Origin of the sequence: Tepidibacillus fermentans (genome assembly GCF_004342885.1) — a bacterium.
Taxonomy (GTDB): Bacteria; Bacillota; Bacilli; order Tepidibacillales; family Tepidibacillaceae; genus Tepidibacillus; species Tepidibacillus fermentans.
Map to the genome: position 1 here is coordinate 1 of NZ_SMAB01000010.1, position 57,671 is coordinate 57,671.

The following is a 57,671-nucleotide window of genomic DNA, read 5'->3' on the forward strand; positions in this document are numbered from 1 at the left end:
TGCTTACGCTTAGTGTCCTCCTCATCCAGACAACAGAAATTCCGTTATCTGGATGAAGAGGTTATTTTTTCTCCCACAATAATTTTACTCATACCCATTTCTCCTTTAGAAAAGGTATGTATATTCTAACGCGCTCCGTTGTCCGTATATTTTAAAAAATCCCTTTAGCACCTGCTAAAGGGATTTTATATTGACGTTAGCGTGTATAGGTTCGAAAACGAGTGTTAAAATCACGCATATCCGTTTGGAAACGATCGATTGGAGTTCCATTACGAATTCCATCGCCGATATTACGCAATCTTCCTAAAAGGTCAGCATCAGAGGTAATATACACATTATAATGAGGCGCAGCTTTTTTCACTGCATGATATACATTTCGTTCCACTGCATCCGATTGAGGACCGGTTTGGATACGATCATTTAGATTAATTCCTACATAAACATTTCCACCTGCGATGACAACCGTTGCATCGTGAACTCCATTTACACGAGCAGCAATATCTGCCAATCGATCAGCTTCTGCATTCACATTATTACGGAATCTGTTGTCGTAGTTGGCATAGGGTGTGGCTCCATTATAAGGAGTTACTCGGTTATAGTTCGGCGCGTAATTTGGTGCGCCATAATATGGGGCCCCCTCATTATAAGTACCATAATTTCTGGTTCCATCATAATTGTAAGGGCGAACATTACGATCGTTATAACTTTGAGTCAATGGCTTATTTGTATTACATCCAACTAATCCTAATACTAATAGAGTTGCGATTACAAATAAGAAAATTTTGCGTGTTTGCAAATCATTCACCTCCTAAGGGTTAGATTGCCCTAAAAGAGGTGAAATCATTTTATTATTTTATTCCTTACCCGGAACTTCATGGCAATGTCGGCAACGCGCTTCATATCTTTCAGAGGCTCCCACCATAATCACTGGATCATGATAATGAGCAGGCTTACCATCGATGAGACGTTGAGTACGTGTAGCTGGATTTCCACATTTTACACAGATGGCTTGCAGTTTTGTGACAAGCTCAGCTTTCGCTAATAATAACGGTGATGGGCCAAACGGTTCTCCGCGAAAATCTAAGTCTAAACCTGCACAAATGACACGGATTCCACGGTTTGCTAACTCTTCACAAACCTGTACAATTCCCATATCAAAAAACTGAACTTCATCAATGGCAACAACATCTGTATCGTCTTTTACCTTCTTCAAGATCTCGGATGAATAATGAATCGGTTCTGCTTCTTCTTGATTGCCATTATGAGATACCACTGCTACTTCACTATAGCGATTGTCAATCATTGGTTTAAAAACTTGCACTTTTTGTTTGGCGTATTTCGCCCGTTTAATTCGGCGAATCAATTCCTCGCTTTTCCCTGAAAACATACTGCCACAAATATATTCAATCCATCCTTCCCTTTTATAAAAAAACATTATGAAATCTTCTCCTCAACCATTCATTTCTTATTTATCTCTCTTACAAAACCTGAAATGGCTTATATGTTCTAAAGCTGTTTCGTTATCGCTCAAAAGAAATACAAGGACAACGGTGCGCGATGGAATATACAAACCTATTTTAAGACAAGAGTAAAACAGGCAAGCACGTTGGCTCGCCTGTTATTTTTAACATTATTTCATATTGTATTTTCTCTTAAATTTATCTACACGGCCACCTGCATCCACAAATTTTTGTTTGCCTGTGAAGAATGGATGGCACTCAGAACAAATCTCTACACGGAGATTCTCTTTTACTGAACCTGTTTCAAAGGTATTGCCACATGCACAAGTTACAGTTGTAATTTTGTAATTTGGATGAATTCCTGCTTTCATTTTGTTCACCTCTTTCTGCCCTGATTCATTTTCGAAACAGAGTTATCACACATGAAACGATTATAGCATAGAAAAAATATCAGTTGCAAGGAGTTTCGTAAATAGTAAAAAGATCCAATCTATTTTCCTGAATATTTATTATCCAACTTTTCTTCATTCACGAATTGATTAATTTTTAAGCCCTTTCTGGGGATCAATAATTGAAATAAGTTCTGCATTATTTTTTGTATTCTTTAATTTTTTTAAGAAGATCTCGATAAAATCAGGATTATCACTCATTGTTTTGCGAATCAGCCATAGTTTATCTAATTCTTCCTTCGTGAGAAGCAATTCCTCTCTTCTTGTACCAGAACGTTTGATATCGATGGCTGGGAAGATTCTCCGTTCTGCTAATTTGCGGTCAAGGTGCAATTCCATATTTCCTGTACCTTTAAATTCCTCGTAAATGACATCATCCATACGCGAACCAGTCTCAATTAATGCAGTTGCTAAAATCGTCAGACTACCCCCTTCTTCGATGTTCCTTGCCGCTCCAAAGAAACGCTTAGGACGATGAAAGGCTGCAGGATCAATACCACCAGAAAGCGTTCTTCCACTTGGCGGAATCACAAGGTTGTATGCTCTGGCTAAGCGGGTGATACTATCCAATAAAATAACCACATCTTTTTTGGCTTCAACCAGTCTTTGTGCTCGCTCTAATACTAATTCCGCCACTTTCACATGATTTTCTGGCAGTTCATCAAATGTAGAACTAATCACTTCACCTTTTACCGACCGTTGCATATCGGTCACTTCTTCTGGCCGTTCATCAATTAACAGAATCATTAAATGAATTTCCGGGAAGTTCGTACTAATAGCATTAGCAATTTCTTTTAAGAGAAGGGTTTTACCAGCTTTTGGGGGTGCTACAATCAAGCCTCGTTGTCCTAAGCCGATTGGAGCGATTAAATCAATAATTCGTGTCGAAAGGTTATCGGGTGAGGTTTCGAGTACCAATTTTTCTTGAGGAAAAATTGGTGTTAGTGCTGGGAAATGTAACCTCTCCGCCGCTATTTCTGGATCTTGTCCATTTACAGCTTCGATATGTAACAAACCAAAATATCGTTCATTTTCTTTTGGTGGTCTTGCTTTTCCGGAAACAAGATCCCCAGTTCTTAAATCAAATTTTCGAATCTGGGAAGCGGAAATATAGATATCTTCATCACTTGGAAGATAATTGATCGGCCGAAGAAATCCATATCCGTCTGGAAGAATCTCTAATACTCCTTCCATAAACATAAGCCCTGCTTTTTCTGCTTGCGCCTTTAAAATAGAGAAGATTAACTCCTGTTTTTTCATTTTTCCGTAATAGGGTATCTGAAATTCCTTCGCAAGTTTATATAGTTCTGTCAATTTCATCGTTTCTAATGTCGCTAAATTTAAATCCAATACTTGACACCTACTTTATGAACTTTCATTTTTAATTTTTAATAAGAACATTTTATCAGTTTCGACTTCGTTTATCGATCTTATACTATTGATTTTCTGCAAGAAAGTCTGGTTTCTTTTCTAAACGGTGGGTTCCTTTAATAATTCGTACCGTTCCAGTTTTCGCCCGCATAACAATCGATTCGGTCGTTACTACCGAACCATGAAATCTTACACCTTTTAGTAATTCTCCATCGGTTACTCCTGTAGCTGCGAAAATCGCATCATCCCCTTTTACTAAATCATCCATTTTTAAGACGCGACCTGGCTCGATTCCCATTTTGCGACAACGTTCTGCTTCTTCTTCATTTTGCGGAAGCAGGATTCCTTGAATCTCTCCACCTAAACATTTTAATGCGACAGCAGCTAAAACACCTTCTGGTGCCCCACCAATACCGAATAAAATATCTACACCAGTGTCCTCAAAAGCGGTATTGATCGCTGCTGCCACATCACCATCACTGATTAGCTTAATCCGTGCCCCAGCTTCTCGTATTTCCTGAATAATTTCTTGATGTCGTTCCCGATCTAAGACGATCGCTGTAACTTCTCTGATGTCCTTATTTAGTTCCTTTGCGACAATCTCTAAGTTCTTACGAACACTATAATTAATATCAATTTTGCCAGCTACTTTTGGACCTACAGCAATCTTTTTCATGTACATATCTGGAGCATGCAACAAGTTGCCTTTATCTGCAATTGCTACAACAGCAAGAGCATTCCATAATCCTTTTGCTACAATATTTGTACCTTCAATCGGGTCTACAGCTACATCTACTTCCGGACCATATCCTGTTCCTAGTTGCTCGCCAATATAAAGCATTGGTGCTTCGTCCATTTCACCTTCGCCAATAACGACGGTTCCCCTCATCGGTACAGTATCAAAAACTCTACGCATAGCACTTGTTCCTGCTTCGTCAACTTCATTCTTCAAACCTTTTCCTAACCATCTTGCAGCCGCTTGAGCGGCAGCCTCAGTTACTCGAACCAGTTCTAATGTTAAACTTCTTTCCATTGCTTTCCTTCTCCCCCAAGACTTTTAATAAGATTTTATTTCATTCTTTTTACTTGATGGATGTATTACGACGCCGTAATAAAGTAATAAAATTCCCAGTAATTCACTTAGTGGTAACCAGGTTGTTAAACCCATTGTCGCTAACTTACCCCCCAGGCTCATGACAATGGCTCCTGCAGCAATATAGAGGTTTCCTTTAAATCTTGTTTTCCACCAAGAAATAAGTGCACCTAAAATAAGTACGATCCCACCGATACCTGATAATGGAAAACTAAACCTACGAATATAGTCAGGCATTCCTTCTCCACCAATGGCGATTGTTTGTCCTAATATTTTCTCATCAGGTATTACTGGGATAAGCAGAACGAACATCCAAATCGATAGAACTACAGTATATAGTAGAAAAAGATGTGCAATCCAACGATTTTTTCGTAAAAGTAAATAAAGTGTACCTGCTGCCATAACAGGAACTAACGTAATAGCAGGAAAATAGTAGAGCTTATAGATAAAATGATTGAAGCCTTTCCACTCTGAATAGAATTCACCAAATGCCGCTAGTGTAAACATTGAAAGAGATAGAGAATAAAGTAACTGATGGATTTTCTTCCGTTCAATATACTGCTTAACTAAAGACCATGTTAAAAGAAAACTTATTATTGACGCTATTAAAGGTATAATCCAGGCCAATCCCCTTCATCCTCTCCATCATTCATTCGCCAAATCGTGGCTCCTAAGGAATGAAGTTTTTTCTCTAAGTTTTCATATCCTCGATCGATATGATGTACATCACTGATTTGAGTAATCCCTTCTGCCATCAAGCCAGCAACTACCAAAGCAGCACCCGCCCTTAGATCGGTTGCTTTCACTTTTGCACCTTGCAATTGGGTTATTCCTTCAATTACTGCAGATCTTCCTTCTACCTTCATATTGGCACCCATTCTTCGTAGCTCATCAATATGACGAAAGCGGGAAGTATAAATATTATCGGTAACAATACTCGTACCTTTCGCTTTCGTTAGGAGGGCACTAAATGGCTGTTGCAAATCCGTTGGGAATCCCGGATAAGGGAGAGTTTTGATATCAACTGTTTTGTATTCAGATTGCCCTACAACACGAATGGAATCGTCGCTTTCTTCAACAATTGCCCCCATTTCCCGTAGCTTGGCAGAGACAGATTCTAAATGTTTGGGTATGACATTTAACAAGGTAATATCCCCTTCTGTAGCTGCAGCGATGATCATATAGGTTCCTGCTTCAATTCGATCAGGAATGATCGAATGTTTGCAACCTGTGAGTTTGTCAACACCTTGAATCCGAATAATATCTGTCCCAACTCCAGTAATTCGAGCACCCATCGAATTCAAAATCGTTGCTACATCAACAATTTCTGGTTCTTTTGCCGCATTCTCAATGATGGTAATCCCTTTTGCCTTTGATGCCGCTAACATGATATTAATCGTAGCTCCGACACTTACAACATCTAAAAAAATTCTAGTTCCAACTAATTGGTCTGCCTTTAGATGCATTTTCCCTGAATCATTAGTTACATTTGCGCCTAGACTTTCAAACCCTTTGATATGTTGATCGATCGGTCTTGGACCAATATTACATCCTCCAGGTAATCCGACTATGGCTTCTCCAAACTTCCCAAGCAATGCTCCCATAAGATAGTAAGAAGCGCGAAGTTCTTTCACTTTCCCGTTTGGCATGGGTTTATTTATCATATTCGAGGGATCAATCCACATGGTATCCCCATGATAATCTACTTTAGCGCCTAAATCTTGCAGGATCTCAACAAGGATCCGCACATCGCGAATATCTGGAAGGTTTTCAATTTTCATCGGAGAGTCCGCTAAAATGGCGGCAGGTATAAGTGCAACAGCAGAGTTTTTTGCTCCACTAATCGCTACTGTTCCTGTTAATCGTTCTCCTCCTTTTATCATTAAAGTTTCCAAGCGAGCCCCTCCTTGTTCACTTTATTTGTGTCTTGTCACAAGTAAAGCACTTTCCATCGGAAAGTGCTTTAACATGTATCACGCTTGGGATTTATTCCAATCGGCCAGGAATTTCTCAATACCGATATCTGTAAGAGGATGTTTCGTCATTTGTTCAAGCACTTTATAAGGAATTGTGGCAATATCTGAACCTGCTTTTGCTGACTCTAGGACATGCATTGGATGACGAATACTTGCTGCGATGATTTCGGTCGAGATACCATGGATGTCAAAAATTTCACGAATATCACGAATTAATGTCAACCCATCAAAGCTGATATCATCAAGTCGACCAACAAAAGGGGATACATAGGTAGCACCTGCGCGAGCTGCCATCAGTGCTTGGTTTGCAGAAAAGATCAGGGTAACATTTGTTTTAATTCCTTTTTTAGAGAATGCATGAACTGCTTTTAAACCCTCGATCGTCATTGGAACTTTAATCACAATATTGTCGGAAAGAGCAGCATACTTTTCTCCTTCAGCAACCATCTCATTTGCCTCTAAGCTGATCACTTCCGCGCTAATTGGACCATTAACAATACTGGTAATCTCTTGAATCACATCAAGCAGATCTCTTCCTTCCTTCGCAATTAAGGAAGGATTGGTAGTCACTCCAGAAAGAATACCCCACTCACTTGCCTTACGAATTTCTTCGACATTTGCTGTATCGATAAATAGTTTCATTTCTTTCACCCTTTAATTATTTTAAGCTTTTTGATTACTACCAAACAGACGAATTTTGCCTCGAACTACTTCTTTCATCGCTTCACGACCTGGTCCAAGATATTTGCGAGGGTCATATACTTTCGCATCTTTGGCAAAGATTTCGCGAAGGGTATTGGTTAAGGCTACTTGGTTTTCCGTATTGACGTTAATTTTACCAATTCCAGCCGCTATTGCTTTTTCAATTTCATCATCAGGAATACCAGATCCACCATGGAGAACAAGTGGTATATCAATTTCTTTACTTACCGCTTCGATAATATCATGACGGAGTTTTGGTATACCTTTGTAAAGTCCATGGGCACTACCAACTGCAATCGCTAAGGCATCAACACCTGTTAATTTATAAAATTCAATTGCTTCTTTTGGATCAGCTAGACGTGCATTCGCTTCATCTACAGAAAGATCATCTTCAGTACCACCAATCGTACCTAATTCCCCTTCAACAGAAACGCCCATTGCATGAGCAGCTTCGACCACTTTTTTCGTAATCTCTACGTTTTTCTCAAATGGATGATGGGAACCATCAATCATTACCGATGAAAATCCTGCACGGATGAATTTCATCGCGACTTCAAAACTACTACCGTGATCTAAATGAAGGGCTACAGGAACCGTTGCTTTTTCAGCAGCCACTTTTGCCATTGCAACAGCATATTCTAACCCCATATATTTTGCTGCTCCTTCACTAACTCCGAGAATGACAGGAGATTGTTCCTCTTGAGCAGCCTCAATAATCGCTTGGGTAAACTCAAGGTTATTCATATTAAATTGGCCAACTGCATATTTACCTGCTTTTGCAGCTTTTAACATTTCAGTCATTGAGACTAAAGGCATGATTCGTTCTCCTTTCCATCTATGTAACATTGGGAATACTAAAAGGTAGTTTTTGTTATATCTCAAAAAAGAATACCAAATCCAATGATTAATTATATCATAGTGGTCTATGAAATACATCAGAACAAAGTTTCTGAAAGACTTTGGTTCAAGTCAAAGACCATAGGGCCAAAAGTCAGATTCGATGAAATTGGCATAAGTAGAGTATTAATGTAAAGTGCTAATTTCTAGCTTTTTCGAAATTACGGTGTGATTTGATGGGCTGCCAATTGTTCTCTAACAAGTGAACGAAGTTGATCAATATCAAATGGCTTGGTAATATGTGTAATCGCCCCCAGTTTTGTCGCTTCATTGATCATATCTAACTCTCCATAGGCGGTCATCATAATCACTTTAATATCATGATTCATTTTCTTGATTCGTTTTAAAATTTCTAACCCGTCCATTCCAGGTATTTTCATATCTAATAAAACAATATCAGGAGACACTTGTTGGACGATTTGAAGTGCTTCCTTTCCATTTGCCGCTTGGTAAGTTTGATAACCTTCTTTCCCAAAAACTTCAAACAAAAGAACTCGTATTCCAAATTGATCGTCGACAATTAACACCTTTTGTTTCAAACAATCCCCCCCAGTTTCCTCCTGATTTTATTAGCAAAGTAGGAATCCGTAATCATTCATTAATTGTATATATTTCTGTCTTTTTTTTCCTTTCTCCTTCTTTTTGTCAAAATTTTTTATAAATTAGCAATAAATTTCGTTGACTTACTTCCTTATAAAAATAGGTATTAACGCTGCTCCTAACCTTACGGCTTTCCATAAATAAACAGCAAGCGGGAAAGCTCACTCGCAAAAGTCACAACTTATAGAACATACAAACCCCAAAATAAGTCAAGAAAAAGAAAAATGTCAATGTAAAGGGTACTGGAATTAGATAACTAGATTAATAAGCACCAACACTTACTCTTTCATTAATTCTCCCATCTTTTATTTCTATAATGCGATCCGCTTTTTCCGCGATCATATTGTCATGCGTGATAACAATAAAGGTGGTTTTAAATGTTTGGTTAATCTCTCGCATTAATTGATAGATATTCTCTGTAGACTCTGAATCCAAATTTCCTGTTGGCTCATCTGCAAGGATAATCTTCGGGCTATTCATCATCGCTCTGGCAATTGCCGTTCTTTGTTGTTGACCACCTGATATCTCTGTTGCTAGATTATTTTTTACGTTGGACAGATCTACGAGATCTAGTAATTCATTTGCTCTTTTTATTATATCTTTCGAAACTTTTCCTGACTTAATTTGATAAGGCAGTAAAACATTTTCTAGCACCGTAAACTCTGGAAGAAGATAATGAAACTGAAAAATAAAACCGATAGTTTCATTCCTTAATTTCGCGAGTTCATTACTGTTCATTGTATCGGTTCTCTTCCCATCTATGTACACTTCTCCACTAGTTGGTTGATCTAATGTACCCATAATATTGAGAAGTGTACTCTTTCCACTTCCGGAAGCGCCAATGATGGAATTAAAAGTTCCTTCTTCAAAAGTTAAATTGATATCATGCAATACTTGCGTTTTAATCGTGGTTCCATAGACTTTATTAATATGTTTTAGTTGGATGATATCAGCCATTTTTAATTACCTCCATCGGATTCAGCTTCAATGAACCTCTTGCAGGAATAAGCGCTGCAACAACAGCAGAGGCTAATGCAATCAGTGCAGAAATAGTAATAAAACGATAATGTATCGCAAGCTCAACAATGGGAGTTCCCTCTGGTGTTAGCGCAAATTTAGAAAAAAGATAACTTAAAAACAAACCAAAAACCACCCCGAGAATAGATCCAACCACCCCAAGAATAAGTCCCTGAAATAAGAATATAAAACTAGCGGTTCTATCCTTTATTCCCATTGCTTTCAGAATGCCAATTTGCTTCGATTTTTGAACCACAGATATAGCAAGTACACTTGCAATCCCAAGAACAACCGAAACCAAAACGAATATTTGAATCATGATACTTGAAATATTTTGCCCGTTTAACCCGCTTAAAAGTTCCGCATTCTGCGCTTTCCAATTATCCACCTTCAGCTCTTTGTTATCTAATATTTTTGCGATTGCTGATGCTGTTTCATCTGCTTTAAATACATCCTTTACCTGCATTTCAATGCTAGTCACCTTATCACCGAATGAGAATAATTTCTGAGAAGTAGAAAGTGGGGTAATCATCCAAGATTTATTTAACGAGGCCACTTTAAGATCGTAGAAACCTGTGACCTTTAGCTTTTCTAAGTCACCTGAATTCGTGATAATCTGAATTTCATCACCAAGGTTTACTCCAAGTTCTTGTTTTAATTCCTTACCGATGATGGTTTCGTTCTCGTTTATCGGTTCTTGCCCCTCATAAATCCGACTTTTAATATTGTAGATTTTATCAGAGTCCTCTACGTTCATTCCTCTCACTAAAACGGAAAATGTTTTTTTATCTTCTTTTATTAGTGCTGGACCATCAGCAGCAACCGCAACATGAACGACCTCATTATTTAATCCTTTTATCTTATCTGTTATCTCTTGATAACTAGAAATCGCCTTATCCTCTGCATCGGAACTAATCGTAATTTGTGGTGAATTACCGATCGTTTTACTAATTAAGCTTTCCTGTAGTCCTTCGATTAGAGATCCAATAAAAATCTGAACCGAAACTCCAATGGCAATGCCAAAAACAATTAGTGCCGTTTGCCCTTTACTTGACAGTAAAAAACGTAAGGCTATCTTAAATGGTAACCTCATTCTCACCCATCCTTTATATTTCTAAATATGACTATTTAGACTCATTTTTTAATTTTTTCTATTATATTAAATACTAATAACGCCATTACCTGTTGTAAGATAGCGCATCTTTGTAATAACAATCCCCCCTTTCGTTAGTAACCAAGCAATCCTATCAACCTTTACTACCTTGTTCTGTAATTTCTATAAAGGATCGATAAAATCCTTTTTAATTTCAATCATTACGTTCCGCACTATTCTTTTGTAAAGTGCCCTCCATACGACCCGAAATTTCTCAACTTCTTTGATTACAATAGGTCTAATTTCCCCGTTATGTTTTTTTACAAAGTTATCCCAATGGGCGTGTTCATCAAAAAAGATTTCTTTAAGAATGTTCGTCTCCATATTTTTAGTTTAACAAAAATCAAACTTAAATAAGAGCTTTCGCTCCCAAAATTTATACTTTCTTATACGTTTAAAAAGAGGCGATTTTTAACGCCTCTTCCTTCTTCTATCGCTGATTTTGTTTGTTCTGTAAAGATGCCTTCACGAAATCTCTAAATAATGGGTGGGGACGGTTTGGTCGAGAAACAAACTCTGGATGAAATTGTGTGGCCACAAACCAAGGATGAGAGGGAATTTCAATAATTTCTACCAATTTCTCATCGGGTGAAGTTCCGGAGATTTTTAATCCAGCGGCTTGTAACTGGTCTCTGAATTCATTATTAAATTCATAGCGATGGCGGTGGCGCTCGTAGACTAATTCATCTTGATATGCTTGCATCGCTTTTGAATCTTTTTCTAATTTACATGGATATAATCCCAATCTCATCGTTCCGCCTAAATCTTCGATATCTTTTTGTTCAGGGAGAATATCAATGACAGGATATGGAGTGCGAAGATTAAATTCGGTACTATGAGCATCTTTTAAACCGACCACATTCCTCGCAAATTCAATGACAGCGGTTTGCATTCCTAGACAGATTCCTAAGAATGGAATATTATTCTCTCTAGCATATTGGATGGTTGTAATCTTCCCTTCAATTCCCCGATCGCCAAAACCACCTGGAACTAAGATTCCATCGGCATCTTTTAATAATTGATGAACATTTTCTTGATTTACGTTTTCAGCATCGATCCAGTCAATCTCAATTTCCGTATCATTGTTAAAACCTGCATGATATAATGCCTCAGCAACACTTAGGTATGCATCATGTAAAGAAACATATTTCCCTACTAAAGCAATTCTTGTGGTGTGTTTTAAATTTTTGATTTTGTTTACAAGCTCGGTCCATTCCTTCATGTCAGCTGGAGGAGTATTTAAAGAAAGATGTTTCACTACATATTCGTCTAATCCCTGTTGTTGTAACATTAATGGCACATCATATAAGGTATCGGCATCTAATGCCTCGACAACAGCTTCTTTTTCAATATCACAAAATAGAGCAATTTTCTTTTTAATATCGTCTGATAAGGTGTGCTCCGTACGGCAAACAATCATATTTGGCTGGATACCAATACTGCGAAGTTCTTTCACACTATGTTGGGTCGGTTTTGTTTTTAATTCACCTGAAGCAGCAATGTATGGTACTAATGTGACATGGATATACATGATGTTTTCACGGCCAACATCATTTTTTAACTGGCGAATCGCTTCAAGAAAAGGCAGACTTTCAATGTCCCCGACGGTTCCACCAATTTCTGTGATCACAACATCTGCATGGGTTTCTTTTGCAGCACGAAAAATCCGATCTTTGATTTCATTGGTAATATGTGGGATTACTTGAACGGTTCCACCTAAATAATCGCCACGTCGTTCTTTTGTGATGACTGAAGAATAAATTTTTCCTGTCGTTACATTATTATTTTTACTTAGATTGATATCGATAAAACGTTCATAATGACCCAAATCCAAGTCTGTTTCTGCTCCATCGTCCGTTACAAATACTTCCCCATGTTGATAAGGACTCATCGTTCCTGGGTCTACATTGATATATGGATCGAATTTTTGGATCGTTACTTTTAAACCTCGATTCTTCAATAGTCTCCCAAGAGAAGCAGCGGTAATTCCTTTACCCAATCCAGATACTACACCACCAGTTACGAAGATATACTTAGTCATATGAATTCCTCCTCTGTCTTCATCTTATTTTGCCAAGAATTACACAAAAAAAACAAAAGCACCCTTCCCTTTCGGGGGCGCTTTTGCTCTATTTATAAATATGTAGATTTATTCTTTTCACACAATAAATCTAAAGCCCATTAGGTATCTTACTCTCTCTCATCTAAAAAGTCAAGCTTGAGATTACTCTAGATCTAAATCGTCATCTTCGTCCGTTTCCTCAAATTCATCCATATCTTCATCAATGAAATCATCTTCAAGAGCATCTGTATCATCATAGTCGTCTGTCAATTCATCGTCCATTAATTCATCTTCATCTGTATATTCTTCATCTTCCAATTGTTCATCGTAATCAAAATCGGTATCTTCATCATCATTAAACCGCAAGTGAACCGATTCGAGTTGATCGACAGGATACCACTGTTTTAGACCCCACTCATTTTGGCCTAAATAAGCAAAACGACCATCGATATTGATTTCCGTAAATAATTGAACAGTAAAATCTAGGAGTTCATCTTCGGATAACCCTTTTAGTTTAAATACTTCTTGAGCTAATTCTTGATAGGTAAAGGTACGCTTGGCTTGTTTTAAAATTTGATAAGCTAAGTCTACCATTGGTTTCTCTTGGATACTTCTTTCATCAAAATCAAAGACGGTTTCTGACATTGCTTCCGGCACATCCTTTCTTTTTTCTTTGCCGTGATTTTCAAAAAAGTCATAGTAAACAATATTGTAATCATTTTTGATCGGATGTCAAATCCCAGCAAAACGAGTTATTCATTTTTTTCATTGATTAACTGCTGATAGGTTTGTTTGGCCACATCAATCAAATTGAGTTTTTGGTGATAAATTTGATCCATAATGACATGATAAGTATCTTGTTTTTTCCATTGTTCAATTTGGTGTTGAAAGAACTGATGAAGAATTTCTTCAAATTCTTTTGCTAAATCTTCTCTTCGTTGCCGATCAAGGATTCCTTTTTCTTTGATAAAAGAAAAATGGTTCTGCAAAGAAGTCCATAATTCGATGATGCCCTGATGTTCTGTGCTTATCGTCTTCACAATCGGTGGTTTCCATTCAGCTTTTTGCTTTGTTGTTTCGATTAAAAGTTCTATTTCATGATATAATTTTTGCGTTCCGGGAAGATCACTCTTATTAATAACAAAAATATCGGCAATTTCCATCAGCCCAGCTTTAAAAGCCTGAATACTATCCCCTGCCCCTGGATTTAACACGACTACTGTACTATCTGCAACATTCATAATTTCTAATTCGGATTGTCCTACACCTACCGTTTCAATTACAATCAAGTCATTGCCCATCATATCTAAAATTCTTACTGTCTCTTTGGTAGCCTTGGCTAACCCACCTAGTGTGCCCCTACTCCCCATACTACGTATAAATACTCCAGAATCTGTGGCATGCTTTTGCATTCGCACTCGGTCGCCTAAAAGGGCTCCACCAGAAAAAGGACTGGAAGGATCGATGGCAATGATTGCAATTTTTAGCCCTTCTCCTCTAATTTCTTGAATCAATCGATCAACAAGGGTACTTTTTCCTGCACCAGGTGCCCCCGTAATTCCAATTACATGAGCCCTTCTTTTATGTAGATATAAATGTTGAAGGAGGTCATATTTTTCCTGTAGGTCATTTTCAATGATTGTAATTGCTTTTGCTACACTTCTTTTATCCCCTTGAATAATTTTTTGAATCAGCCGCTCCATTTCCTCACCTACAATCTTTCATTTCTCATTATTATACTAAATATTCTGATTTTAAGGTATAATGCTTTGTGTTAATTGCATATTTATGATGCTGTAACCTTCCAATAAAATAGGTTTGTATATTCCAATGCGCTCCGTTGTCCGTGCTCTACACTCCCAAAAGTCGCTGCTTATGGAATATACAAACCTATCCTTAAACCAATATTTTTTATCCTAAAAAAACATTCGATATAACTGATATCCTAAAAAGATTCCGACAATCCCCATAATTCCTTGAATCGCTGTTGGAGCTGGAATGGGCAATTTAAAAAAAGCAAAAACAAAACCAACCACTGCCCCAGTCAGTGTAGAAAGTAAAATCTCTTTTAGCATGTTTTCCTCCTATGGACGATAATGTACCATCAATTGGTAACGCCCCACCTTTTGCTTTCCAATAGAAAGATCGTATTCTAATTCAATTTTTCCTTCTTCCCAAGTCTGAGAATAAATCTTTACTTTTAGCGGATGAATTTCCATTGCAAAGGTTCCATAAGGTGTTTGATAAAAACTTTGGTGGGGTTTCCCTTCCTGGAATATTTGATGCGATCTTGTTTCCCCTTGGCGGAGAAGGGATAGCTTGGTTGGGGATTCACTCCATTTCCACTTCAGAATGGTGTTTGTTTTCCCTAGTTGATCTTGATGATCTTCATATTTCAAATAAATGTCTTGATCATTTTTTAGGTATAATGTCCCCTTATAGTCATGTTGCCATTCTTCTACTTCTCCGGTTTGGTAATCAATTTTTGTTTGGATGTGAATCTGAATCTCTTTCATTTATTGATTTTGGGTCCATCCCAAGAGGATTTCTCTTACCATTTTTGAAGCGAGAATGGCAGTTTGGTCTGCAGGATCATAGACAGGTGCCACTTCGACAATATCTGCCCCGACTACTTTTATCCCCGAATTAGCAATCTCGTGAATCACTGCAAGCATTTCTTTGGAAGAAATGCCTCCAGATTCTAATGTTCCTGTTCCAGGAGCAAAAGCAGGATCTAAAACATCAATATCGATTGTAATATAGGCAGGACGATTCTTTATCGTTGGTAATACCTTTTTTAAGGGTTCTAATACTTCGAAAGGATAGAAGTTCATATATTCTTTCGCAAACTCAAATTCCTCTTTTAGTCCTGAGCGAATCCCAAATTGATAAACGTTTTTTCCTCCCATTAATTCTACTACCTTACGAATAGGCGTAGCGTGAGAATAAGGCTCCCCTTCATAATCCGTACGAAGATCAGTATGTGCGTCCATATGGATCACGACAAGGTCAGGATACTTCTTATATACCTCCTGGATAATTGGCCAAGCAACAAGGTGTTCCCCACCTAAGCCAAGGGGAAACTTGCCATCGTTTAAAATCTTCCGGACATAATCCCCAATCATTTCAACACTTCTTTCGGGATTTCCAAAAGGAAGAGGGATATCACCTGCATCAAAATATTTCACTTCTTTTAATTCACGATTTAAATAAGGGCTATATTCTTCTAATCCAATAGAGACTTCACGGATTTTTTTCGGGCCAAAACGTGATCCTGGTCGGTAACTCACCGTAAAATCCATTGGCATCCCATAAATTACAACCTCTGCATCTTCATAATGAGGATGAGCAGCAATAAATACATTTCCAGAATATGCTTCATCAAATTTCATTGAAGTTTACTCCTTCACCAAATCTTCTACGAACTTCGGTAATTGAAAGACAGATTTATGAATTCTAGGTGAATAGTATTTGGTATCTAGTTCTTTTAATTGTGACTCATCTACGGTAAGTGGGTCGTATTTTTTGGAACCCAGAGTAAAACTCCATAACCCACTTGGATAGGTTGGGATACTTACTGTATATAAACGAGTGACTGGGAAAATGGAACGAATATCTTTTACGACTCGCTGGATTAAATCTGCGTTAAACCAAGGAGATTCTGTTTGTGCAACAAGGATTCCGTCTTCTTTTAATGAATCATAAATCCCTTGATAAAATCCTTTTTCAAATAAGCCAACTGCTGGCCCTACTGGTTCAGTGGAGTCCACCATGATGACATCAAATTCATTTTTGTGATCATGGATATAGCGAATTCCATCTACGACTTGAACATCAACTCTAGGATTATCTAAAGCTCCTGCAATTTCTGGTAAGTATTCTTTTGAGGTCTCAATCACTCGGCCATCAATTTCCGCAAGTACAGCTTTTTCTACACTTGAATGTTTTAGGATTTCGCGGATTGCTCCTCCGTCCCCGCCACCGACAACCAATACTTTCTTTGGATTTGGATGAGTGTTAAGAGCAATATGAGTAATCATTTCATGATAAACAAATTCGTCTTTGATGGTGGTCATGACCATTCCATCTAAGACTAGCATCCGCCCAAATTGAATGGTTTCGATAATATCTAATTTTTGAAATTCGGTTTGTTCGGTATGTAAGGTTTTTGTAATTTTTGTCGTGATTCCATGGTTAGGAGTTTGTTTTTCTGTATACCATAATTCCATTTGGTGATCCCTCTTTCTTCTATTTTCCTTTATGTTTATTTTCTTGATGGTAGGTTTCCCTCATCTACCACTTTCTACACATGAAACAACAAAAAGTATTATATAAAATCATTCGCGAAAAGCAAAGAAAAAAATGTCCTACCCCGTTCGTTCAAGTATAAGCCACTTAAAATATACCGATAATGGGTTAATAAAATGGTTTATCTTTAGAGTCGTTGAAAGAGGGGATTCTGTGGGTAGATATGATGATTTAGAAGATTTTGCGCTTTATCGTTTTCTTAGAGCCTTAAAAAGGACGATTTTACTTTTGTTTTCATTCTTGATTATTCTGGGTATTCTTGTTGGTGCATTTGTTATCTATCTGAAATCAACCCCACTTCCTAATGCGGATATTAAACAAACGACATTGATTTACTCTTTAGACGGAAAGGTAATCGACGCGGTAGATTCTGGAGAGAAAAGGATCTATGTTCCTTTGTCCCAAATTCCAAAAGATCTTATTCAAGCCACTCTTGCTATCGAAGATCGTAAATTCTATAACCATTTTGGCTTTGATCTGATGCGAATTGGCGGTGCGGTGATCGCTGATCTTAAGAATGGTGCAAAAGTACAAGGTGGCAGTACAATTACACAGCAATTAGCGAAAAATCTCTATTTAACCCATGAAAAAACATGGCAACGGAAATTAAAAGAAGCTCTTTTAACAGTAAAACTAGAGTTGCAGTATAGTAAAGATCAAATCTTAGAAATGTATCTAAATCAGATTTATTATGGGCAATCCGCTTATGGTGTTCAATTAGCTGCATCCACTTATTTTCATAAAAATGTATCCGAATTAAATCTAGCAGAATCTGCGATGTTAGCAGGTATTCCCAAGGGGCCAACTTACTATTCACCCTTTCAAAATTTAGAGAAAGCAAAATCTAGGCAAAAACTAGTTCTTCAAGCGATGGTTCATGAAGGGTATATCACACAGCAACAGGCAGATGAGGCTTATCACCAAAATCTTACGTTTGCCAACCCAAAAGAGCGACTCTTCGCTTCCAAAGCTCCTTATTTCACGCAATACATTGAGAATGAATTGATTCACCGATACGGAATCACGGAACAAGAGTTGCATTCTGGCGGTTTAAAAATCTATACCACCATGGATTTAGCTATGCAAGAAACAGCTGAAAAACTATTAAAAGAAAAATTGCCAAAGGATCGTCCATTGCAAACTGCCCTTGTAAGCATCGAACCTTCAACCGGATTTATCAAGGCAATGGTTGGGGGACGAGATTTTCGAGAAAGTCAATATAATCGGGTCTTTGCGAAAAGACAACCTGGTTCTGCCTTTAAACCGATATTGTATTTGGCAGCTTTAGAACATGGCGTAACACCATTAACTCAGCAAAAAAGTGAAGCAACTGTTTTTTTTCAAGAAAATGGCCAGAATTATTCGGTAAAAAACTTTGATGATAAATACCCAAATCGCGACATTGATCTACATTATGCGATTACTCATTCTGATAATATTTATGCCGTGAAAACCCACCTAGATATAGGAATGGACAAACTGGTTGAAATGGGAAAACGATTAGGAATCGAATCGCGACTAGATCCTGTTCCATCCTTAGCATTAGGTTCTAATCTTGTGACACCGATGGAACTGACAAAAGCTTATGCGACAATAGCTAATCAAGGTAAGAAAATTGAGCCAACCGCAATTATTAAGATTGAAGATCGGGAAGGAAACATTCTTTATGAAAAAAAGGAAATTGAAGAAACACAAGTGATTACACCTGCAGAAGCTTTCGTGATGACCTATATGCTAGAAGGGGTATTTGAACCAGGTGGAACAGCCGCAAGCGTAGCGAAAATATTAAAGCGGCCTGTAGCGGGGAAAACAGGGACGACAAATGATTATCGAGATCTTTGGCTAGTTGGTTATACTCCTCAACTCGTGACTACACTTTGGACAGGTTATGATAATGATGAAGAGTTGAAAAAGTACCAGTCTTATCGGAGTCAAGAATCCTATCTTACGAAAGAAATTTGGGCGGAATATATGGAAAAGGCACACCAAGCGTTAGCACCTCAACTTTTCACTGTACCTGAAGGGGTGGTCAGCCTTTATATCGACCCGCAAACAGGGAAAATAGCTAATGATCGTTGTCCGAACCCAAGATTAGAAGTTTTCATTCAAGGTACGGAACCCAAAGAAGTATGTGATATTCACAAAGGCGATCAATTGTTAGACCCCAACAAAATAAAGGAATCGGAACAGGAATCTCTTTGGAAGCGAATGAAAAATTGGTGGAATGATTAAAAATATGTCTTATAATAGAGGTAAAATACAAAAAAGGAGTGATCGCAATGCCATTTGTAACGATTGAAATGATTGAAGGACGTACACCTGAACAAAAACGGGAATTAGTAGAAAAGATTACGAAAGTAGTAGCTGAAACGGTAAATGTACCAGAAGAAAGGGTATACGTGTTTATTGAGGATTTGAAAAAAGATCATTTCGCCCGTGGTGGGAAGCTCATTATTGATCAGGAGTAATAGGAGTACATATAAAAAAGCTAGTATTCTTCTAATAATAGTTTGTATTCTACAAACGCGCTCCGTTGTCCGCGTATTTCTTTGATTAAAGCATAAGGAAAGAAATACACTCCCAAAAGTCGCACTTATGGAAGAATACAAGCTAATTTCTCACGAACTGAATACAAAATATGAGAGGGGCTATTACCCCTCTTTTTTCACGTTTATTTCAATCTTGCTGCTTCTGCTAATAAGTCAGCAATATGCATGACTCTTACCTTTCCTTCAAGGCCTGCACGTTGAACTCCCATTCGCATTTGCATTTGACAGCCAGGATTGGCCACGACAACAATCTCTGCTTGGGTATTGATGACATTTATCATCTTCGCATCAAGAATTTGCATCGATTCATCATAATGAACGATATTGTAGGTACCTGCTGACCCACAACAAGTTCCTGCTCCTACCATTTCCACATACTCAATTCCTGGGATGGATTGGATCAATTTCCTCGGTTGCAACGTAACCTTTTGAACATTAGTTAAATGACAAGAATCCTGATAGGTCACTCGGACATTCATTGGATAGAGTTTTGGTAATTCATCTATTTCCGCAAGAATTTCATTAATATCTTTTACTTTTTTGACAAACGCTTTTGCCCGTTCTGCCCAAACTGGGTCATCAGCAAGGAGCTTATCATATTCTTTTAGCATCGCTCCGCATCCCCCTTGGTTGTTCACCAAGTAGGAAGCTCCGGAACGTTCAAGCATTTCAATGTTTTTCTTCGCTAGATCTTTAGCTAGATCCACTTCTCCTGCGTGAGCATGAACAGCCCCACAGCAAGTTTGATCTTCAGGAGTAACGATGGGAAACCCTGCCGCTTCTAATAACTTCATGGTTGAGACATTGGTTTCATGAAAAACCGTATCTTGAATACACCCAGAGAAAAAGGCAACGGTAGGCTTATTTGTCTTTGCATTTGGTTCCACTCTTTTTGGGAGTTTCGCACGAAATGGTGCCACCTCTGGTAATACAGCTTCAAAAGCACCCATATGCCATGGTAATGTTTTTAAGATACCACTCTTTCTTGCAATTTTTTGTAGCCCTGATTTTTGGTAGATTCGGATTCCTCCTCTAATCCATTTCATTCGTTTTGGATAAGGAAGTAATTGTTTTAAGAATAACCATCTTACGGCTTTGACGGGTGCTGAAAAATTGGTCTGTTCGGTTATGACTTCTTTTGCATGCTCAAGCATCGTGCCATATTGAACACCAGAAGGACAAGCTACTTCACATGCGCGACATCCCAAGCATAAATCTAAGGATTCTGTAATATCTTTCGTTACCAATCCCCCATCTTGTACAGCCTTCATCAAGGCAATTCGCCCGCGTGGTGTTGCCGTTTCTTTGGGAATAATCTTATAGGTTGGACAAACCGATAAACAAAAACCACATTGCATACAGTTTAATAAATCGTCTTCAGAAATTCCAAGTGCTAGAGATATTTGATGGCTCATGATTGTATAACCACTCTCTTTCTAGGCTGATCGGTAAACAGTTTGCCTGGATTGAGAATTCCTTTTGGGTCAAAAGCCTTCTTAATTCCTTTCATCACTTCAATTCCAGATTTCCCCACTTTCCATTCGAGATAACCTGCTTTGGCGATTCCCACTCCATGTTCGCCTGTAATCGTTCCCCCTAATTCAATCGTTTTTTCGTAGATTTCATCAAATGCTTTTTCCACCCTTTTTATTTCATCCGCATTGCGAACATCTGTTAAACAGGTAGGATGCAGATTTCCATCTCCTGCATGGCCAAAAGTACAAATCATTAGATTATATTTTTTAGCCACATTTTTAATCGTTTCAACCATTGGTGCCAATTCAGACCGAGGAACGGTGGCGTCCTCCAAAATTGTCGTTGGTTTTAAACGAGCTAAAGCAGAAAGAGCCATCCTTCTTGCCGTCATCAATTGTTCTGCTTCTTTTGCTGTACTTGCTACTTGTACCGATACCGCTTGTTCTTGACGGCAAATTTCAGCCATCTTCTCAATATCACGATCCACTTGGTCTTTACTTCCGTCTTGTTCCATTAATAAGATGGCTTCTACATCACGGGGAAGCCCAATTTTGACATAATCTTCAACCACATTAATCGTGCCATTATCCATGAATTCTAAAGTAACTGGGATGATTTTATTCGCAATAATTTTTGATACTGCCCGAGCCGCATCAGTCAAATCTTTAAAGATCGCTAACATTGTTCGCTTTGTTTCCGGCAATGGTAACAATTTCAGTGTTGCTTTTGTGATCACAGCTAAAGTACCTTCAGATCCGATTAATAACTTTGTTAAATCATACCCTGCTACGTCTTTTGCCAATTTGCCCCCAGTGTGAAGAATATCTCCATTTGGAAGTACTGCTTCAAGGGCAATCACATAATCCTTTGTCACCCCGTATTTCAAACCACGAAGTCCCCCAGCATTTTCTGCAATATTACCGCCAATTGTGGAGATCCGTAACGAACCAGGATCAGGTGGGTAAAATAATCCCTTTGCTTCAACGGTTTGATGTAATTCTTGGGTAATGACTCCAGGTTGTACCGTAGCGGTTAAATTTTCCTCATCGATTTCTAAGATCTGATTCATTCGATTTAATGCGAGGACGAGCCCGCCTTTTAATGGTACCGTACCCCCACTTAGATTGGTTGCTGAACCACGTGGAATTACAGGAATACCGTATTCATAAGCAATTCTCATTACTTTTGCGACTTCTTCTGTTGTTTTTGGCAATACTACGATATCGGGAAGTTCTTGATACATGGGTGTTGAATCATAGGAATAAGCGACTAATTCCTCTGGTTGATCTAATACCCAATTTTCTCCCACGATTTCAACTAATCGTTGTTTTACTTGCGGGTCAATCATCTTATCCTCCCCCTAGGCGAAAAATAATTGGTTTTAAATAACTATTTCAGATTATCTGATGACCTTATGATAACATATATAAAAGCGTTATAAATTTATTTTTTTAAAATTTTTTTAACAATTCATTTTTTTGATACTGTTTTTTGTAAAGATTGTGATAAACTGTATTTAGTATTGTAACGGATGATGATTTAGTTGAGGTGTATGCGATGAAGTTGAAACAAATTAAGCCCCAAAAAATTTACGAAAGGGTAGCTGAACAATTGAAAGAAATGATCCTCGATGGGACGTTAAAGCCGGGGGAAAGATTATTATCTGTGAGGGAACTAGCAGAAGAACTACAAGTTGGAAGAAGCGCAGTAAGAGAAGCGCTAAGTGCCCTTAGTGCAATGGGATTAATTGAAATTCGTCAAGGGGAAGGTACCTTCGTTAAAAAATTCTCTGAAGCCGACCTTTTATCTTTCGATGTATCGGATCAATTAATCGACATTGATCAGATCAAATCTTTGATGGAAGTGAGGAAAATCATCGAGGTTTCTGCCGTTGAATTAGCAGCACAGAGAAGAACAAATGAAGATCTATTCCATCTTGAAGAGGCTCTTAATCGAATGAAAGAAGATTTGAAGACACTAGATGAGAACGAAGCAGCAGACTGGATGTTTCATTATGCAATAGCAAAAGCAACGAAGAACAATATGCTTGTCCATATTATTGAATCCATTTCTGATTCAATCAAAAAAAATTTAAAAACGAATCGCAAAATCTTATTCTCCTTACCTGGAACTCCAGAGCAACTTTTAGAAGAACATTCTAATATCTTTCATGCTATAGAAAAAAGGGATTCGCAAGAAGCTAGAAAACTAATGCTAGAACATCTACAGCGTGTAGAGGATAAAATCTTCGTATTATCGAATGATATCGCTTTAGAAAAAGGGTGATTTTTTTCTTGTATTTTCCTCCCTTTTGATGTATTCTATATACATCTGATGACCTTATCATCATATTATTGATTCATATCTGTACTCACAATTCTTTCATATGGTTTATTACATCCCTCTCTTTTTTATTTTTTAAGCCCATAGGTTGATTTCTATGGGCTTCTTTTTTTCTTCAGATAATATTTCCCCTGCCATGTGTTTCTTTGTTCTAGTTCTTGGTCAATGCCATTTAATACTTCCCATTTTTTCAGTGTCCAAAGGGGTTCTACTAGAAGCTCTCTTGGTCCATCACCGGTTAAACGATGGATGACCATCTCTGGTGGCAATATTTCTAACATGTCGACGACTAATTTCGTATAGGTTTCTTGGTCCATAAAATGAAGTTTTCCTTCTTGATATAATTTTATCAATGGTGTTTTTTTTAACAGGTGGAGCATATGGATCTTGATTCCTTGGATTGGAAGGTTTGCGACTACCCTTGCCGTTTCCATCATCTCTTCGATCGTTTCCCCAGGTAAATTGACAATAATATGAACGACAACATCAATCTTTCGCTCTCTTAGTTTATGAACTCCATCCAAAAAAACTTGATAATCATGACCACGATTAATCAATACTTGGGTATGCTCATGTATCGTTTGTAATCCTAATTCAACCCATAATTTCGTTTTCTGATTCACTTCCGAAAGTACGTCTAATACCTCGTCTGGCAAACAATCAGGCCTAGTTGCAATCGATAAACCAACGACCCCTTCTTCTTCCAAGATCGCATCGTACATTTCCCTTAATTGTTCTGCTGGTGCATAGGTATTAGAAAAGGCCTGAAAATAACCAATGTACTTTGCCTTTGGCCATTTCTTGTGTAGCTGATCCCTTACTTGGTGAAATTGTTGTTTTAGATCTAACCGCCTGTCACCTGCATAATCCCCTGAACCTCTTGCACTACAAAAGATACATCCTCCAGTGGCAACACGGCCATCCCGATTTGGACAAGTAAAACCGCCATCTAAAGAAACTTTGAATACTTTTTCACCAAAAAGTTTTCGGTATTCGTAGTTTAATGTATGGTAACGTTTATTTCCCCATAATAATGGTTGTTGTATTTCCTGCATGATCTCCATGGTGATATCCTTTCTATTACAAACAATCATTTAAACCCTATTTTAACATATTCATAGTTTAAAAAGGAGGCTGAGGTGTTGGAAGATTTATATAAATAGGTTTGTATATTTCAACGCGCTCCGTTGTCCGTACTGCGCACTCCCAAAAGTCGCCGCTTATGGAATATACAAACCATACAAGCTAGTTGCAAACCTATTTATGGGGGTCTTATATATAAAAAAGCCCTTCCATTTTACTGGAAAGGCAAGGGGAAGAGATTCAGTTTATGAGGCAACACTTTGTCCTTTTCTCATTTGTTTTAATTTTGGTAAGAGGTAGTAATCTACTCCCCAACGATAAGAAGCAGGGCCGATAAATAATAAGATAATAGCTAATGTATATAATTGTGGGTTCGTAGAAGTAGAGCCAGCAAGCATAAAGTTAAGATTCATAAACGCTGTTGCAAGTAAAGCGATCGTTGTAAAACAACCAATAATAAGTCCAATCCCTGCTAAAAATTCTCCCCAAGGAATGATAAAATCAAAGAGTCCATGAAATGGGATTGCAAAACCATTTAAGAATGCTGCATACCATCCTTGTACTGCTGGATGTTCACCAACTGCTTTTTTCACAGCTCCCATTAAGAATCCCTTTGCTGAAAATGGCTCAGGACCTGTGAGTTTTTCCCAACCAGCTGTCAAGAATTCCCAACCGATATAAATACGCACGATTGTCCAAAAAATTGCTGCTTTGTCACTACGCAAAGCTTTTAACATCTCTACCACCCTTTTCAGATTAGTTTTAAAACATAGCGCTTCGTTTGTCTTCAATATAACTCTATTCCTAAATTGTGAAAAGGCACTTCACAATTCCGACATATCTCGTTCAAAATTTGGACAATCTTTTAGACACATAATATTCAAGAATAATTATAATTTACAGTAATTGCTGGATTAAGTCTTCTAAATCGTTAGCAATAACCCTAGGTTTATAATCTAGGTCTTTTAGGTCTTCCCTACGAGAGATGCCTGTTAGTACCAGAGCCGTCGGTAAATTGGCTAATACCCCAGCTTTTATATCTGTCAGTAAATTGTCCCCGACTACCCAGATGTTTTCCCTTTTTAATGCAGGTAATTTCCTCATTAAACGGTCTATCGCATATTCCATAATAATCGGAGATGGTTTGCCAATCACAACGGCTTCTTTTTTTGCTGCTGTCTGAATCGCTGCTGCAATCGATCCTGCACCAGGGATCGGTCCTTCATCTGAGGGGAGTAAATGGTCTGGGTTCGTATTAATAAATTCTGCTCCTAAATGAATGAATTGAATGGCTTTTGCTAGTTTTTCATAAGTAAACCTTCGATCAATCCCCTGAACGACTGCATCCACTTGCTCCTCTTCACTTAAGATAAATCCTGCTTTTGTTAAAGCAACTTCTAATCCCTTTTCTCCAATCATATACACCTTTTTCCCGATTTGATGCTCTACAATATATTGAACAGCGCCTTGAGCACTCGTATAAATTTCTTCAGCTTGAGTATTAATCCCCATCTTTTGTAAATGGTTAGCTACCATCTCTGAGGTACGGGACGAGTTATTCGTCACAAACAAAAAGGGTATTTTTTTTTCTTTAAGTATTTCAACAAATTCCTTCGCCTTAGGAATGGTGACTCCCCCACGATAAATTGTACCGTCTAAATCGATTAAAAACCCTAACACTTTCTTCTCCTTTCTATGATTTGCAATTCTATACAACCTTTTATTTTTCTTCATACTCCTCTTTTGGAATTCGAATCCATTTTTTCAAGTATCCTTTTTCATAGAGCGCTTTGATCAAGATTAATAAAACAGGAGATAGAATCACCCCTGCGACTCCAAATAAAGAGAGTGAGATCACCATAAACGAAAGCATTGTAAATGCCGATACACCTAATGATTCCCCGGTAATTTTGGGTTCGGCAATTTGGCGAAACACGATTACCACAAGTAACAGTAATCCTAGCCAAAGTGCGGGTGTTATTCTGCCAATAATAAATAAATAAATGATCCAAGGAACGAATACGGTGGATACCCCTAGGATTGGTAACAGGTCAAAAAAGGCAGAAAGCAAAGAAATAGAAAAAGAATTTTCAATTCCTAAGAATAGTAAGCCGAAGTAGATGATTAAGAACGTAAAACTAATTAATTTTAATTGGGCTTTTACATAGGTGAGAATCCCTTTTATCACATTCTCTTTCAGAAAATAATATGCCTTTTTAAATGTTTTTGGTGTTTTCTCTTCCGCTAAGCGTTTCCACTGAACAATTTCAAGGCTTAAAAAATAAGCGAGAATTAGCCCAAGTACAAAGTTCATAACAAGAGTGGGTATCGAAGTTAAAAAATTAAAGAGTCCAAGCAGAAGCCCTGATAAAAAGGAAGAGCTTTTATTCGCAATAATTTGGGAATAATCGCCTATCTTTTCTACTACACCTGGTGGTAATGCATTTAGCTTCATCTGAACATAATTGGCCTTAGCAATCAACTCTTCTTGAAAGAAATAAATATAGTGCGGCAAGGATTGGGCGAGTTGATGGATTTGCAAAGTGAAAATAATTCCTACTGTTACGGTAATACCTAAAATAATCAAGACAAAAACTAGAGTTGATATGGTTGTTGCAATTGACTTTTTGACTCCTCTTTTATGTAAAAAACGAGCCAGGGGTTCGATCATCAAATAGATCACAAAGCCAACAAAAATTGGCTTAGCAATGTTATAAACATAACTAAAAACAAACATAATCAAATAAACCGTAAAAACGATTAAAAAAATATCGAATGCAGTTCTCGCATACCTCTTATAATACGTAAACAATTTTCCACCTCTTTTTTTTTTCTGAATTCTCCTAGAACACGTTCTACTATTGACCTATTATATGTTTTCTCCATCATTTGGTAAAGTTAATAGCCAAACAACCATTGAAATAATGCCACCAAAGAATTCAAGATATAAGGTACAGTTCGATCGAAAATAGCTGCAAATACATAATCCCCAAGCGGTGTGATGAACAAGATCAAAAATAGGAAAACACCATATTGTTCATATTGAATCAATCGAACCCTTACATCATTCGGAGCCAAATCTTCAATAATTCGGTAACCATCCAATGGAGGGAAAGGAAGCAGATTAAAGACAAAGAGAACCACATTTAATGAGACAACCATATTCACCAATTGGTTGATCGTAGAATATGTAGATTCGCTCAGATTGGATAGTAAGCCAATTCGATAAAGGGTAAAGTAAAGTCCAATAAAGATGATCGCAATCATAAGATTACTTAAAGGTCCTGCAAATGAAACTAATGCACCTGACAATCTTCGATGACGAAAATGGAAATGATTTACAGGCACTGGCTTGGCCCAACCAAATCCAGCAATAAAAATCATTAATGTCCCGAACAAATCTAAATGTGCGGCAGGATTTAAAGTAAGCCTTCCCTCGTTTTTTGCTGTCGGATCACCGAGTCGATAAGCGACGTAAGCATGGCTAAATTCGTGTACTGTAAAAGCAATGATTAAAGCAACGATGACATACGGTAATTCAGATATCGGATAATAAAGAAATTGCTGAATGTTCTCCATAATCAGTCTCCATTCACAGTTTTTTTAGAATTTCTTTCAATCGATTTTATCATTTTTCTTTTATAATAATATCAGATAAGGTGATCAGTTCACCTGCTTTCTAGAAACCGAAAAATAGAGGTGCAATTATGAAAAAGTTTATTGGTACTCGAATGCTCAAAACGGGTATTGGGGTTTCCTTCGCTTTACTCGTTTCTCAACTTCTCCAGCTTAATTCTACATTTGCCGGAGTCGTTACCCTAATCGGTATGAAAGAAACGACAAAAAAATCCGTTCAATATGGTTTTACTTTATTTGTGGGAAGTATCCTTTCCTTAATCACTGGTTTCATCATCGAAAATAGTGTCGGCGTTGGGCCACTTACTTTTGGCTTAGGAACGATTCTCATCATCGCAATACTAGTGGCTTTTCATTTAATTGATGGATTGATCTTATCTGTGATCGTCATGTATCATACCTTTGACGCTTTCCCAATGGATTTTTATGAATTTCTTTCTTTTTCTGCTAGGGAATTGTTGATTTTAACCATTGGTATTCTTGTTAGTATTATTGTCAATCTAGTCGCTCCGCAAAAATACGACAGTCAATTAAAAGAGGAAATTGATCATTATTATTCTGTTCTTAGCGAGTATCTTTTTTCTATTGCAAAGTGGATTCAAAAACCTACAAAAGAGTTTCCATTTTCTTTAAATGAAATCCATCAGCAGCGAAAATTTGTGAAAAAATTGATTGAGAAAGCTGAAATAGGAATGGAAAACTATCTCTTATCTAGTAACAAGATACAATATGAAGCTTTTATCGTCGAATTAAAGACAATTCAAAAATTAATTTCCATCATTGAAGATATGATAATCGAAGTAAAAAGAATTTCTGCCACTCGTCTTCAAACTTATCCCGTAGCACAGGCATTAGAATTAGTAGCAAAAATTCAACTAAATCCAGAAAAAACAACACTCTCAACCTATCAAAGAACAAAAAGAGTTCTGGATCATTTAGAAGAGTACTTTAAATCTTCTCCTTTACCGGAAACGAGAGGTGAATTTGTCGATCGGTCTTCATTACACCATTTATTCTTATATCTGCAGGATTACTTGGATGTTCTAACCTCTTTTTGCTCAGAAAAAAGGAAAGAAACAACTCCAAAAAAGTGGATCATTGGCCAATTCATTTCCCAAAATGTAATCAAATCATGATGATATGAACTAAGGCTTGGAAATCCAAGCCTTATTCTCTTTCTTAAAAAAATAATCCTACTAAATCATCAACGGTTATATTTCCAAAAAATAGCTTTAAATCCATCTTTAACAATGCATTTCTTATTTCTTCTTCGTCGTAGCGAAGACCTTTTAGGCGATTTTCAATCAGTGAAATATCTCCATTTCCAAAAAAGTCACCATAAATTTTCGCATTTTCTATTTTCCCTGATTTGACATCGAGACGGATGTCGATTTGGCCAACACCTTCAAAACGTTTTGAACCTTTTACATTAAAAGCAGGTGATTTCCCAAAGTTCCAATCCCAATTTTGATATCTTTCCCGGGAAATCTCCATAACCTTTTCGTAATCTTGCTCTGTTAATGTATAGGTTGGAATTTGTTCATAATCTTCATACAAATTATGGAGGAGTTGGTTTTTAAATTCTATAATATCCATTTCTCGATCTAAAAACTCACGAATATTGGCGACACGACTACGAATCGATTTAATCCCTTTTGATTGAATTTTTTCCATATTCACATTTAAAGCGGCTACGACGTGGTCGATCTCAGAATTGAATAACAATGTTCCATGACTAAACATTCGGCCTTTATAGGAAAATTGAGCATTCCCAGAGATCTTACGACCACCGACTGTAATGTCATTTCGCCCACTTAGTTCTGCATTGACTCCTAATCGATGTAAAGCTTTAATCACAGGTTCAGTAAAACGACGAAAATTACGAAAGCTTTCTCCATCATCTTTTGTAATAATACTAAAGTTAAGATTGCCCAGATCATGGTAGACTGCACCTCCACCTGATAATCGACGTACGACATGAATACCATGATCTTTAACGTATTGGTGATTAATTTCTTCCATCGTGTTTTGATTTCTACCTATAATGATGGATGGTTCATTGATGTAAAACAAGAGATAGGTTTCGTTTGGATCTAAATATTTTAATACATATTCCTCTTCAGCTAGATTGATTCTTGGATCATGACTTTCCATAGTTTGCACCAATATCACAAAAAGCACCCCAGTATTTTAAATTTCATATCTTCTTGTATTTTACTGAAAAAAAAGATAAGAAGAAAGTTTTCTTCCATTCGTAGAACCAAATTGAATACTTTTTAGCCTTTGATAAAGAAAAAAATGAAATTGGTGAATCTGCTAATTTACAAATGAATTTCAGATTCAAAAACTTAAACCAACAAACGGAAACTGCTCTTATCACCAACATGGACAATGAAACATTTGAAGTTCCTGTCCGTGAACTTGTTGAAGGAGACCAGAAATAATGGTTATCGAAAAGGCACACCTACAAAATGTAAATGTGCCTTTTTCCTGTTTAAGCTTGGAATGTATTGTTTTGATTTTGATTTTCCTGTCTTATTTTCCTCATTTTTCTTTCACCACAGGTAATCATTTGGTCATACTTCACTTTATCAAACCATAATTTGTGGTGATGTTCTGCATATTCTGCTTCCATCCATCCGGTCGTCATCGCATTGAAAGATGCTCTTTCTCTGGCATGGAAAACGGTTAAATGCAAATGGATCCCGAAGAAAATCGTGATGATTAACGCAGAAATATCATGTATGACTAGCATCCATACTCCTAAGGGACCCGTAAACCAATCATGCCATAAAGCCAAACCGGTTATAGCAAGAAGAAAACCAAAGACAAGGACGACTAAATAATACAATTTTTGTCCTGTATTATACTTATCCTGTGGTGGCATCCCTTCCCCACCAACAAAATAATGTTTGGGAGCTGCTTTTAACCAACCTAAATCATATTTACTCCATTTAAAAGCAACGAGAAAACCAAAGCGTTTGCTAGAAAAGATGAAATAAATGAGTGGTGCACCGATAAAGAGAATCGCCCCAATGCGATGTCCTTGGCGAAAAGCCATTCCTGCTTCTGTTGTAAGCAGTGAAGCTGGTCCTTTAAAGAAAATCATAAACCCTGTTATAAGTAAAAGTAAAAAACCAAGAGCAACCGTCCAGTGCATCAATTGATCGGGAACACAGTATCTTTTTACATATTTCGTCCGTTTATAGGCTTTACTCATGTTTCTTCTCCTCCTTCAAAAGATCTTCGGGTTCGTCTTTTCCATTAAAGTTAAAGGCGGTGGAAGAAACAATAAAGTTCGCTAGAAATCCAATCCCTGCTGCACCCATTAATACTTCTGTAACGGGCTTGATTACACCAGAGCGGAATTCAACTAATTCATTTGTTTTTGGATTGGTTGGTAAACCGTACTCTTCCGGCTTCTCGGTTAAAACATAGATATAATGGGTTCCGCCCATTATCTTGTCACCGTAAACATTTGCGTTTGGAAAACGATCTTTAATTTGTTCTACTCGTTTATAAGCTTGTTTCACTGCCTCATCCCATGACATCAATTCTAATGCATTGGTTGGACAGGTTTGTACACAGGCAGGTTGTTCGCCATTTGTAATCTTATCCTGACAAAAATTACACTTGTTCATTTTATCCCTACCTGTAAATGAATCATATTGATATCTTGGGATATCAAATGGACAAGCCTTCGCACAGTAGCCACACCCAATACAGCTTTCCTGATCAAAGGCAACAAAACCTTCCTTATGCTGATATAGCGCCCCAGTTGAACAAATGGCAACACAAGGAGCATCAGAACAATGCATACATTGATCTTTGCGAATTAACCATTCAAAGGTATTGGTCTTACGATCATATTTTTCATCAAATCGCATCAAGGTTAAGGTATTAAACGAGCGATCAGCAGGGTTTTGGTAAGTACCTGGAACCTTATCAAACTCCATAGCTGGAAGGTTATGCCACTCTTTACAAGCCAATTGACATGCTTTACAACCTGTACAAAGTGAGGTGTCCACTAATATCGCTTTATCTGTTTTTTGTGCCATCATTCATTATCCCCCTTCGTCACATTGCATAAGCATGCCTTATATTCTGGTGTACCTGTATTCGGATCGGTTACCGAGTTGGTCACAAGATTAATTGAATCTCCGCTTACAAGACCTTTGAATCCCCAACCCCAAGGAACACCAACGACTTCAACTTGTTTCCCATTAATCGTTAAGGTTTGGATACGATCAGTCACCATTGCCGGAATCGTTACCTTTCCCCGTGCTGTGGAAATCGTGACTTTATCTCCAGATTGAACACCGATTTTCTTTGCAAGATTTTTACTCATCTCGACAAAGTTGGAAGGCATTAATTCAGCCAATTGCGGTGTATTTCTAGTAACCCCACCTGATAAAAATTGCTCTGTCAGCATATAGGTTGTTAAAACATAAGGATAGTCTTTTGCTTCACCCAATTTTTGAATTTCGGGAACTCTGAACTCACGCAAAATCGGATTATTTTTTTGTTTTGGATAAAAAGCATTTTCTACCGGTGACTCTTTCGGCTCATAATGAGCAGGTAATGGTCCATCTGCAATTCCTGCTTCCTTAAGTATTGGAGCCACTTTGAATATGTTAGGGTCATACCCTTCTTTCAATTCTACAGATACTTTTTCTGCTTGTGGTTGGGCATAAACCGTTCTAAACAATGCTCCTTTTGCATCAGCGATTGGGAAGACTTTTGATCCTTCTGGTGTATTTGGTGCTTTATCTTTGGCAGCAACGTCTAAAATATCTGGACCTGTCCACTTGGTTCCATCCCACCATACAAGGGCACGATCTTTATCTCTAGGCTTCCCATTAATGTCAGCAGATCCACGGTTATAAAGAATACGAATATTTCCTGGCCATGCAAACGTCCAATTTGGATAAAGTCCCAAGCCGCTAGGATCACTATTATCATGACGTAACGTGTGGTTTCCTTCCTCTGTAATCACGCCTGTATAAAGGCCGCCTAAGCCAGAAGAAACTGTGCCTGGTTCTGCTTTTTGGATCTGTGCTGCACTATTTAATAGTTTCCCAGTTGTTAAATCATAGCCGTTTATCTCTTTTAAGACTTTCTCAAGATCGATTTCTTCTTTGCCTTCTACATGATAATCCCATGTTAAATCGAGAATTGCGCGATCTTTTTCATCAGTGCTATTTTTATATAATTCTTTTAACTTTAATAGAATCATTGAGATGATATCGGCATCTGGTTTTGCTTCTCCAGGTGGACGAACCGCCGCCGGTTTCCCTTGAATCCACCTTGCAGAGTTGGTCATTGTACCTGCTTTCTCAAAAGACATCGCTGCAGGTAAAAGAATGACCTCTGTTTTGATCTCTTTTGGATTAGCACCAGGATGTTGCCAGAATGCTGCCGTTTCCGTTTCAAATACTTCAGAAACGACCAACATTTCTAATTTCGATAAGCCTTTCCAGACTAACTCTAAGTTCGGCGTACTAACCGCAGGGTTTTGTGCAAAAATAAGTCCTAATTTAAACTTCCCTTTGTTCATATTTTCAAAAATGGAAATATGACCTTGAGATGCTTCTTTTGAATCCCGTTTTGGCAAGTAATGATAACCGAACTCATTTTCAGAAGTTGCTTTATCCCCATACCATGCTTTTAATAATGCAATTGTCTGCTTCGTTCTTGTTGTACCAAATGCCATCGCATAATCATTTAATGTCGCATGTTTATCGGTTGGCGCTGGCATATAACCAGGTAAAATATGTGGTAAACAAGCCATATCGGTTGATCCTTGAACGTTAGGTTCTCCGCGGTTTGCATTGATACCGCCACCAGCCATTCCCATATTTCCAAGAAGTAATTGAAGGATTGCATACATGCGAATTCCTTGTACTCCAGTTGTTTTTTGGGTCATTCCTAAAGCATAAAGAATGGTTCCTGGACGATTTTCTACAAGAGTATCGGCAATTAATTTAATTTTTTCCGCCGGAATTCCCGTAACCTGGGAAGCCTTTTCAAATGTATAGTCTTTAAAATGTTCTTTTAATTTCATCAAGACGGTATCGGGATCATCAAAAGAATCGGCCACGATCGGTTTTCCATCTGGTCCTAACTGATAGGTCCAAGTATCTTTGTTATATGTTTTCTTTGCTTCGTCAAAACCAGAGAATAAACCTTCATGAAAAGAGAACTCTGGGTTTACCTTGTAAAGTGCTGTGGTGTAATATTTGACATACTCTTGATCATATAATTTATTCTCAATAATATATTTCACAATCGCACCTAGATAAGCGATATCTGTCCCTGGTCGAATTTGGGCATAGATATCTGCTACTTTCGCGGTCCGATTGAAGCGTGGATCCACGACAATGATCTTGGCACCATTTTTTTGTGCTTTTAGTACCCAGCGCATCGCCATTGGATGGTTTTCTGCGGTATTATTTCCTCCGATTAAAAGAACTTTTGCATTTTTCATATCGGTAAAACTGTTTGTCATCGCTCCGCGACCAAATGAAGGGGCTAAACTAGCCACCGTTGGCGCATGTCATATCTCGGCTTGGTGTGTGTAATATTGAACACCAAGCGCACGGTTAAACTTCGTATAAAGGTAAGCTTCTTCATTATCGATCTCGGCACTTCCTAAACTAAACATTCCATTCACGCGATTCACTTTTACGACTTTACCATCTTTGGTGGTAACCGTTTTTTCAAAGGTGTTATCACGAACCTCTTTAATCTTGTTCGCAATTTTGCTAATCGCATCTTCCCAAGAGATGGGTTCCCATTTGTCACTCCCTGGCTTACGCACTAATGGGTGAGTTAATCGCAATTTTGAATTGTGCATTTCTTTTAGAGATCGACCTTTTGGACATAATGCACCTTCATTAATTGGATGATTTTTTAATCCTTCTGTGGATATGATCTCATTTCCTTTAGTTTTAATTTCAATTCCACATCCTACGGAACAAAAGTGGCAGATTCCATATGATGTAGCTGCACCTGCTGTCATTAATGGATATGCTTTATCATTTCCATTTTCCTTAGCAAAGGCTTGTTTTTCGGCTATGTAAGCAGCTGCTACAGATGCCGCAGTAAATTTGAAAAACTGGCGCCTTGTCAGCTTTGGCATTTCTTTCCCCTCTTCCTGAAAATTGATTTTTCTCTTTTGCTCTAAGCGCAGTTCAAAATATTTTAATATTCAAAACATTGGCAAATGTGAAACACTTCACAAGTAGTGATATTGTTTTTACTTAGTGGTCGGTTGATCATCAATGATCTCTTTTGTTGCACTCTTAAATTCCTTTAATGTTCGGCCAACAGCCTTTCCAAGCTCGGGTAAGCGATTCGGTCCAAAGATCACTAATGCAATCACCAAAATTAAAATTAATCCTGGCATACCAATATTAGAAAGCATCTTTTCGTCCCCCCCTTTTTTATTTAAGATCTTTACAAATGTTGTCTTAGAACTTAATTGTAACAAAATTGTCACATTATTTATATATCTATTTTAATACTAATTCTTAAAAAAGAGAATGGTTAATTTTTTTAATTTTCAAATTAACTGTTACTATTTTTATGGTGTCAATAGATTTTTCTTTTTTTAAAATTTAATATTTTCATGAAGGTTTTTTAGAAAAAATATTGAATATTTAAACTAATATATATAAATCATGATTCATAGGAGGAGAGTGCATGAGCCAAGAATTAATTTTACCGAAACGATTATTGATGGGGCCAGGGCCTAGTGATGTTCATCCGCATGTTTTAAAAGCAATGGCAACCCCATTATTAGGACATTTGGACCCGACCTTTCTTAATATTATGAATGAAACCATGGAATTGATTCGCTATGTTTACGAAACAAAAAATCAAGTGACGATTGCGATGTCAGGTACTGGCAGTGCTGGGATGGAAACGGTATTTGTGAATCTGATCGAACCAGGAGACAAGGTCATTATTGGGGTTAATGGTTTATTTGGTCAGCGGATGGTTGACGTTGCAGAAAGAGCAGGGGCTGAAGTGATTCAAGTTCAAGCAGAATGGGGAAGAAGCATTGATCCTGCTGATATAGAAAAAGCTTTAAAGAATTATTCCCCTGTAAAAGCAGTAGCGGTGGTACACGCAGAAACATCTACAGGTGCAAACCAACCATTAGAAGAAATAGCAAAACTAGCGAAAGAATATGATGCTTTAATGATTGTTGACGCTGTTACTTCACTTGGTGGAATGAAAGTTGGGGTAGATAAGATTGGGATTGATGCTGTCTATAGCGGTACGCAAAAATGTCTTAGTGCTCCCCCAGGACTATCCCCAGTCAGTTTAAGTGATAAAGCGGTTGAAGTTCTAAAAAGCAGGAAAACAAAAATACAAAGCTGGTACCTTGATTTGTCAATGATCCAGGCTTATTGGGGACAAGAACGTTTTTATCATCATACGGCACCGATTTCGATGATTTATGCACTTCATGAGGCATTAAGATTGATTAAAGAAGAAGGTTTAGAAGCTACCTTTAAACGTCATGAACAAAACGGTCGTGCTTTGCAAGCGGGAATTGAGGCGATGGGATTGGAGTTATTTGCGCAAGAAGGTCATCGCTTACCTATGCTCACCTCAGTCAAAATTCCCGATGGTGTTGATGATGTGAAAGTACGCCAATTATTACTCGAGCGTTATGGGCTTGAAATTGGTGGAGGTTTAGGACCCACAAAGAATAAAATTTGGCGTGTAGGCCTCATGGGATATTCTTCCCAGAGAAGTAATGTCATTCAATTCTTAACGGCATTGGAATCGATCTTATCCGAGTTAAAAATTAAGATCAATGAAGGGGAAGCTGTAAAAGCTGCCGAGAATTACTTAAATAATCATGAGTAGTATCGATTCACTATAGAGTAAAAATAGGTTTGTATGAGGAGCAGCGTTAGAACATACAAGCCAGTTCAAGGAGATATTGCTCCCAAAATCTTATACTTTCTTTCGTGAATCAAAAACTCCGGTTCAGGTTTTTAGGAAACCTTTACCGGAGTTTTACGATAAATACAATCGAATTTGGCACAGGTTTGACAAGGTTCATTAGGTGTTACATTTTGATGTGTCCAGACGATTATCCCTGTCAATGAATGTTTGGGTATGATCAAATAGTCATCATTAAACGTAACGCCTACACGATTAAAGTCAAGATATTTAAAGAACAAAGATTGGGCTTCAATCATCCAATCACCATAACCGGGTGCCATTCTCGGACTTAATTGGGCACCTTCCCTTTGTGCCATCGGTTTGATATATTTTTTTAATTGTTCAACCGTTTGATGAACGGCTACGGTACCGATTGAATCCCAAAGGTAAGCGGAGGTTAAATCCTGATGTTTTGTATAGGACTCTACTTGCTTTTCTAAATCACCACCAATCGTAGCGATCAAAAATGTAATTTTGTAACCCCGATTGATGACTCTTTTCACCTGTTTGCCACCAAATTTTAATGTGTTCCATTCCCATTTATCCAGTAATTCTGAGCAAATCTCTTCCGTTTTCATCATTCCGGTAGGTTTTAAGTAAACTCGTGCTTGTTTAATCGCTTCTTTTATTCGGTACTTCCAATCTTCTGGTACTTTATTTTCCTTCAAAAATCCCATATATCGATATACGAGATTCTCAGGAATCGTTATTGATAATCTTGGAAAAAACATTAGATCACCTTAGGCATTTTTTGCGGAATATCTAAAAGTTCAGACACCATAGTCAAGTCGCCAATAGGATAAATATGGATTCCTTGAACGATGCCTTTTATCTTTTCGATTAATTGTTTGCCAACTTCAATTCCCGCTTCTCTCCCACCTTGTTCGACTTTACTGATAATTTCTTCAGAGATCTGTATTCCAGGAACTTTTTGGTTCAGATAGTGGGCCATCTTCCCATTTTTTAATGGTAAAATTCCAAAAATGATATGAATCGGAAGATCTCTTGTTAACTCCAAATACCTCTCCACTTGGTTTAAATCAAAAACAGGCTGCGTTTGAACAAAATGAACTCCCGCGTCCACTTTCCTTTTTAATTTTTCAAGTTCAACATCTAGGTCGTCTGCTCCTGGGTTGGCTGCAGCACCAATAAAGAATTGGGTTGGTCCATTTAATGGATGTCCTGTCAAATCTAAACCCTCATTTAACTGTTTTGCAATTTTTGCTAAGCCAATGGAGTCTACCTCATAGACCCCACGAGCATCTGGATGATCCCCTCTCGTAGGTTGGTCGCCTGTCAACGTTAAGATGTTTCTTACCCCTAAAGCAGCTGCTCCCAATAATTCCGATTGAAGACCTATCACATTTCGGTCACGACAAGTTAAATGAAAGATCGCTTCGATCCCCATATCTTGTTGAATTACATGAGCTAAAGCGATTGGACTCATCCTTAATGTTGCCATTGGACTATCGGCTATATTAACTCCGTCTACATATCCCTTTAGAAAAGCTGCTTTTTCTAGTACTGGCATCGGATTGGCACCTTTTGGTGGCTCTAATTCAACCGTAACCACGAACTTACCTAATGTTAATTTTTCTTTTAGTCCATGGATTTGGTAGGTACTCATTAAGAAACACTCCTTTGTTTCAATAATGACTTTGCTACTTCTACTGCTTCAACAGCATCTTTTGCATAACCAGCTGCACCGATTTCTTTTGCATATTGTTCATTGACAGCGGCACCACCAATGATAACTTTGAATGGTAAGTTCTGTTTTTCGACCATTTCTACCACTTCTTTCATCCTTACCATCGTGGTCGTCATTAAGGCGCTTAAGCCAATAATGTCTGCTTTCTCTTCAATCGCTCGTTGAATCACCACTTCATTTGGTACGTTTTTGCCTAGGTCGATCACTTTGAATCGATGATTGGAAAGAAGTACACTGACAATGTTTTTGCCAATATCATGAATATCTCCTTTCACCGTTGCCATCACGATCGTCCCAATCGTCTCATCCGATTGTTTGGCTAATTCAGGTCGTAACCGCTCAAAACTGGTCGTCATCGTATCACCCGCCTGAATCAGCTGAGGAAGGAAATAGGTTCCATTGCCAAATAATCTTCCTACCTCTTCGATACCAGGGATTAAACCTCTGTTGAGTAACTCCATTGGGTCTTTGCCTTCTTTTAAACCTTGTTCTATTAGAGGAACGACTCGATCCTTATCCCCTGCTAAAACCACCTGATAAAGAGCTTCATAAATGTCTTTTGCTTCTTTTTGCTTAGGGGCTTTTCTTACCATTTTTTCTTCATTTGCTCCCATTTTTTCCTTTGCATATTCAATATAGGCTTCAGCATGGCGATCGCGGTTGGTTAAGACTGCACCAATTTTCATCGTTTGAACCATTTGCTCTTCCAATGGATTCATAATCGCTGCATCTAAGCCTGCTGCTAATGCCATACTAAGAAAGACGGGATTAATCGCTTTTCGGTTCGGTAAGCCAAAGGAAACATTACTAACACCCAAAATGGTAGGTACTTGTAATCGTTCTTTCACTAAGGTGATCGCCTTTAATGTTTCGGCAATCCCTTCTGGTTGGGCACTGGCTGTTAACACTAAACAATCAATGATGATATCTTGTTTGGGAATCCCATATTCTGCGGCTTTCCTGACAATTTTTTCTGCGATTTGGTATCGTTCTTCTGCCGTTTTGGGAATTCCCTTTTCATCAAGCGTTAAACCTACGACTGCTGCCCCGTAGCGTTTCACCAAAGGGAGGATCGAATCAAGACTTGCATCCTCCCCATTCACGGAATTTACCAATGCCTTACCTGGATAAAGTTTTAATGCATGGTCTAAAACCTCAGGGTTGGTACTATCAAGCATTAAGGGTGTGTCGACTAATGTTTGGATCGACTGAATGACCTGAACCATTGTTTTTCTTTCATCAATGGTCGGTACACCAACGTTCACGTCAAGAACTTCTGCCCCTGCTTCTGTCTGTTCGATCGCTTCTCGACGCACAGTTTCCATTTTCCCTTGTTTTAGTTCTTCTGATATTTTTTTCCTACCTGTTGGATTAATTCGTTCACCAACAATCACTGGTAAACCTTTAAATGGGTCAATCGTTGTTGTCCGAACACGACTAGCAACTCGTAAACCAAACTCTTGATTTCGGAGAATTGGTGTGAGTTCTTTCACTTGCTCATAGATCGCTCTCGTATATTCGGGAGTACTTCCACAGCAGGAACCTACCATATTAGCGCCATATTCAACAAACTTCCTTGCATATTCTGCCATTCTCTCAGGTGACCCTTCGTAAACGGTTTTTCCTTTCACTAACTTTGGTAAACCTGCATTGGGTTGAACCAAAATGGGTAGATTGGTTGAGTGTACTAATGTTTTCACAACTTCTTCTAATTGTTCTGGCCCTACGGAACAGTTTACTGCGATGACAGATGCTCCTAAACGTTCTAAGACGACAGCTGCCGTTTGCGGATCTGTTCCTGTAAATGTTCTCCCATCTTCTTGGTAACTCATACTTGCGATGACAGGAAGATGGCTATTTTCAGTGGCTGCCATCAACGCTGCCCTCATTTCATTGATATCTCCGATAGTCTCAATAATAATCAGATCGGCCCCTGCTTCTGTAATTGCGATAACCTGTTCTTTATAGACTTCATAAGCCACATCAAAAGGTAATTCCCCTAAAGGTTCAATGAGCTTTCCCGTTGGACCAATTGAAGCAGCAACATAGCCATAGCCATGATTGTTTACCGCTTCTTTGGCAATTTGGATTGCTGCATGGTTTATCTCTGCCACCTTATCATCTAGTCCATATTCTTCTAAGCGGATTGCTGTCGCTCCAAAGGTATTGGTTGTAATAATGTCAGCTCCCGCTTTTAGATAATTCTCATGAATCTCTCGTATTTGTTCTGGATGGGTAAGATTCCATCCTTCAGGACATTCCCCAGCAGGAAAATTTCTTTCCTGAAGTTGGGTTCCCATTGCGCCGTCAAAAACGACAATTTTGGATTGAATCAATTCTTTTAACCATTGACTCATGTTCCCTCACATCCTTTACTCTATTTCAACCATCTCTCTGTTTTTGGAAAATCTAAAGATTCTACGAAAACTCGTTCATACCCGTTAACTTCGGATAGGTTATAATGTTCAATCTCACTAGCCAATTGAATCCCTTTTTGCCATTCTACTTTGGATAAAAGTGCAAGCTTGGCTCCATAACCAGCGGCATTCCCAACCGTCTTGATCTTATTCTCATCGATCTGCGGAATTAAGCCAATTCGTTTCGCATTATAGCTATCGATATAACTTCCAAATCCACCTGCTAGATAAAGTTGGTTGATTTGCTCAGGTGCAATCCCTAATTGATTCATCAGTAATTGGATTCCTGTATAGATGGCTCCTTTTGCTAATTGCAACTCGCGAATATCTTGCTGAGTTAATGTAATCGCTTCACCTGTTGCACTCTTTTCAGGTTCCACGATGATAAACTCATTGCCTGTTTCTTTCTCGATAATTCGTTTCTTTAAGAAAAAGGAGACAATCGGTGGGACCTCCTGTTTATTTTTTATTCTTCCTGATGGATCAATAATGCCAATTCGTAATAATTCAGCAACGAGGTCTACTAATCCAGAACCACAAATTCCTTTTGGTTTGGTATTTCCAATCACCTCATATTTTAAATCCGTTTCAATCCAAACATTCCCGATGGCTCCTTCAATTGCCCTCATCCCGTGGCGAATTTGGCCACCTTCAAAAGCAGGCCCTGCTGGCGATGAACAAGCGACTAATCGATCTTTTGTCCCTAATACCATCTCTCCATTTGTCCCGATATCGACTGCTAGGGTAAGTTGTTCCTGTTCATACATTTTCGTTGCTAAAATTACTCCAACGGTATCTGATCCTACAAATCCCCCTAAATTGGGTAAGACTCTTACAAGAGCATTAGGGATATTTAAATCAAGCTCCCTAGCAAAAAGCATAAACTCTTGCTGAATCACAGGAATGTGCGGAGCCTGACCTAAGGATTTTGGACTAATTCCCAATAATAAGTGTTGCATGGTGCTATTTCCGACAATCGTACAATCCAGAATGTTCTTTGCATCAATCTCTGATTTTTCGGTGAGTTCAGAAATGATTTCATTCATCACTTCAATGACTGTTTTCTGCAACACTTTGACTCCGTTTTTCTTTTCTATCGCATAACTAATACGTGAAAGCACATCAGCACCATATTGTGCCTGCCGATTCAAACGAGAAGCTACCCCTAATTCTTTACCTGAGTTTAAGTCTAGTAAATAACCAACTACACTCGTAGAACCAATATCAAATGCGATACCAAATAATTGATCTGTGGTATCTCCTCTTTCTAAATGAATCACTTTTCCATTAGGGTCAAGCGTTAAGGTTAATCCTTCTTTTTCTCGAATCAATACAGGAACTTGTCTCAATTGTTCTAAGGTAAACTCTAGTTTTTCTACATCTGAAAGATAATCATAAATGGAATGTAGATCAGAAACCTCTGGATTTTGCATTGGAATATATATTTTTCGTAAAAAAGGAAGGAAGTCAAAATCCCTTTCTACGCTATTTTCCATTACTTGAAGTTTTTCTTCTTGAAGTTGAGGAACTTCAATATGTAATCCTTTATCAATCAATATTTGACAAGCAAGATGGTACCCTTCCCTTTTTTCGCCAGAAGTAAGAACTTGTTCTTCTGTACGATTCCAAGGAAGGGATTCTTTGATTTTTACTTTACATGTACCACATCGCCCTGTTCCCCCACATGTAGCAGGTAGCGGTATCTCTTCATTTTGAATCAGATCAAGAAGTCTTGTTCCTGTCTCTACATATCGAGTGATTCTTGTCTCTCCTTTTTCAATAAAGATTGTTCTTGTTGCCATTTTTCTCCCGCCTTACCATGATTTCTTTCATGCATATACTTTTCGCTTACTTTTCTCCTCTTGCTCTTGCCAAGTAGAAATAGGATACCATTTTAATCCCCAGTATTGTTTTTCTACTTGATAGAGAAATTTCTTGATGTCATCTCCCCTACCTGAAATGACATAACCAGTGGTATATTCCTGATTGGGTAATTCTATCCATTCACTGGCATGAATCGTTATGCCGAACTGTTGAAATGAATTTTTCAATAATAAATCCTCATTCTTCCTGTGTTTTTGTTTTGATTGTATAACAAACCAATAGGATTGGTCTCCTTTATGCTCAGCAATTGCTTTCCATTTAACCCCTCTTTTTGGAACACCCAATTTCTGTCGTTGCCATACATTGACGAGATCTTCGATAATTGCACTAGCAGTGGCTAAAGAGCCTGCACCTGATCCTTGAAAAAACAATCGTCCTGCTAGATCCGTTTCGATTACAATTCCATTTTCAACACCTTCTACATAATAAAGAGGGTGTGACTTTGATAAAAAGGTTGGTTTTACTTTTGCCTCCCAACGATCATGGTTCTTATATAGTGATCCGATCAATTTTAAACGTAATCCAAATTGTTCGGCAAGCGTCAAGTCTTCGATTAATACCTGTTCAATTCCTGATCGATCAACATGATTCCAATTCGGTTGTTCATCAAACACTAAATCACTTAGAACCATTAATTTAAAAAAGGCGTCCCATCCTTCAATATCATTACTTGGATCTGCTTCTGCATACCCTTTTTCTTTTGCTTCCATTAACGCTTGCTCAAAAGAGATTTTTCCTTTCCGCATTTGTGTCAGAATATAATTCGTCGTACCATTAAGGATCGCTTCAATTTTTGTGATATGGTTTACTTGTAATAATTCTTGTAATGTACGAATGACAGGAATAGCACCAGCCACACTTGCTTCATAGGCTAGTTGAAAACCAGTTTGTTCAGCAATCTTACGTAATTCTTTTCCATGGAAAGCCATTAATTCTTTATTTGCTGTAATCACATGACACCCTTTTGTTAATGACTGCTCAATATATGTTCTTGCTGGTTCAATTCCACCAATCATTTCAATCACAAAATCAATCTCTGGCAATTGAAGGATATCCACATAATCAGTAGTAAGGATAACCGAAGGATCAAGATCAATCTCTCTTTTTTTTTCCTTATTTTTAACAAGAATTGCAACTACCTCGATCTTCTTACCTAATACTGCTTGAAGTTGAGTCTGATGTGTTTGAATCGTCTCATATACTCCTTTACCTACAGTACCCAAACCTAATAATACGACTTTAATCGATTCCATATATACCCTCCCTCACTAGATGAGCCCATTTCTCAAATTCAACTAAAAATCCATCATGGCCAAATTGTGTATCTACTTCGATGAATTTAGCTCTTCCACCTATTTTCTGGTAATGCTCGACTAGTTGTTCTAATTCTTTAGGTGGATAAAGCAAATCCCCTCGAAATCCAATGGCGATCATCGAAGCTTCCATTAGCTCTAAGGCTTTTCTCCAATCCCCACGGTCTTTTCCTAAATCAAATCGATCCATCGCTTTTAATAAATAAAGATAACTATTCGCGTCAAATCTCCGAGTCAATTTTTCTCCTTGATAACGTAAATAAGATTCCACTTCAAAAGTAGTCTCGTCATGACGAATACCCCAATTCGCATGTTGTGCTCTTTGAAAGCGAGCATTAAAGAGTTCAGCTGATCGATACGTAACCATCCCTACCATACGAGCAATTTTTAATCCATTAATCTGTTCATTTGAAAGATAATCCCCTTGATTCCATGCTGGATCATTTATGATTGCCAACCTTGCGATTAAGTTATAAGCAATCGCATAATCACTAAGATAGGGTGTGACTGCAAGAAGAATCAGCGTATCCATAAAATCAGGATAGAGAACCCCCCACTCCAATACCTGCATCCCACCTAATGATCCACCGATAATCGCCTTGACATGGTCAATTTTCAGCTTTTTTAAAGCGAGATATTGAGCGTGAACCATATCACGAATGGAGATGAATGGGAAATTAGCTCGATAAGAATTGCCTGTATCTGGGTCAATGGTTAATGGGCCTGTTGATCCATCACATCCACCAATCACATTCATCGTGATCACTTGAAATTCTTGCGTATTAATCGCTTTATCTGGCCCAATCAATCCTGACCACCAACCAGGGTTTTGTTCTGTTCCAACGGCAAATTGATTCCCTGTTAAAGCATGACATACAAGAATAACTGGTGCTTCCTTTGATCCTACCCGTTCATAAGCAATCTGTACATTTTTTAACTTTTTCCCTGATTCTAAAGATAACTCGCCAATTTCAATGACACTTGCTTCATAGGGTGATTGAATGATCGTTGTTACCATTAAAGTCCCCCCCCAAAAAGATAAATAAAAAACCCTCTTCATAAGAAGAGGGTAGTTCTTTTACACTCTTCTTATCTCTCGGAGATGATTCTCCGCAGGAATTGGCACCGCGTTTTTATAAAACCGGTTGCCGGGCTTCATTGGGCCAGTCCCTCCACCTCTCTGGATAAGAATAATCAATTAATATTCTCTTTTATTATTTAGATAAAATAACATGAACTCCGTAACTTTCATAAACATGAAAAAACCCTCTTCATAAGAAGAGGGTAGTTTTACGCTCTTCTTATCTCTCGGAGATGATTCTCCGCAGGAATTGGCACCGCGTTTTTAAAAACCGGTTGCCGGGCTTCATTGGGCCAGTCCCTCCACCTCTCTCGATAAGAAATCCTGTGTCGTTTTAGATTGTTAATGACATCATATAATCATTACCAGTCTATGTCAAGACAAAATTGAAATTTCTTTCCTTTTCGAGATTTCCTGTGATAATTTTTCACCATTTTTTTTAATCAAAATATATTGTTATAGAGGCCTAATGTGCGAGGTGAGTCAATGGCTGTTATTAAAACAAACATAAACGATTTGAAATTACTAGCTAGATTAATGCGGGCAGAAGCAGAAAGTGAAGGGAAACTTGGGATGTTGCTAGTTGGGAATGTTGGAGTAAACCGGGTTCGAGCCAATTGTTTAGATTTCAAAGGAATCCGAACCGTGCCGCAAATGATCTTTCAATCCCCAGGAGGATTCGAGGCTGTACAAAAATCCTATTTTTATCAAAGAGCACGCACTTTAGAAATCCAATTAGCTCGAAAAGTGGTCAATGGAGAAAAATATCATCCTGCTACTTTTGCCCTATGGTTTTTTAATCCAGGAAGAAGAAGTTGTCCTAGTAGGTGGTATATAGCATGGAATACAGGACGATATAAATCCCATTGTTTTTATGCACCTACTTATTCAGACTGTCCTTCAGTTTATGGAACTTTTTAAAAGGAGTGATTGTTTATGTATCCATACTATCCTTATTTTTATGATCTATTTTCAGCATCTCAATATGATCAAAATTTCCCCCAACCTATAATGCCGATGCAACCAATGTATCCAATGCAACCCATGATTCCAACACCCCAAGCCCCTGAACGCGGGATCGAAATTCCAGGGCAATTACCTTTAGAGGAATCCTATATTGAAAACATTTTGCGATTAAATCTCGGAAAAATTGCTACCATTTATATGACTTTTGAAAATAATAAAGAATGGAATGCAAAGGTGTTCCGCGGAAGACTAGAAGCAGCAGGTAAGGACCATATCATTATTAGTGATCCTGAAACAGGGAAACGGTACCTCTTATTGATGGTTAATCTTGACTATATTACTTTTGATGAAGAACTGAATTATGTTCCTCCAGCGATTCCAAGATAAACCCCCATGCTGTGCGCATCGAAAAAAGGCAGGAAATTAACGATTTTTTCCTGCCTTTTTAAAACCCATGGCTTGTATGATTCTAACGCACTCCGATACCTCGCGGTTTTCCTTGAATAAACAGTCGGTAGGAAAACTCGCTCGCTAAAGTCGCCCTTATAGAATCATACAAACCTATTTTTATTGCATTTCCTTTGATTCTTTGAATATTCCCCCTTATATCTGGAAATATTTTAGATGTTTAAACAAACGCTTAATAGGGGTTTAGGAAAATGAAGGAAATTGAAAGAATCAAAGAAGCCTATGCAAAACGAAACCAACTTGCCAGACAAAATTGGTATGAACCTTTAAATCCGGTCGTTTATTTAACCCAACAAGAAAAAGAACGAAAACTGATTCAGTTGTTGAAATGGGCAAAACTTGAACCTTTAGCCGATAAAAAAGTTTTAGAAATCGGTTGTGGTTCAGGTGGGAATCTTCTTCATCTCATTCGCTTAGGTTTTAAACCAGAAAATCTTGTTGCCAATGAACTATTAGAAGAAAGGGCCTTTCATGCCAGAAGAACATTACCGGTCGTTACCAAAGTGATGATTGGTGATGCTTCTACCCTTGATATGTCGGATCATAGTTTTGATATTGTTCTTCAATCAACGGTTTTTACATCCATTCTTGATGAAGAGTTTCAACAAAAATTAGCCGCTAATATTTGGCGGCTTGTCAAACCTGGTGGTGGTATTCTTTGGTATGATTTTGTTTATAACAACCCTAATAACCCTGATGTAAAAGGGATTCCCTTAAGAAGGATTAAAGAATTATTTCCCGAAGGTCAAATTAAATCTTGGCGTGTAACTTTAGCACCACCGATTAGTAGGCAAGTGGTTAAAATTCATCCTGCTTTATATCATCTTTTTAACTCGATCCCTTTATTACGTACCCATCGATTATGCTGGATTTCAAAACAAAAATAGGGGCCTGAACCCTTACTTTTGGGTCAACCCCCTTTTTGTTATTTTACAAATTATTTAAAAATTCCTAATGGCTTACCAGTTGGTAAAAACTGACGACCAAAATGGTGATTTAAAACAGTTGCAGCCGACCCATAAAAAGAAACCATTGAGATCGCAAGTTCTGACCATGCCGCCAGTTTATGAGAAAACTCAGGTAGTATCTGGAACGAGCTTAGGGAAAGACCAATAAATAAAAGATCAATAAGTACAAAAATGATAAATAAAACTTTATTCGTTTCCATTGATCCAATCGTCATATAAATACTAAAAATTAAATAACCAACAAAAGCAAAACCAAGTTGTTTGATATCCACATCTGCTTTTAATTCTTCACCAAAAGCACCCATTTGAATTAACCAAGTAATTCCTACTGCAAACCAAAAAAATGCGTAAGCAGCAAATGCAGTACTTCCAAAGATATTATTCCGTTTCGAATCATTAATACTTGCAAACAATTGAGCAAATGCACCTAAAAATAATGCCCATGGAACTGCATACGAAAACCCTTGTGTTATTCCTAACTTCTGGGATGAAGCCACCAACGTTACAATGGCTAACCCTAATAAACCAATTCCCCCTGGCTCTACCACACTAAACTGTTTTTCTTCATTCCCACTCATTTTAGATTATTCCCCTCCCATTTTCCTATTGCTTTAAACTTTGCACTATCCCTTATCTATGACAAAGTTATCCATGTTCTAATGGTAACAGAAATATTTTCTAAATTCAACAAAAATAAAGAATTTTTCAAATATTGAGTATTTACATATAAAAAGAGCCTGCATAAGGCAGACCCTAAATCATGTAGACGCTATTCATTTATAAACGGGTTTTCCCATTCCATTAATACACTATAATGATGGGATTCTTCGTCCTCTAGATAATTAGGAATCACGGCAATGGGCATTCTTTCACTCCGTTAAACAGATATCGTTCCTTATAAAACATATGATCACCCTACTTCCAATCAGGATACAAGTCTGTTCGTCTGTCTCTCCAAGTCGTGACAGAGCCGCTTTCTCTAACCTTATATAAAAGTTCTAAATCAAGATCAGCGGTTATCACCATGTCGTCATTAATTTCCCCTTCTGCTAAAATTCCTCTTGGTGGGAATGGAATATCATTCGGGGTGATAATTGCTGCTTGACCAAAATTGGCTCTCATAAAGTCAACAGTTGGTAATGATCCGATTGTCCCTGTTAGGACAACATAGACTTGGTTTTCGATCGCCCGAGCATGACTTGTATAGCGAACCCGGTGAAAACCATGGCGATCATCGGTACAAGACGGGCTAAAAATAACATCCGCGCCTTTTGCTTTGGCCATTCTTACAATTTCCGGGAATTCAATATCATAACATGTTAAAATGGCGATTTTCCCTTTCTCTGTATCAAAAACTTTGAGTGAATCACCAGGAGTAATTTTCCATTCTTTCACTTCCGTTGGTGTCATGTGAAGCTTTGCTTGTTCTTCGATTCTTCCATCTGGATAAAATAAGTGCGCTGTATTATATAATTTCCCTTCCTTTTCAATAATATGAGTTCCGCCAATGATATACATCTGTTTCTCTTTTGCAAGATTTTGGAACAAGTGAAGATACTGCTCTGTAAAAGATGGTAAATCCTGAATAGTTAATGCATTCTTTTTTTCATCACCAATGGATAATAGTTGGGTAGTAAAAAATTCTGGAAATAACAGAAATTCGGCGCCAAATTCTTCTGCTGTTTTTACATAATGTTCAACTTGCTTAGCAAACTCTTCGAAACTGTGAATTGAATGAAGATGATACTGTACAGCAGAAACTCGCATTTTCATCGTAAGCCCTCCTGTCTTTTGATCTTAAAATACCTAAATTAAAAATCAAAGTTATCCGGGTCTGCTCCTAATCTTTGGTTTTCATTTAATTCATCAATGGCTAGCATGTCCTCTGTGTCGAGTTCAAAGTCAAAAATATCTGCGTTTTCTTTAATTCGATCTTCATGTACAGACTTAGGGATCGTAACTACTCCATGCTGTAAATCCCATCTTAGTACGATCTGTGATGGCTTTTTGCTATATTTGTTAGCTAATTCGACAATTGTTGGTTCGTTGAAAATTTGACCTTGCATCAGTGGTCGCCATGCTTCTAATTGAATATTATGGGTTTTGCAAAAATGAAGTAATTCTTTTTGTGTAAGTCTTGGATGAAATTCAACTTGATTCACCATGGGGATGATCTCAGCATCTGCCATCACATCTTCAAGGTGATGGATTTGGAAATTGCTTACCCCAATTGCCTTAACATAGCCATCTTTGTACAATTTTTCGAGAGCTTTCCAAGTTTCTTTGTATTTCCCTTTCACAGGCCAATGAATTAAATAAAGATCAACGTATTCTACACCTAACTTCTTTCTGCTCTCTTCAAAGGCTTGTAGTGTAGATTCATATCCTTGACGGTTGTTCCAAACTTTTGTCGTGATAAAAATCTCTTCTCTTTGTACCCCTGATTCTCTTATCGCTTTTCCAACTCCTACTTCGTTATCATAAAATGCCGCCGTATCGATACTCCGATAACCAACTTTTAATGCCGTCTTTACTGCGTTTTCAACCTCTTCCCCTTCTTTTGCCTTATAGACACCAAGCCCAAGCCAGGGCATTTTTACCCCATTATGTAATACGGTAGAGTCGGTAATATTAAATGGCACGATAATCCCCCCTGATCCATATTGTGAAATCGGTCTTATTATAACCTATCTTTCTTTTTTATATATAGTTGAAGTTTTTTAGGAAACAAAAAAGACTCATCTGAAACTGAGCCTTTTTAAAAAAGTGCGAGCAGTTGATAGATCATAGCAGCAATAAGGGCTGATAGTGGGAGGGTAATAATCCAAGTGATCACAATTTTACCTGCTATTCCCCACTTTACATCTTTCACCCTCTTCGCAGCACCAACCCCCATTATCGATGAAGAGATCACATGTGTTGAACTTACAGGTAGCTTTAAGGTGGTAAATCCGAAGATAACGATGGCAGAGGATAAATCTGCAGCTGCGCCATTAATCGGCTTTATTTTCATGATTTTCCCGCCAACCGTTTTAATGATCTTCCATCCCCCAACTGATGTACCCAAACCCATCGCTGTCGCAGATAATAATCGAACCCACATAGGAATATTTGTATTCGTTTGGAATCCACCTGCGATGAGTGCTAACGTAATAATTCCCATTACTTTTTGGGCATCATTTGTACCATGAGCATAAGATTGAAGTGCAGCTGTAAAGATTTGAAAGATGCGGAATCCTCGATTTGTTTTTGCAAGATGGAAATCTTTAAATATCCATTGAAACAAAGTCATAATAATAAAACCAATCGTAATAGCTAAGAAAGGAGAGATTATCAAAGATTCGATAATTTTCAAAAAACCATTGTAATTCAAAGCATTGAATCCAGCTGCAGAGATCGCCGCACCTGCAATTGCACCAATAATTGCATGAGAAGAGCTACTTGGAATTCCATAATACCAAGTTATCAAGTTCCATATAATAGCACCGATTAAACCAGCCAATACTACCATTGCTCCGTTTTCTAATGTAAAAGGGTCGACAATACCTTTTGTAATCGTTTTGGCTACTCCTGTAAATGTAAGTGCCCCAATGAAATTCATTGTAGCAGCTAATACAATGGCTGCCCTAGGACTTAAGGCTCGAGTCGATACAGAAGTAGCAATCGCATTGGCTGTATCATGGAATCCATTAATAAAATCAAAACTTAAGGCAAAAAGGACAATGATTAGTAATAGAATGGTACCCATCTTGACATCTCCTTAAGCATTTCTCATGATGATTGTTTCTAGTGTATTCCCAACATCCTCGCAGCTATCAGAGATGCTCTCCAGCGTTTCATAGATCTCTTTATATTGAATAACTTTGATTGGATCCTTTTCTCTGAGGAATAATTGTTTTATACTATCACGCAAAAGATCATCGCATTCAGATTCATAATCATTGATTTTAATCACATGCGGACGAATATCCATTAATTTTTTTTCAGATAGTAATTCTGCAGCTCGAACCACTTCTTTTGAACTTTCATAAATCTTATCTACAAAGGTAACCATATATTGATCAGCTAGCGTAATATTGTACATATCTAAGCGTGATGCACAACGTTCAAATCCATCTAAGACATCATCCATTTTCATTGCTAACTCCAAAATATCTTCCCTTTCAATTGGGGTAATAAACGATTTATTTAATGTAACGATAAGATGATGAATGATGGAATCCCCATTTTTTTCGTATTCTTTCATCGTTTTTTGAAATTCTTTTAGATCTTCCTCATTATGAATCTTAAAGTCAACAAAATAATGAGCAGCATCTTCTAAATTTTTGGCTATGCTTAAGAGCATTTCTAGAAACTTGTCCTTTTTTGACGTAAACAACATGAAATACGCCCCCATTTTCTTCTGAACTTATTTGTCCTCAAATATTCTATCAAAAGGATAATTTGAAATAAATAGACCTTATATTAAAAACTTCTATCGAAGTCTTTCGAAGAAGTAGTCGAGTCCTTCTTTAGCGGAAGTTTTTTATGCCGATAGTTCGAGTGTCAACAAAAAAGAAGTTCTTGTTCAGAACTCCTTATCACTATGTGGAATCATTTATTACCATCTATTACAAAAGAACTCTTTAAAGATACAATCCGATTAAACACCTTTTTCTCGTCCGTAGTATATTTTGGGTCGACATTGAAGTATCCATGACGGAAAAATTGGAATTTATCTTGAGGCTTTGCCTCTTTCATATTCGGCTCAACAAAACCTTGTAAGACTTCTAATGAATTTGGATTGATATTTTCTAAGAAAGAGCCTCCCTCTTGCTGCTCTTCCTCTAGGATTAACGGCTCGTATAAACGGAACTCGGCAGGGATCGCATGTTTGGCTTCTACCCAATGAATCGTTCCTTTCACCTTTCTTCCGGTAAAACCAGTACCGCTTTTTGTTTCTGGATCATACGTACAGTGAAGTTCGATGACATTTCCCTTTTCATCCTTAATAACCTCATTGCATTTAATAAAGTAAGCATGTTTTAAGCGAACTTCATTTCCTGGATATAATCGGTGATATTTTTTCGGTGGATTCTCCATAAAGTCGTCTTGTTCAATATAGATTTCTCGAGAGAAAGGAATCATACGAGTTCCCATCTCTGGATTCTCTGAATTATTTTCTGCTTCGAGCATTTCCACTTGATCCTCGGGATAATTGGTAATGACTACTTTTAACGGGCGAAGAATCGCCATTGTTCTTGGTGCTTTTAATTTGAGATCTTCACGAACAAAATGCTCTAGCATTTGGTAATCTACTGTGCTGTTACTTTTGGCCACACCAATCTCACGAATAAAGTTGCGGATTGATTCTGCTGTATATCCCCTTCTTCTTAAACCTGAAATCGTAGGTATCCGTGGGTCATCCCAACCATCAATGATATTTTGTTCAACCAATTGTTTGATATATCGTTTCCCCATGATGGTATTACTTAAATTTAATTTTGCAAATTCAATTTGTTTTGGTGTGTTTTCCATCTCACATTCTCTTACGACCCAATCATATAATGGGCGATGGTCTTCAAATTCTAAAGTGCAAAGAGAATGTGAGACTCCTTCAATCGCATCTTCGATTGGATGAGCAAAATCATACATTGGATAAATACACCATTTATCACCTGTATTATGATGAGTAGCATGGGCAATCCGATAAAGAACAGGATCCCTCATATTCAGATTAGGTGAGGCCATATCAATTTTTGCCCTCAATACTTTTTCTCCATCTTTGAATTCGCCTTTGCGCATACGTTCGAACAAATCTAAATTTTCTTCAATCGATCGATTACGATAGGGACTTTCTTTTCCTGGTTCCGTTAAAGTTCCTCTCGTTTCGCGAATCTCTTCTGCCGATAAATCATCGACATACGCTAATCCTTTTTTTATCAAAAGAACGGCCCGATTGTACATTTCCTCAAAATAATTTGAAGCAAAAAACAAGCCGTCCCATTCGTAACCTAACCATTTGACATCTTCTTTTATCGCTTCTACAAATTCTTTATCTTCTTTTAATGGGTTTGTATCATCAAAACGTAAGTTGGTTTTACCATTAAATTCATCTGCCAATTCAAAATTTAGAACGATCGACTTGGCATGTCCAATATGTAAATAACCGTTTGGCTCTGGAGGAAAACGGGTAATAATCTGATCATACTTTCCAGTTTTTAAATCTTCAATTACGATATTTCTAATGAAATTAGATGGAGCATTTTTTTCTTCCACTCTTCTCTCAACCTTTCTTCATCCATGCATGATATCCTAAAAATAATTTATATCATAAAAAGCAAATGATTTCTATGTATCTTTATTATCTTGTACTAATTTTTCATTTATAAACCCGGTCATCTCTATATCAGTTCGTAAAAAAAACAATAAATGGTATAATAACTCTAGTAAATATTTACATAAAGGAGTTAGATCGATGAATTCATTTGAACGAAATCTTGACAAATATGCGGAATTGGCAGTAAAGGTTGGTATTAATGTTCAACCTGGACAAACATTGGTTATTAATGCACCATTAACAGCAGCTGATTTTGTTAGAAAAATTGCAAAAAAAGCATATGAAGTAGGTGCAAAGAACGTCCATGTTGAATGGAATGACGAAAAATTAGCACGAATTAAATATGACCTTGCTCCTGATGAAGCCTTTAAGGAATTCCCAATGTGGAAAGCAAAAGGTTTTGAAGAAATGGCCGAAAATGGCGCAGGTTTTATGTCGATTATTTCTTCTGACCCTGATTTACTAAAAGGAGTTGATCCAAAGCGGATTGCTACATTTAATAAAACGGCAGGACTTGCTCTGCAAAAATATCGTGAATATGTATTATCAGATCGAGTGAGTTGGACTGTTATCGGTGTTCCTTCAAAAGAATGGGCAGCAAAAGTATTCCCAGGTTTAAGTGAAGAAGAACAAATTGCAAAACTTTGGGACGCAATTTTTAAAGTGAGCCGTGTCGATGTGGAGGACCCGATTCAAGCTTGGAAAGAACATAATGAAAATCTCCTAAAAAAAGTCAATTATCTCAACGAGAAGAAATATAAAAAGTTGCACTATAAAGCTAAGGGCACCGATCTAACCATTGAACTTCCTGAGGAACATATTTGGCTTGGTGGAGGTGGCGAAAACCAAAAAGACGTTTACTTTAATCCCAATATTCCCACTGAGGAAGTTTTTACTTTGCCATTAAAAAATGGGGTAAATGGTGTTGTCCGCAGTACAAAACCATTAAATTACAGCGGCAACTTGATCGATAATTTCTCACTCACATTTAAAGATGGCCGAATTGTCGATTTTACAGCAGAACAAGGATATGACATTCTCAAAACATTAATTGAAACCGATGAGGGATCTCATTACTTGGGTGAGGTGGCTTTAGTTCCCTATGATTCACCAATCTCTCAGACCAACATTCTCTTTTACAACACCTTGTATGATGAGAATGCCTCTTGCCATTTAGCAATTGGGAGTGCTTATAGTAGTTGTCTAGAAAATGGAACAAACCTTTCAAAAGAAGAGTTAAAAAAGAAAGGTGCAAACCAAAGTATCACCCATGTTGATTTTATGATCGGCTCAAGGAATCTTGATATTGATGGGGAGACAAAGGACGGTAAGTTGGAACCCATCTTTCGTCAAGGAAACTGGGCGTTTTAATAAAGGAGAAGCCAAGGAATGCGATCCTTGGCTTTTTCTTTCAAATCACTTTTTGGCAGCAACTCGAGAAGATTTCAAGTTCTTGCTTTGCCTTTTCTGAAAAGAGGTTTTAGCTGAAAGTGCAGTTTTCACTTTTGCACGTACTTGATGTTTTTCATGCTTTTCTTTTTTTACTTTGAGGGGTTCCTCTTCGGTCAATTTTACAGGTGTTTGGTCGGGTTCCTTTGTCAACATTTTTAATGCTGCAGAAACAAGAACAAGTGAATCGTGCTCATCTAATAATTTCTCTGCCATTTCTTGGTAAGAAAAGTACTTTCCTTGTTCGATCACTTCCAATAGTTTTTCGACAGTAAGTCTCAGCTGCCCTTCCATCGCTTCTGTAACGGTTGGAATTGCCTTCCGTATAATTTTGCGTTTTGTTACTTTTTCGATGGTTCGTAAAAAAGGAATCTCCCTTGGGGTTACAAATGTAATCGCCAAACCTGTTTTACCCGCACGTCCCGTTCTCCCAATTCGATGAACATAACTTTCTGGGTCTTGTGGGATATCAAAATTAAATACGTGAGAAACCCCGCTAATATCTAATCCTCTTGCTGCAACATCGGTCGCGACCAAAATTTCAATACTTGCCTCTTTGAACTTTCGTAACACACTATCTCTTTTCCTTTGGCTTAAATCGCCATGAATTCCTTCTGCACTATATCCTCGCTTATTTAGTGCTTCTGTTAATTCATCAACCCGTCTTTTTGTTCTTCCGAAAACAATGGCTAACTCCGGTGCATGAATATCCAACAAGCGACATAATGTATCAAACTTTTGTTTTTCATTCACTTCAAGATATTGCTGTTCAATATTAGGTACCGTTAGCTCTTTTGCTTTAATCGAGATAAATTCGGGGTTTTTCATGAACTTATTTGCTAGAAGTTGAATAGGTTTTGGCATCGTTGCGGAAAAGAGTAACGTTTGTCGCTCCTTAGGAATCTCTTCTAATATGGTTTCAATATCATCGATAAAACCCATATTTAACATTTCATCTGCTTCGTCCAATACTACCATTTGGATGGAATGAAGTCGAATTGTTGCTCTTCTCATATGATCCATGAATCGTCCAGGTGTTGCAACGATGATATGCGGCCTTTTCTTTAAAGCCTTAATTTGGCGATCAATTTCTTGCCCTCCGTAAATCGGAAGTGTACGAACTCCTTTAAACTGACCAATCCGATTTAGTTCCTCTGCAACTTGAACTGCAAGTTCACGTGTTGGGGTTAGAACTAGGGCTTGAACACTTAAGTTTTCTTTCTCTATTCTTTCGATTAGTGGAATACCAAAGGCAGCAGTTTTCCCAGTTCCTGTTTGCGCTTGTCCAATTAAATCTTTCCCTTGCAGCGCAAGAGGTATTGTTTGTTCTTGAATGGGTGTTGCTTCTTCAAAGCCCATATTGGTAATCGCGCGAAGTATATTGTGATGTAATCCTAACTCATAAAAAGTTGTCAAAATCCTAACTCCTTTAATAATTTTATCGCTGATATTCATTAGCTAACGATAGCATGTTATAAAGGAAAAAGCAAATGAATTATAAAAAATGAACTACGAGAAAAAGTTTTTCCGTATGATGAGATGATAATCATATTATGCTCTTTTAAAAATTTTATAAAGGTCATCCTTTAAAAAATAGATCAATGAAACTCCAGCAAACAGGATCGCACTGCTCGTTTCTAATAATTCTCCACCTGAAGGAATCAACTTAACAAGCCCTTCCCCTAGTAATTCTGCACCGATAAAAATTAATATTACGCCTAATACTTGAAAGATAATTTTCAGATTTAATTTCAATGAAGTCTTAAAAACGATATAACCAACGATAATTGCCAAAATGATACCAATAACCGTACCTGAAGCTATGGTTATAGCATTTTCGCTAACTTTTGTGAGAGTAAAGGTTACTAGTTCCATTCCTTCTCTTAAAACAGATAGAAAAGATAATACAAACAATCCCCAACCTGTATTCTGTTTATCGATACTACTTTTTAGACTCTT

General features: G+C 37.7%; 55 protein-coding genes and 2 riboswitches (1 of these 57 running past the window's edge). Of the genes, 9 read left to right on the forward strand and 46 right to left on the reverse strand.

Translation table 11 applies throughout. The features are described 5' to 3' along the window. Window positions 1–196: 196 nt before the first annotated feature. The 19 genes from EDD72_RS07405 to speE form a co-directional block, all read right to left on the reverse strand. Window positions 197–796: a YhcN/YlaJ family sporulation lipoprotein gene (locus EDD72_RS07405; protein WP_165895009.1), complete on the reverse strand. Its 600-nt coding sequence runs from the start codon at window positions 794–796 to the stop codon at window positions 197–199. A gap of 57 nt (window positions 797–853) precedes the next feature. Continuing rightward, complete coding sequence (locus EDD72_RS07410) at window positions 854–1,435, reverse strand: thymidine kinase (RefSeq protein WP_132768873.1); 582 nt, start codon at window positions 1,433–1,435, stop codon at window positions 854–856. A gap of 195 nt (window positions 1,436–1,630) precedes the next feature. After that, complete coding sequence (gene rpmE / locus EDD72_RS07415; protein ID WP_132768876.1) at window positions 1,631–1,831, reverse strand: 50S ribosomal protein L31; 201 nt, start codon at window positions 1,829–1,831, stop codon at window positions 1,631–1,633. A 168-nt stretch (window positions 1,832–1,999) separates the two neighbouring features. Continuing rightward, window positions 2,000–3,259 carry a transcription termination factor Rho gene (rho, locus tag EDD72_RS07420; RefSeq protein WP_132768878.1) on the reverse strand — a complete coding sequence of 420 codons (1,260 nt, stop codon included), beginning with the start codon at window positions 3,257–3,259 and terminating at the stop codon, window positions 2,000–2,002. Between the two features lie 85 nt (window positions 3,260–3,344). After that, the gene (gene glpX, locus EDD72_RS07425; protein ID WP_132768881.1) at window positions 3,345–4,313 is read right to left on the reverse strand and encodes a class II fructose-bisphosphatase; all 969 of its coding nucleotides are present in this window, start codon (window positions 4,311–4,313) and stop codon (window positions 3,345–3,347) included. Window positions 4,314–4,337: 24 nt separating this feature from the next. Beyond that, entirely contained in the window at window positions 4,338–5,000 is a 663-nt protein-coding gene (locus EDD72_RS07430) for a hypothetical protein (RefSeq protein ID WP_132768884.1), read from the reverse strand. Continuing rightward, on the reverse strand, window positions 4,979–6,268 hold the full coding sequence (locus tag EDD72_RS07435; RefSeq protein ID WP_132768886.1) for a UDP-N-acetylglucosamine 1-carboxyvinyltransferase: 1,290 nt from the start codon (window positions 6,266–6,268) through the stop codon (window positions 4,979–4,981). Before EDD72_RS07435 ends, EDD72_RS07430 begins: the two co-directional genes overlap by 22 nt. A gap of 78 nt (window positions 6,269–6,346) precedes the next feature. After that, a complete protein-coding gene (fsa, locus tag EDD72_RS07440) occupies window positions 6,347–6,991 on the reverse strand; it encodes a fructose-6-phosphate aldolase (protein WP_132768889.1) in 645 nt (214 codons plus the stop codon). A gap of 21 nt (window positions 6,992–7,012) precedes the next feature. After that, window positions 7,013–7,867 carry a class II fructose-1,6-bisphosphate aldolase gene (gene fba / locus EDD72_RS07445; RefSeq protein WP_132768891.1) on the reverse strand — a complete coding sequence of 285 codons (855 nt, stop codon included), beginning with the start codon at window positions 7,865–7,867 and terminating at the stop codon, window positions 7,013–7,015. 242 nt (window positions 7,868–8,109) lie between these two features. Beyond that, window positions 8,110–8,487, reverse strand: a complete 378-nt coding sequence (locus EDD72_RS07450; protein WP_132768894.1) for a response regulator — start codon at window positions 8,485–8,487, stop codon at window positions 8,110–8,112. 322 nt (window positions 8,488–8,809) lie between these two features. Then, on the reverse strand, window positions 8,810–9,505 hold the full coding sequence (locus tag EDD72_RS07455; RefSeq protein ID WP_132768897.1) for an ABC transporter ATP-binding protein: 696 nt from the start codon (window positions 9,503–9,505) through the stop codon (window positions 8,810–8,812). Next, the gene (locus EDD72_RS07460) at window positions 9,498–10,658 is read right to left on the reverse strand and encodes an ABC transporter permease (RefSeq protein ID WP_132768899.1); all 1,161 of its coding nucleotides are present in this window, start codon (window positions 10,656–10,658) and stop codon (window positions 9,498–9,500) included. Before EDD72_RS07460 ends, EDD72_RS07455 begins: the two co-directional genes overlap by 8 nt. Window positions 10,659–11,148: 490 nt before the next feature. Then, the gene (locus EDD72_RS07465; RefSeq protein ID WP_132768901.1) at window positions 11,149–12,759 is read right to left on the reverse strand and encodes a CTP synthase; all 1,611 of its coding nucleotides are present in this window, start codon (window positions 12,757–12,759) and stop codon (window positions 11,149–11,151) included. 183 nt (window positions 12,760–12,942) lie between these two features. Beyond that, the gene (gene rpoE / locus EDD72_RS07470; protein WP_243643801.1) at window positions 12,943–13,437 is read right to left on the reverse strand and encodes a DNA-directed RNA polymerase subunit delta; all 495 of its coding nucleotides are present in this window, start codon (window positions 13,435–13,437) and stop codon (window positions 12,943–12,945) included. Between the two features lie 95 nt (window positions 13,438–13,532). Next, window positions 13,533–14,483, reverse strand: coding sequence for a methylmalonyl Co-A mutase-associated GTPase MeaB (meaB, locus tag EDD72_RS07475; RefSeq protein WP_132768903.1), 951 nt, complete (start codon window positions 14,481–14,483; stop codon window positions 13,533–13,535). Between the two features lie 213 nt (window positions 14,484–14,696). Beyond that, window positions 14,697–14,855 (reverse strand): XapX domain-containing protein, encoded by a 159-nt coding sequence (locus EDD72_RS07480; protein ID WP_132768905.1) that lies wholly within the window; start codon window positions 14,853–14,855, stop codon window positions 14,697–14,699. Window positions 14,856–14,864: 9 nt separating this feature from the next. Then, complete coding sequence (locus tag EDD72_RS07485) at window positions 14,865–15,296, reverse strand: YwiB family protein (RefSeq protein ID WP_132768907.1); 432 nt, start codon at window positions 15,294–15,296, stop codon at window positions 14,865–14,867. Beyond that, window positions 15,297–16,172 (reverse strand): agmatinase, encoded by an 876-nt coding sequence (gene speB / locus EDD72_RS07490; protein WP_132768909.1) that lies wholly within the window; start codon window positions 16,170–16,172, stop codon window positions 15,297–15,299. Window positions 16,173–16,178: 6 nt separating this feature from the next. Then, window positions 16,179–17,009, reverse strand: a complete 831-nt coding sequence (gene speE / locus EDD72_RS07495) for a polyamine aminopropyltransferase (RefSeq protein ID WP_132768912.1) — start codon at window positions 17,007–17,009, stop codon at window positions 16,179–16,181. Between the two features lie 232 nt (window positions 17,010–17,241). Here speE and EDD72_RS07500 point away from each other — a divergent pair, with 232 nt between their 5' ends. Continuing rightward, window positions 17,242–19,320, forward strand: a complete 2,079-nt coding sequence (locus EDD72_RS07500) for a transglycosylase domain-containing protein (RefSeq protein WP_243643802.1) — start codon at window positions 17,242–17,244, stop codon at window positions 19,318–19,320. A 47-nt stretch (window positions 19,321–19,367) separates the two neighbouring features. Next, window positions 19,368–19,556: a 2-hydroxymuconate tautomerase gene (locus EDD72_RS07505; RefSeq protein ID WP_132768918.1), complete on the forward strand. Its 189-nt coding sequence runs from the start codon at window positions 19,368–19,370 to the stop codon at window positions 19,554–19,556. A 203-nt stretch (window positions 19,557–19,759) separates the two neighbouring features. On the opposite strand, the gene EDD72_RS07510 is transcribed toward EDD72_RS07505, so the two are convergent. Beyond that, window positions 19,760–21,052, reverse strand: coding sequence for a (Fe-S)-binding protein (locus EDD72_RS07510; protein ID WP_132768921.1), 1,293 nt, complete (start codon window positions 21,050–21,052; stop codon window positions 19,760–19,762). Beyond that, the gene (gene glcD, locus EDD72_RS07515) at window positions 21,049–22,461 is read right to left on the reverse strand and encodes a glycolate oxidase subunit GlcD (protein WP_132768923.1); all 1,413 of its coding nucleotides are present in this window, start codon (window positions 22,459–22,461) and stop codon (window positions 21,049–21,051) included. Before glcD ends, EDD72_RS07510 begins: the two co-directional genes overlap by 4 nt. Before the next feature lie 209 nt (window positions 22,462–22,670). On the opposite strand from glcD, the gene EDD72_RS07520 reads away from it, so the two are divergent. After that, entirely contained in the window at window positions 22,671–23,399 is a 729-nt protein-coding gene (locus EDD72_RS07520; protein WP_132768926.1) for a FadR/GntR family transcriptional regulator, read from the forward strand. Window positions 23,400–23,551: 152 nt separating this feature from the next. Here EDD72_RS07520 and mnmL read toward each other — a convergent pair whose 3' ends face one another. From mnmL to EDD72_RS07545, 5 genes are all read right to left on the reverse strand, one after another. Beyond that, complete coding sequence (gene mnmL, locus EDD72_RS07525; RefSeq protein ID WP_424565540.1) at window positions 23,552–24,550, reverse strand: tRNA modification radical SAM protein MnmL/YtqA; 999 nt, start codon at window positions 24,548–24,550, stop codon at window positions 23,552–23,554. A gap of 234 nt (window positions 24,551–24,784) precedes the next feature. Beyond that, window positions 24,785–25,276: a DoxX family protein gene (locus tag EDD72_RS07530; RefSeq protein ID WP_132768932.1), complete on the reverse strand. Its 492-nt coding sequence runs from the start codon at window positions 25,274–25,276 to the stop codon at window positions 24,785–24,787. Between the two features lie 160 nt (window positions 25,277–25,436). Then, window positions 25,437–26,219 carry a TIGR01457 family HAD-type hydrolase gene (locus EDD72_RS07535; RefSeq protein ID WP_132768934.1) on the reverse strand — a complete coding sequence of 261 codons (783 nt, stop codon included), beginning with the start codon at window positions 26,217–26,219 and terminating at the stop codon, window positions 25,437–25,439. Window positions 26,220–26,259: 40 nt separating this feature from the next. Further along, on the reverse strand, window positions 26,260–27,351 hold the full coding sequence (gene ytvI, locus EDD72_RS07540; protein WP_132768936.1) for a sporulation integral membrane protein YtvI: 1,092 nt from the start codon (window positions 27,349–27,351) through the stop codon (window positions 26,260–26,262). A gap of 86 nt (window positions 27,352–27,437) precedes the next feature. Beyond that, window positions 27,438–28,109 (reverse strand): site-2 protease family protein, encoded by a 672-nt coding sequence (locus EDD72_RS07545; RefSeq protein WP_132769009.1) that lies wholly within the window; start codon window positions 28,107–28,109, stop codon window positions 27,438–27,440. A gap of 137 nt (window positions 28,110–28,246) precedes the next feature. Here EDD72_RS07545 and EDD72_RS07550 point away from each other — a divergent pair, with 137 nt between their 5' ends. Continuing rightward, window positions 28,247–29,311 carry an aromatic acid exporter family protein gene (locus tag EDD72_RS07550; protein ID WP_132768938.1) on the forward strand — a complete coding sequence of 355 codons (1,065 nt, stop codon included), beginning with the start codon at window positions 28,247–28,249 and terminating at the stop codon, window positions 29,309–29,311. Between the two features lie 43 nt (window positions 29,312–29,354). Here the strand turns inward: EDD72_RS07550 and lplA are convergent, their stop codons facing one another. The 6 genes from lplA to EDD72_RS07575 all read right to left on the reverse strand — a co-directional run bounded on the left by lplA (window position 29,355) and on the right by EDD72_RS07575 (window position 35,601). After that, window positions 29,355–30,347, reverse strand: coding sequence for a lipoate--protein ligase (gene lplA / locus EDD72_RS07555; protein ID WP_424565541.1), 993 nt, complete (start codon window positions 30,345–30,347; stop codon window positions 29,355–29,357). A gap of 322 nt (window positions 30,348–30,669) precedes the next feature. After that, on the reverse strand, window positions 30,670–31,395 hold the full coding sequence (locus tag EDD72_RS07560) for a formate dehydrogenase subunit gamma (RefSeq protein ID WP_132768940.1): 726 nt from the start codon (window positions 31,393–31,395) through the stop codon (window positions 30,670–30,672). After that, entirely contained in the window at window positions 31,388–32,236 is an 849-nt protein-coding gene (locus EDD72_RS07565; protein ID WP_132768942.1) for a 4Fe-4S dicluster domain-containing protein, read from the reverse strand. Before EDD72_RS07565 ends, EDD72_RS07560 begins: the two co-directional genes overlap by 8 nt. Continuing rightward, window positions 32,233–34,719 carry a formate dehydrogenase-N subunit alpha gene (fdnG, locus tag EDD72_RS07570; protein WP_243643803.1) on the reverse strand — a complete coding sequence of 829 codons (2,487 nt, stop codon included), beginning with the start codon at window positions 34,717–34,719 and terminating at the stop codon, window positions 32,233–32,235. Before fdnG ends, EDD72_RS07565 begins: the two co-directional genes overlap by 4 nt. 12 nt (window positions 34,720–34,731) lie before the next feature. Further along, window positions 34,732–35,316, reverse strand: a complete 585-nt coding sequence (locus EDD72_RS13165; protein ID WP_207893666.1) for a molybdopterin-dependent oxidoreductase — start codon at window positions 35,314–35,316, stop codon at window positions 34,732–34,734. Window positions 35,317–35,433: 117 nt separating this feature from the next. After that, window positions 35,434–35,601, reverse strand: coding sequence for a twin-arginine translocase TatA/TatE family subunit (locus EDD72_RS07575; protein WP_132768946.1), 168 nt, complete (start codon window positions 35,599–35,601; stop codon window positions 35,434–35,436). Between the two features lie 278 nt (window positions 35,602–35,879). Between EDD72_RS07575 and EDD72_RS07580 the strand changes: the two genes are divergently transcribed. After that, window positions 35,880–37,058: a pyridoxal-phosphate-dependent aminotransferase family protein gene (locus EDD72_RS07580; RefSeq protein WP_132768948.1), complete on the forward strand. Its 1,179-nt coding sequence runs from the start codon at window positions 35,880–35,882 to the stop codon at window positions 37,056–37,058. 131 nt (window positions 37,059–37,189) lie between these two features. Here EDD72_RS07580 and EDD72_RS07585 read toward each other — a convergent pair whose 3' ends face one another. The 6 genes from EDD72_RS07585 to metX are packed head-to-tail and all read right to left on the reverse strand — an operon-like array spanning window position 37,190 to window position 45,479. Beyond that, window positions 37,190–37,870, reverse strand: coding sequence for a hypothetical protein (locus EDD72_RS07585; RefSeq protein ID WP_132768950.1), 681 nt, complete (start codon window positions 37,868–37,870; stop codon window positions 37,190–37,192). After that, window positions 37,870–38,766: a methylenetetrahydrofolate reductase gene (locus tag EDD72_RS07590; protein WP_132768952.1), complete on the reverse strand. Its 897-nt coding sequence runs from the start codon at window positions 38,764–38,766 to the stop codon at window positions 37,870–37,872. The genes EDD72_RS07585 and EDD72_RS07590 overlap by 1 nt, the downstream gene beginning before the upstream one ends. Beyond that, window positions 38,766–41,204 (reverse strand): homocysteine S-methyltransferase family protein, encoded by a 2,439-nt coding sequence (locus EDD72_RS07595; RefSeq protein ID WP_132768954.1) that lies wholly within the window; start codon window positions 41,202–41,204, stop codon window positions 38,766–38,768. The genes EDD72_RS07590 and EDD72_RS07595 overlap by 1 nt, the downstream gene beginning before the upstream one ends. Window positions 41,205–41,224: 20 nt before the next feature. Continuing rightward, window positions 41,225–43,066: an ASKHA domain-containing protein gene (locus EDD72_RS07600; RefSeq protein ID WP_132768956.1), complete on the reverse strand. Its 1,842-nt coding sequence runs from the start codon at window positions 43,064–43,066 to the stop codon at window positions 41,225–41,227. 27 nt (window positions 43,067–43,093) lie between these two features. Next, window positions 43,094–44,401: a homoserine dehydrogenase gene (locus EDD72_RS07605; protein ID WP_132768958.1), complete on the reverse strand. Its 1,308-nt coding sequence runs from the start codon at window positions 44,399–44,401 to the stop codon at window positions 43,094–43,096. Beyond that, complete coding sequence (gene metX, locus EDD72_RS07610) at window positions 44,388–45,479, reverse strand: homoserine O-acetyltransferase MetX (RefSeq protein WP_132768960.1); 1,092 nt, start codon at window positions 45,477–45,479, stop codon at window positions 44,388–44,390. Before metX ends, EDD72_RS07605 begins: the two co-directional genes overlap by 14 nt. A 68-nt stretch (window positions 45,480–45,547) precedes the next feature. Further along, window positions 45,548–45,652, reverse strand: a riboswitch (SAM riboswitch). Between the two features lie 107 nt (window positions 45,653–45,759). Further along, window positions 45,760–45,863, reverse strand: a riboswitch (SAM riboswitch). Between the two features lie 165 nt (window positions 45,864–46,028). Here metX and EDD72_RS07615 point away from each other — a divergent pair. The 3 genes from EDD72_RS07615 (at window position 46,029) to EDD72_RS07625 (ending at window position 47,863) form a co-directional block, all read left to right on the forward strand. Further along, on the forward strand, window positions 46,029–46,463 hold the full coding sequence (locus EDD72_RS07615; protein ID WP_132768962.1) for a cell wall hydrolase: 435 nt from the start codon (window positions 46,029–46,031) through the stop codon (window positions 46,461–46,463). Window positions 46,464–46,478: 15 nt separating this feature from the next. Then, on the forward strand, window positions 46,479–46,895 hold the full coding sequence (gerQ, locus tag EDD72_RS07620; protein ID WP_132768964.1) for a spore coat protein GerQ: 417 nt from the start codon (window positions 46,479–46,481) through the stop codon (window positions 46,893–46,895). A 272-nt stretch (window positions 46,896–47,167) separates the two neighbouring features. Beyond that, entirely contained in the window at window positions 47,168–47,863 is a 696-nt protein-coding gene (locus EDD72_RS07625) for a class I SAM-dependent methyltransferase (RefSeq protein ID WP_132768966.1), read from the forward strand. 50 nt (window positions 47,864–47,913) lie between these two features. Here EDD72_RS07625 and EDD72_RS07630 read toward each other — a convergent pair whose 3' ends face one another. The 6 genes from EDD72_RS07630 to EDD72_RS07660 form a co-directional block, all read right to left on the reverse strand. Then, complete coding sequence (locus tag EDD72_RS07630) at window positions 47,914–48,522, reverse strand: acetate uptake transporter (RefSeq protein ID WP_132768968.1); 609 nt, start codon at window positions 48,520–48,522, stop codon at window positions 47,914–47,916. Between the two features lie 337 nt (window positions 48,523–48,859). Further along, window positions 48,860–49,717 carry a carbon-nitrogen hydrolase family protein gene (locus EDD72_RS07640; protein WP_132768970.1) on the reverse strand — a complete coding sequence of 286 codons (858 nt, stop codon included), beginning with the start codon at window positions 49,715–49,717 and terminating at the stop codon, window positions 48,860–48,862. Between the two features lie 38 nt (window positions 49,718–49,755). Then, entirely contained in the window at window positions 49,756–50,538 is a 783-nt protein-coding gene (locus EDD72_RS07645; RefSeq protein WP_132769013.1) for an aldo/keto reductase, read from the reverse strand. Between the two features lie 164 nt (window positions 50,539–50,702). Continuing rightward, the gene (locus tag EDD72_RS07650; RefSeq protein ID WP_132768973.1) at window positions 50,703–51,692 is read right to left on the reverse strand and encodes an inorganic phosphate transporter; all 990 of its coding nucleotides are present in this window, start codon (window positions 51,690–51,692) and stop codon (window positions 50,703–50,705) included. 12 nt (window positions 51,693–51,704) lie between these two features. Further along, on the reverse strand, window positions 51,705–52,325 hold the full coding sequence (locus tag EDD72_RS07655; protein ID WP_132768975.1) for a DUF47 domain-containing protein: 621 nt from the start codon (window positions 52,323–52,325) through the stop codon (window positions 51,705–51,707). A 212-nt stretch (window positions 52,326–52,537) separates the two neighbouring features. After that, a complete protein-coding gene (locus tag EDD72_RS07660; RefSeq protein ID WP_132768977.1) occupies window positions 52,538–54,202 on the reverse strand; it encodes a glutamine--tRNA ligase/YqeY domain fusion protein in 1,665 nt (554 codons plus the stop codon). A gap of 199 nt (window positions 54,203–54,401) precedes the next feature. On the opposite strand from EDD72_RS07660, the gene EDD72_RS07665 reads away from it, so the two are divergent. Next, window positions 54,402–55,634: an aminopeptidase gene (locus EDD72_RS07665; RefSeq protein WP_132768979.1), complete on the forward strand. Its 1,233-nt coding sequence runs from the start codon at window positions 54,402–54,404 to the stop codon at window positions 55,632–55,634. 45 nt (window positions 55,635–55,679) lie between these two features. Here EDD72_RS07665 and cshA read toward each other — a convergent pair whose 3' ends face one another. Both cshA and EDD72_RS07675 read right to left on the reverse strand, forming a co-directional pair. Continuing rightward, entirely contained in the window at window positions 55,680–57,167 is a 1,488-nt protein-coding gene (gene cshA, locus EDD72_RS07670; RefSeq protein ID WP_207893668.1) for a degradosome RNA helicase CshA, read from the reverse strand. A gap of 96 nt (window positions 57,168–57,263) precedes the next feature. Next, a protein-coding gene (locus EDD72_RS07675; protein WP_165895011.1) for an FTR1 family iron permease crosses the window boundary here: on the reverse strand, window positions 57,264–57,671 show its 3' portion. Its footprint extends 294 nt past the window's final position; 408 of the gene's 702 nt are visible here — the last part of the coding sequence; its start codon lies beyond the right edge, outside the window; the stop codon is at window positions 57,264–57,266.

What these genes read in the sequence shown, in the direction of transcription:
- EDD72_RS07590 (WP_132768952.1), bottom strand. Translation starts at nt 38,766, where the DNA reads ATGAGTACCTACCAAATCCATGGACTAAAAGAAAAATTAACATTAGGT.
- meaB (WP_132768903.1), bottom strand. Translation starts at nt 14,483, where the DNA reads ATGGAGCGGCTGATTCAAAAAATTATTCAAGGGGATAAAAGAAGTGTA.
- EDD72_RS07460 (WP_132768899.1), bottom strand. Translation starts at nt 10,658, where the DNA reads ATGAGGTTACCATTTAAGATAGCCTTACGTTTTTTACTGTCAAGTAAA.
- EDD72_RS07530 (WP_132768932.1), bottom strand. Translation starts at nt 25,276, where the DNA reads ATGTTAAAAGCTTTGCGTAGTGACAAAGCAGCAATTTTTTGGACAATC.
- mnmL (WP_424565540.1), bottom strand. Translation starts at nt 24,550, where the DNA reads ATGATTGTTTGTAATAGAAAGGATATCACCATGGAGATCATGCAGGAA.
- EDD72_RS07565 (WP_132768942.1), bottom strand. Translation starts at nt 32,236, where the DNA reads ATGATGGCACAAAAAACAGATAAAGCGATATTAGTGGACACCTCACTT.
- glpX (WP_132768881.1), bottom strand. Translation starts at nt 4,313, where the DNA reads ATGGAAAGAAGTTTAACATTAGAACTGGTTCGAGTAACTGAGGCTGCC.
- EDD72_RS07595 (WP_132768954.1), bottom strand. Translation starts at nt 41,204, where the DNA reads ATGAGTCAATGGTTAAAAGAATTGATTCAATCCAAAATTGTCGTTTTT.
- metX (WP_132768960.1), bottom strand. Translation starts at nt 45,479, where the DNA reads ATGGTAACAACGATCATTCAATCACCCTATGAAGCAAGTGTCATTGAA.
- EDD72_RS07520 (WP_132768926.1), top strand. Translation starts at nt 22,671, where the DNA reads ATGAAGTTGAAACAAATTAAGCCCCAAAAAATTTACGAAAGGGTAGCT.
- EDD72_RS07625 (WP_132768966.1), top strand. Translation starts at nt 47,168, where the DNA reads ATGAAGGAAATTGAAAGAATCAAAGAAGCCTATGCAAAACGAAACCAA.
- EDD72_RS07480 (WP_132768905.1), bottom strand. Translation starts at nt 14,855, where the DNA reads ATGCTAAAAGAGATTTTACTTTCTACACTGACTGGGGCAGTGGTTGGT.
- speB (WP_132768909.1), bottom strand. Translation starts at nt 16,172, where the DNA reads ATGAAATTTGATGAAGCATATTCTGGAAATGTATTTATTGCTGCTCAT.
- EDD72_RS07560 (WP_132768940.1), bottom strand. Translation starts at nt 31,395, where the DNA reads ATGAGTAAAGCCTATAAACGGACGAAATATGTAAAAAGATACTGTGTT.
- EDD72_RS07580 (WP_132768948.1), top strand. Translation starts at nt 35,880, where the DNA reads ATGAGCCAAGAATTAATTTTACCGAAACGATTATTGATGGGGCCAGGG.
- rpmE (WP_132768876.1), bottom strand. Translation starts at nt 1,831, where the DNA reads ATGAAAGCAGGAATTCATCCAAATTACAAAATTACAACTGTAACTTGT.
- glcD (WP_132768923.1), bottom strand. Translation starts at nt 22,461, where the DNA reads ATGATTGACCCGCAAGTAAAACAACGATTAGTTGAAATCGTGGGAGAA.
- EDD72_RS07575 (WP_132768946.1), bottom strand. Translation starts at nt 35,601, where the DNA reads ATGCTTTCTAATATTGGTATGCCAGGATTAATTTTAATTTTGGTGATT.
- EDD72_RS07505 (WP_132768918.1), top strand. Translation starts at nt 19,368, where the DNA reads ATGCCATTTGTAACGATTGAAATGATTGAAGGACGTACACCTGAACAA.
- EDD72_RS07485 (WP_132768907.1), bottom strand. Translation starts at nt 15,296, where the DNA reads ATGAAAGAGATTCAGATTCACATCCAAACAAAAATTGATTACCAAACC.
- EDD72_RS07630 (WP_132768968.1), bottom strand. Translation starts at nt 48,522, where the DNA reads ATGAGTGGGAATGAAGAAAAACAGTTTAGTGTGGTAGAGCCAGGGGGA.
- EDD72_RS13165 (WP_207893666.1), bottom strand. Translation starts at nt 35,316, where the DNA reads ATGCCAAAGCTGACAAGGCGCCAGTTTTTCAAATTTACTGCGGCATCT.
- cshA (WP_207893668.1), bottom strand. Translation starts at nt 57,167, where the DNA reads ATGAATATCAGCGATAAAATTATTAAAGGAGTTAGGATTTTGACAACT.
- EDD72_RS07465 (WP_132768901.1), bottom strand. Translation starts at nt 12,759, where the DNA reads ATGACTAAGTATATCTTCGTAACTGGTGGTGTAGTATCTGGATTGGGT.
- EDD72_RS07510 (WP_132768921.1), bottom strand. Translation starts at nt 21,052, where the DNA reads ATGAGCCATCAAATATCTCTAGCACTTGGAATTTCTGAAGACGATTTA.
- EDD72_RS07650 (WP_132768973.1), bottom strand. Translation starts at nt 51,692, where the DNA reads ATGGGTACCATTCTATTACTAATCATTGTCCTTTTTGCCTTAAGTTTT.
- speE (WP_132768912.1), bottom strand. Translation starts at nt 17,009, where the DNA reads ATGGAATTATGGTATACAGAAAAACAAACTCCTAACCATGGAATCACG.
- EDD72_RS07585 (WP_132768950.1), bottom strand. Translation starts at nt 37,870, where the DNA reads ATGTTTTTTCCAAGATTATCAATAACGATTCCTGAGAATCTCGTATAT.
- EDD72_RS07455 (WP_132768897.1), bottom strand. Translation starts at nt 9,505, where the DNA reads ATGGCTGATATCATCCAACTAAAACATATTAATAAAGTCTATGGAACC.
- EDD72_RS07600 (WP_132768956.1), bottom strand. Translation starts at nt 43,066, where the DNA reads ATGGCAACAAGAACAATCTTTATTGAAAAAGGAGAGACAAGAATCACT.
- EDD72_RS07410 (WP_132768873.1), bottom strand. Translation starts at nt 1,435, where the DNA reads ATGTTTTTTTATAAAAGGGAAGGATGGATTGAATATATTTGTGGCAGT.
- EDD72_RS07615 (WP_132768962.1), top strand. Translation starts at nt 46,029, where the DNA reads ATGGCTGTTATTAAAACAAACATAAACGATTTGAAATTACTAGCTAGA.
- gerQ (WP_132768964.1), top strand. Translation starts at nt 46,479, where the DNA reads ATGTATCCATACTATCCTTATTTTTATGATCTATTTTCAGCATCTCAA.
- EDD72_RS07655 (WP_132768975.1), bottom strand. Translation starts at nt 52,325, where the DNA reads ATGTTGTTTACGTCAAAAAAGGACAAGTTTCTAGAAATGCTCTTAAGC.
- fsa (WP_132768889.1), bottom strand. Translation starts at nt 6,991, where the DNA reads ATGAAACTATTTATCGATACAGCAAATGTCGAAGAAATTCGTAAGGCA.
- EDD72_RS07645 (WP_132769013.1), bottom strand. Translation starts at nt 50,538, where the DNA reads ATGCCCTGGCTTGGGCTTGGTGTCTATAAGGCAAAAGAAGGGGAAGAG.
- fba (WP_132768891.1), bottom strand. Translation starts at nt 7,867, where the DNA reads ATGCCTTTAGTCTCAATGACTGAAATGTTAAAAGCTGCAAAAGCAGGT.
- EDD72_RS07665 (WP_132768979.1), top strand. Translation starts at nt 54,402, where the DNA reads ATGAATTCATTTGAACGAAATCTTGACAAATATGCGGAATTGGCAGTA.
- EDD72_RS07550 (WP_132768938.1), top strand. Translation starts at nt 28,247, where the DNA reads ATGAAAAAGTTTATTGGTACTCGAATGCTCAAAACGGGTATTGGGGTT.
- EDD72_RS07605 (WP_132768958.1), bottom strand. Translation starts at nt 44,401, where the DNA reads ATGGAATCGATTAAAGTCGTATTATTAGGTTTGGGTACTGTAGGTAAA.
- EDD72_RS07640 (WP_132768970.1), bottom strand. Translation starts at nt 49,717, where the DNA reads ATGAAAATGCGAGTTTCTGCTGTACAGTATCATCTTCATTCAATTCAC.